Here is a 57,671-nt window from a genome sequence, read left to right as displayed (position 1 = left end):
ATTGGGACTGGCCAATATTTTCCGTGCCTCAGTTAGGGAGAACAATTCCTTGCTGGAAATGATCGGCTGGGGTGTTTACGGGTTTGTCCTTCTTTTAGCTGGATACTTTATCTTCGAATTTTTAACACCCAAATTTAAGATTGATGAGGAAATCCAAAATGATAATCGGGCAGTCGGATTGATCTCACTGATTATCTCAATTGGATTGTCATTCGTAATTGGTGCAGGAATATCGTAAGGGGAGAAGAAGCGGTGGAGACATTAGCAAAAGTTCTGCTGGGATTGTGTGGTTTATTTTTAATTATTGGCGTTATTTATATGGTGTTTTTTGTTTAAAACAATCATCGCTGAAGTCATTCGGCGATGATTGTTTATTTTTAAACTAAAAATTGAATAAGCCCTCTAATTGAAAGTCTCATTGTCTATAACCAATCGCTGTAATATAATAGAAGGAGAGCCATTTTATAGATAAAGGGAGGTTGTAATTTTGGAGTCAAAACCATGGTTGGACCTTTATCCAAAGGAAATACCCGCCAAGCTTGACTACACCGAAGAACCGATACAAGAATATTTAGTCCATGCAGCCAATGAATTTCCAGAGAAAATAGCGATTCATTTTTTAGGTAAAGAAATAACGTATAAGCAGCTTTATGAAGAAGCTTTGAGCGTTGCCAGCTATCTGCAGCAATCCTTAAACATTCAAAAAGATGACCGGGTAGCGATCATGCTGCCAAATTCCCCACAAGCCGTAATCAGTTATTTTGGTATATTAATGGCTGGAGGAATCGTTGTTCAAACGAATCCTTTGTATACCGAACGAGAACTGGAGTATCAAATGAAAGACTCCGGTGCAAAAGCAATCATCACCCTAGATATTCTCTATCCGCGAGTCACCAAAGTCATGCCGCAAACGAATATACAACACATTATTGTAACCGCTATCAAAGACTATCTGCCATTTCCGAAAAATCTTGTTTATCCTTTCATCCAGAAAAAGCAATATGGAATTGTCGTCAAGGTCAAACATGAGGGGCACTCCCATTTATTAACTCAAATTCTAAAATCAAATCCGAAGGAGTTAACCCAGTACGATTTTAATGTTGAGGAAGATATCGCCTTATTACAATATACAGGCGGAACAACTGGATCTCCTAAGGGCGTGATGCTGACACATAAAAATTTAAGCGCCAATACTTGTATGAGTGAAGCCTGGTTATATAAGTGTAAACCAGGAGAGGAATCCATTTTGGGTATCTTGCCTTTCTTCCATGTCTATGGAATGACCACTGTCATGATTCTATCCATTAAAATGGCATGTAAAATGATTCTCCTCCCTAAATTTGATGCGTTAACGACGTTAAAAACAATACACAAACAGAGACCAACCCTTTTTCCGGGAGCTCCAACCATTTATATCGGCTTATTGAATCATCCGGACTTACAAAAATATGATCTGTCTAGCATTGATTCCTGTATCAGCGGGTCTGCACCGCTTCCGGTGGAAGTCCAGCAGAAGTTTGAAGAAATAACTGGCGGTAAACTGGTCGAAGGGTATGGTCTGTCTGAAGCATCTCCTGTCACACATTCCAATTTTTTATGGGATGTCCCCAGGGTGAAGGGCAGCATTGGGGTTCCTTATCCAGATACAGATGCAGCCGTTCTATCTGTTGAAACAGGCGAACCGGTACCGATTGGAGAAATTGGAGAAATCGTCATTAAGGGCCCGCAAATTATGAAGGGTTACTGGAACCGTCCAAAGGAAACGGATGAGGTACTAAAAGACGGCTGGCTTTATACCGGTGACCTGGGTTATATGGATAAAAAGGGTCATTTTTATATCGTTGATCGTAAAAAAGATATGATTATTGCAGGTGGATTTAATATCTATCCTAGAGAGATTGAAGAAGTGTTATATGAACATCCGGACGTAGTCGAAGCCGTTGCAGCAGGTATTCCTGATCCGTATCGCGGGGAAACCGTCAAGGCGTATATCGTCCTAAAGGAAGGTTCAAAGGTAACGGAAGAAGAAATGAATCAATTTGCCAGAAAGTTTTTGGCCGCCTATAAAGCACCTCGGCTTTTTGAATTTAGAAAGGAGCTGCCAAAAACAGCGATTGGAAAAATATTAAGAAGAACACTTGTTGAGGAAGAAAAATTAAAAATAGAGGAAGAAAGAAAAAAACAAGCCTAAGCAAATTTTTTTTTGAACAACAGGGCTTGTCTGTCAGACATTCCTCATTATATGATGAAATGGTTGATTTTTCTTGACAGCGCACCATTTAAATTTTAATATAAAAATATGAATGATGATTCATTCATATTTTTTCTTTTTTAATTGGAAAGTATAATAGTAAGATTCTTCAAAGGGTGATATAAATTGAAAAAAAACAAACCGAAGTATATGCAAATTATAGATGCAGCGGTAATCGTCATCGCTGAAAATGGATACCATCAAGCACAGGTTTCCAAAATTGCGAAACAGGCAGGGGTGGCTGATGGAACGATTTATCTATATTTTAAGAATAAAGAAGACATCCTTATCTCTCTCTTTGAAGAAAAAATGGGCGAATTCGTTGAAAAAATAGAAGCGAAGATTGCAGGAAAAGTGACGGCTGAAGAGAAGTTATTAATGATGATTGAAACCCATTTCCAACTTCTATCTAGTGATCACCATATGGCCATTGTTACCCAGCTGGAGTTACGTCAATCCAATAAAGAATTGCGGCTAAGGATCAATGGAGTCCTTAAAGGATATTTACAAGTGATTGACAATATCATTATAGAAGGTAAAGAAACAGGTGAATTTTCCAGTGACCTTGATGTTCGTCTAGCCCGGCAGATGATTTTCGGTACAATTGATGAGACTGTTACATCATGGGTAATGAATGAGGAGAAGTATGATTTATTAGCACTTGCATCTCCTGTCCATCGATTGCTGATCAATGGATGTGGGAAAAGGTAAAAAACTTTAAAGGGGGAGTTGCATTGGGATACTTAAAATGGTCGTATCAGGACCGGATTGCTGCGATTACCATCGAGCGTCCGCCAGCGAATGCTCTTTCATCAGGTCTGTTAAAAGAGCTATCGGCTGTACTTGATGAAATCGAACCTAATCGTGAGATTGGAGTCGTTGTTATCCACGGCGAAGGACGATTTTTCTCGGCAGGGGCGGATATTAAGGAATTTACAACTGTGACCTCATCAGAAGGGTTTGTAAACCTTGGTAAGTTTGGCCAGGATTTATTCGACCGGATGGAAAAGTTCCCTAAGCCAATTATCGCTGCGATTCATGGCGCAGCCCTTGGCGGGGGACTTGAACTCGCGATGGCTTGTCATATCCGTTATGTAAGTGAAAATGCTAAATTGGGTCTGCCTGAACTGCAGATTGGTTTAATACCGGGATTTGCCGGGACACAGCGATTGCCTAAATATATAGGGGCAGCCCGTGCTGCGGAGATGCTGTTCACCTCTGAACCAATTTCCGGACTTGAAGCGGTACAATACGGTCTCGCGAATCGTGCTTTTCCGGAAAGCGAACTTTTAGATGAAACGTATAAGCTTGCAGGCAAGATTGCTAAGAAAAGCCCTGGCTCCATCCGTGCAGCCATTGAATTACTGAATTATGCTAAAACAGAAGAGTTTTATGAAGGAACCAAAAGAGAAGCAGAATTATTTGGAGAAGTATTTGTCTCTAACGATGCAAAAGAAGGGATTCAGGCATTTCTTGAAAAAAGAGAGCCGAATTTCAAAGGGGCATAACTTTTGTGGGCAGGTACGCTGTCTAAAAGTATAAAAAATTTTTTTGCCAAAAATTTTTTCAATCTTTCGAACTAACTTAATGTTTGAAATTTACCTAGGAGGGAAACCATGAACATTTATGTATTAATGAAAAGAACCTTTGATACGGAAGAAAAGATTGCCATTTCTGGCGGCAAAATCAATGAGGATGGAGCAGAATTCATCATCAATCCTTACGATGAATACGCAATTGAAGAAGCTATTCAAGTCCGCGATGCTAATGGCGGGGAAGTGACCGTCATTTCTGTTGGAAGTGAGGAGTCGGAAAAGCAATTACGTACAGCCCTTGCCATGGGAGCCGACAAAGCCGTTCTTATTAATATAGAAGATGATATAGAAAATGGGGACCAATATACGACCGCTAAAGTTCTTGCTGAATTCTTAAAAGACAAAGAAGCTGATTTGATTTTAGGCGGAAATGTTGCCATTGATGGCGGTTCAGGCCAAGTTGGCCCTCGTGTGGCAGAACTTCTTAATATCCCATACGTAACAACCATTACAAAGTTAGAAATCGACGGAAACAATGTGACAGTCACCCGTGATGTCGAGGGCGACTCTGAAGTGATTGAAACCAGCCTGCCGCTATTGGTAACCGCACAGCAAGGACTTAACGAGCCGCGTTACCCTTCATTACCAGGCATTATGAAAGCAAAGAAAAAGCCGCTCGAAGAATTAGAGTTAGATGATTTGGATCTTGAGGAAGATGAAGTAGAGGCTAAAACAAAAACAATTGAAATTTATTTGCCGCCTAAAAAAGAAGCAGGAAAAGTGTTATCAGGTGATTTAAATGACCAAGTCAAAGAACTTGTGCATCTTCTTCACACAGAAGCAAAAGTAATCTAATCCATTCACATAAAAATTGTTTTTCAGGAGGGTACTAGAATGACAAGAAAAGTATTGGTGCTGGGTGAAGTTCGTGACGGAGCATTACGTAATGTTTCTTTCGAAGCGATTGCTGCTGCTAAAGTCGTAGCAGAGGGCGGAGAAGTTGTTGGAGTTTTAGCGGGTGAATCTGTAAGCGCTTTAGGTGACGAATTGATTCAATATGGAGCAGACCGTGTTGTTGCTGTTGAAAATGTAAAATTAAAGCAGTATACATCCGACGGCTTTGCCCAAGCGTTATTGTCAGTTATTGAACAAGAAAAACCGGAAGGATTAGTATTAGGCCATACGGCTTTAGGAAAGGACTTGGCTCCAAGAATTGCAGGCAAGCTTTCCTCCGGTTTGGTTTCTGATGCTACCGCAGTAGAGGCGGCAGGCGGAAACATTGTGTTTACTAGACCGATTTATTCTGGTAAAGCATTTGAAAAGAAAATCGTAACGGATGGAATTATCTTTGCCACGGTCCGTCCAAATAATATCGCACCATTGGCAAAGGATGAAAGCAGAACTGGTGAGGTCACTTCGCTGTCTGTTGATATTAAAGACCTTCGTGCCATCATTAAAGAGGTGGTTAGAAAAGCAAGTGAAGGGGTAGATTTAAGTGAAGCAAAAGTGGTCGTTTCTGGAGGCCGCGGTGTGAAGAGCGCGGAAGGGTTTGAGCCTTTAAAGGAATTAGCCCAAGTATTAGGCGGGGCCGTTGGGGCTTCTCGTGGTGCTTGTGACGCAGACTATTGTGACTATTCCTTACAAATTGGCCAAACAGGGAAAGTGGTTACACCAGACCTTTATATTGCCTGCGGTATTTCAGGGGCAATCCAGCACTTGGCAGGAATGTCAAACTCAAAGGTGATTGTGGCAATCAACAAAGATCCGGAGGCTAATATTTTTAAAGTGGCCGACTATGGAATTGTCGGTGACTTGTTCGAAGTGGTCCCATTATTAACAGAAGAATTCAGAAAACTAAAAGTCCATTCATAAGACTCAGCTAAGCGGACCTTTGGTAAAAAGCTGGCTTACGTGTTTATGAACGGAAAAGCAGGTTAATAATAAGAAGCGGGCGGTGTGCTGCTCGCTTTTTATCATGGATTTGAATAGAATACTTATAGAAAAAAAGGGTATAGTATTTGCGAGACATATTATTAGCGTGATATGACGAACAAATGATATACTTTCCGTAGTATTTCAGTAATTATTAGGAGGTCAATATAAATGGCTATTTCACACGTAACCGATCAAAATTTTGCGGCTGAAACAGGTTCAGGCCTAGTGCTTGTAGATTTCTGGGCACCATGGTGCGGACCTTGTAAAATGATTGCTCCAGTTCTTGAAGAACTTGATGCAGAAATGGGCGAAAAAGTAAAAATCACGAAGCTTGATGTGGATGATAACCCACAAACTGCTTCTAACTTTGGTGTAATGAGCATCCCGACATTGTTAGTGCTCAAAGACGGCGAAGTGGTTGACAAAGTTGTCGGCTTCCAGCCTAAAGATGCGTTAGCAAGCGTATTAGAAAAGCACGTTTAATCAACTAAATGCGAGAACCTTAGCCAACCCGGCTGAGGTTCTTTATTTTTTTTACAGGATTCTCCTGCTTCCCTTTATTGTGAGTTTGCATTAGAATTTATAAGATATGATAAAAAAGACGGAGGAGTGGCCGGAATGAATGAAATTATAAAGCAAAAACTGACCCTGCTGCCTGATCAGCCTGGCTGCTACTTAATGAAAGACCGTCAGGGAACGATCATTTATGTGGGAAAAGCGAAAGTGTTGAAAAATCGTGTCCGTTCTTATTTTAACGGTTCTCATGATGGGAAAACATTAAGACTTGTCAATGAAATCGAGGATTTTGAATATATTGTTACCTCTTCCAATATAGAAGCCCTGCTGCTTGAACTAAATCTGATCAAGAAATACGACCCAAAATACAATATCATGTTAAAGGATGATAAAACCTATCCGTTTATTAAGCTTACAGCGGAAAGACATCCAAAACTGATTATTACGAGAAAAGTAAAGAAGGATAAAGGGAAATACTTTGGCCCTTATCCGAATGTCATAGCGGCAAACGAAACGAAAAAGCTGCTCGATCGAATTTATCCGCTCCGCAAGTGCTCTACATTGCCGGACCGGGTTTGCTTGTACTACCATTTAGGCCAGTGCCTGGCACCATGTGTGAATGAAGTAAGTGAAGATCAGTATAAACAAATGACCGATGAAATCACGCGATTTTTAAATGGCGGCTATAAGGAAATTAAGAAAGAGCTGACCGAAAAAATGACAGCGGCAGCCGAAGAACTTGATTTTGAACGAGCAAAAGAATACCGTGATAAAATCGTTCATATTGAGACAATCATGGAAAAGCAGAAGATCACGATGACCGATTTTACTGACCGTGATGTGTTTGGCTATGCAGTCGACAAAGGCTGGATGTGTGTTCAAGTCTTTTTTGTCCGCCAAGGAAAATTGATTGAGCGGGACGTCTCCATGTTTCCAATTTATAATGAACCTGAGGAAGAGATTTTAACCTTCCTTGGCCAATTTTATACGAAAGCTAATCATTTCAAGCCAAAAGAAATCCTTATTCAGGATGAAGTCGATCTTCATTTGGCGGAACAATTGTTGGAAGTTAAAGTGTTGCAGCCGCAAAGAGGGGCTAAAAAGGATCTTGTGAAAATGGCTATTAAGAATGCCAATATTGCTCTTACGGAAAAATTCTCACTTATTGAAAAGGATGAGGAGAGAACGATTAAGGCAGTTGAAAATCTGGGAGAGCTGCTCGGTATTTACACCCCGCATCGAATTGAGGCATTCGATAACTCCAATATTCAGGGAACAGACCCCGTTTCCGCAATGGTTGTTTTTACTGATGGGAAAGCGAACAAGCGGGAATATCGAAAATATAAGATAAAATCAGTCAAAGGCCCGGATGATTATGAATCCATGCGGGAGGTTACCCGAAGAAGATATTCCAGGGCTCTTAAAGAAAATCTGCCACTCCCGGATTTAATCATTATTGATGGCGGGAAGGGGCATGTAGAAGCGGTTAGAGATGTTCTGGAAAATGAACTTGGTTTGGATATTCCGCTCTCAGGTCTTGTCAAGGATGAGAAGCACCGTACATCGCAGCTGCTTTACGGTAATCCACTGGAAATTGTACCATTAGCCCGAAACAGTCAGGAATTTTATTTACTTCAGCGTATTCAAGATGAAGTCCACCGTTTTGCAATCACCTTCCACCGGCAAATACGTGGGAAAAACGCGTTTCAATCCTTACTTGATGATATCCCGGGCATTGGTGAAAAACGCAAAAAATTATTGTTAAAACAATTTGGTTCGGTGAAAAAAATGAAGGAAGCGAGCCTGGAGGAATTTACGGCTCTAGGAATTCCTGTGAATGTGGCAGAAGAGTTAATTGAAAAACTTCGTTCATAATTATTGTCATATAAAAATGAACATGCTATAATGAGTGAAAATTTAATCAGTCACTTTATCGTATTAAAGTGAAGGTAGAGGTGCGAAATTCAATAGTAATGATTCGGAGAAGTATGAGCTTCAATGAAGGATCATGAAAGGGAAGGTTCGCCGAAGTGAAAAAGGTCTCATAATCTTTTTTTGCTGGTTCTGTATTGAATAAATCCAGAATTGTCAAGACCTGTTGTCTTGGAGAGCTATCTTACGTTGTTTGTTCAGGAATATATATTTTCGTGTTCAAAAAGCAATGAGATGCCCTTCTCATTGCTTTTTTTATTTTACTAGCCTGCTAGTGATTCAAAGTGGAAAGAAGGGGAAATAGATGGGTTTAGTAGTTCAAAAATTTGGCGGTACTTCCGTTGGAAGTGTAGAAAGAATATTAAATGTTGCCGGATGTGTAAAAGAGGAGAAGGAGCGGGGCAATGATGTTGTTGTCGTCGTTTCAGCAATGGGAAAGTCGACCGACCAGCTAGTAAGGTTGGCAAAGGATATAACAAAAGAGCCTAGTAAACGTGAAATGGATATGCTTTTGTCCACAGGTGAGCAGGTGACCATTGCCTTACTTTCTATGGCTTTGCAGCAACAAGGTCTTGAGGCTGTGTCATTCACAGGCTGGCAGGCAGGAATTGTTACGGAACCAGTTCATGGAAATGCCCGGATTTCTAAAATGAATCCGGAAGCCATTCAGGCCAAACTTCAAGAAGGGAAGGTTGTCATTGTGGCAGGTTTCCAAGGCGTAACGGAGGATGGTGAGATTACCACACTAGGACGCGGCGGCTCAGATACAACTGCAGTTGCCTTAGCAGCTGCATTAAAAGCCGATAAATGCGATATTTATACAGATGTGACTGGAGTGTTTACGACCGACCCGCGTTATGTCAAAGATGCTCGTAAACTATTATCTGTTTCATATGATGAAATGCTCGAGCTTGCCAATTTAGGTGCGGGTGTACTTCATCCACGAGCAGTAGAATATGCGAAAAACTATAAAGTACAGCTGGTTGTCAGATCAAGCATGGAGAAAGTAGAAGGTACAGTCATTGAGGAGGAAGCAACGATGGAACAAAATTTAGTGGTACGCGGAGTGGCATTTGAAGACGAAATTACAAGAGTAACCGTATTAGGTTTGACTAACTCACTTACAAGTTTATCAACTATTTTCACCACTCTGGCGCAGAATCATTTAAACGTAGATATCATTATTCAAAGTACGACAGAAAGCGGAAGTGAATGCCTGTCCTTCTCTATCCATACAAATGATCTAATGGAAACAGTGAAGGTACTTGAAGATAATAAAGCAGAACTTGGCTATGAACAACTGGATGCAGAAAATAAACTGGCAAAGGTATCGATTGTCGGCTCAGGAATGATCTCTAATCCAGGCGTCGCTGCTAAAATGTTCAAAGTCCTTGCAGAAAACGACATCCACGTCAAAATGGTCAGCACATCCGAAATCAAAGTCTCAGTCGTAGTCGAAGAAAAACAAATGCTAAAAGCAGTCGAAGCCCTCCACACAGCATTTGAACTAGGCCAGCAGCAATAAGATAATAGAGACTATATAAAAAGAAAAAATGGTGAAAATAATAAAAATGGTGTCAGGCACCGAAAGGTAACCTGACACCATTTTTACTATCTCTATAGAATTATTAAGGCGTGCGGGCTAATGCAATGTTTGAATTGTTTACTTGATGTAGTCTTTACTGTCCCATTTAACGGTGAATTGGACTTTGTTTCCTTTTTTGACGGGGTGTTCGAAGGCTTCAGCAACGACTCCTTTTTGAAGTTCCATTTGCTGGGCGAGAAACCCTGCTTCAAGTTGGAAGTAGTGTTCTGCTTTTGATTTTACCCGTGATACAAGCAATGGGCTAAGCAATTCGATTTCTATTTCATTCTTTGTTTCTTTTTTGATTTCCAGCTGACCCCATGAAGCCTTATGGAAAAAGGCAGTGACCTCATCAAAATCGGCAGATGGATAAATACGTGCCAGTCGTTTGCCTGCCCAATATAGTATTTCCGGTGTATCCTTGCCAAGAATTTCAGGCAGAAGGATTTCCCTTATTAATTCATATCCGAAGATTGAAATGGTACGCGGGTCTGCTGTGAGATCAGCCGATTGTTCAGCTGAGTTCAAACTTACATCGGCAACAGTACTTTCTTTCAATATGTTTCCCCTCTTTCTATCATTCTATTATATACAATTTGAGGCGGATTTCAGTACGTTTTACCTTAAATAAATAAATTATCTCACAATATTTATTCCTATTTTTCATCATAATTATTATTTCCTTCAGCAATTAATTTCTAACAGTTAGATGTTGGAAATTGATTGAGAAATATGGAAGTATTACATAACAAAAGGGCATAAAACATAGCTGTTATAATGGTCTATTATAATATCAATATATTTAAAAAATTTTATATTTTTGGTAAAGAATCTGTATCCGTTTTCTTGACGCTCCAAGATGATGGGAGTAAAATGAACATGTCACATAATTGTCACAGTGGTGATAATCATAGAAATTAGATGTAATAATTTAGCAAAGTGTAAAAAAACATTTTTTCAAAACCAAAAGGGGGGTAAAAATAATGGCGGGTAATCGTGAGTTTGTTAATCGCAGATTGCACTCATTACTAGGAGTTATTCCGATTGGAGTATTCCTGACGCAGCACTTGATCGTCAACCATTTTGTTACAGGGGGACCTGAGTCTTTCAACAAGGCTTCAGATTTTATGGGAAATCTTCCTTTCAAGATTGTCCTAGAAACAGTAATTATCTATTTACCATTGTTATATCATGCCATCTATGGACTATATATTGCCTTTACAGGTACTAGCAATGTTAATAGATTTGGTACATTCAGAAACTGGATGTATTTATTGCAGCGTATTACAGGCGTCCTTACGTTGATCTTTATTGCCTGGCATGTGTGGCAGACACGCGTGGCAGCAGCATTTGGGACGGAAGTTAACTTTGATATGATGAATGATATTCTATCATCACCATTTATGTTTGGTTTCTATTTAGTAGGAATTCTCTCAGCGATCTTCCACTTCGCCAATGGATTGTGGTCATTCTTAGTCAGCTGGGGAATTACCGTTTCACCTCGTTCACAGCTTATTACAACCTACGTGACGATTGGTGTGTTCGTTATTCTTTCATTTATTAGTATTCAAACATTAATTGCATTTGTATCTTAATAGATTAGTAATCTCGGAAAAATATCGTATGTTGGATTAGAGGGAGTGAGTCACGAATGGGTAAAGGTAAAGTGATCGTAGTCGGCGGCGGCCTTGCCGGCTTAATGGCTACTATCAAAGTGGCAGAATCAGGAACACCGGTAGAGTTATTTTCTCTTGTTCCGGTTAAACGTTCTCACTCTGTTTGTGCCCAAGGTGGTATTAATGGAGCGGTAAATACAAAAGGTGAAGGAGATTCTCCTTGGATTCACTTTGACGATACCATTTATGGAGGAGATTTCTTAGCGAATCAGCCGCCTGTAAAAGCAATGTGTGATGCGGCACCTGGTATCATTAATCTTTTTGACCGGATGGGTGTTATGTTCAACCGTACGCCTGAAGGGTTGCTTGATTTCCGCCGTTTCGGAGGTACACAGCATCACCGGACAGCATTCGCTGGCGCAACAACCGGGCAGCAGCTTTTATATGCACTAGATGAGCAGGTTCGCCGCCATGAAGTGGACGGTTTAGTCACTAAATATGAAGGCTGGGAATTCCTTGGTGCAATTTTAGATGATGAGGAAGTTTGCCGTGGGGTTGTTTGCCAAAATCTAAAAACAATGGAAATCAAATCTTTTGCGGCCGATGCGGTCATCATGGCAACTGGCGGCCCTGGGATTATTTTTGGAAAGTCAACCAACTCTGTCATTAATACAGGATCTGCTGCATCGATCGTTTATCAGCAAGGTGCTTACTATGCCAATGGTGAAATGATTCAAATTCACCCAACAGCTATTCCTGGAGATGATAAACTTCGCTTAATGAGTGAATCTGCCCGTGGAGAAGGCGGTCGTATCTGGACCTATAAAGACGGTAAACCATGGTACTTCTTAGAGGAAAAATATCCTGCATATGGTAACCTTGTACCGCGTGATATTGCTACACGTGAAATTTTTGATGTTTGTGTACGTCAAAAGCTTGGTGTGAACGGGGAGAACATGGTATTCCTCGATCTATCTCACAAGGATCCACATGAATTAGATATCAAACTAGGCGGAATTATCGAAATCTATGAAAAATTCATGGGCGATAATCCACGTAAGGTACCGATGAAAATTTTCCCTGCCGTTCACTATTCAATGGGCGGACTATGGGTTGATTATGACCAGATGACAAACATCAAAGGGTTATTTGCTGCTGGTGAGTGCGATTATTCACAGCACGGTGCAAACCGGCTTGGTGCAAACTCCTTGTTATCAGCGGTTTACGGCGGGATGGTCGCAGGACCAAATGCTGTTAACTATATTGACGGACTTGAAAAGAGCACGGATTCCATTTCTTCTGCTGTTTTTGATCGCCATGTTAGAGAACAGGAAGCAAAATGGAATGATGTTATGTCCTTGGATGGTACGGAAAATGCATACGTACTTCATAAAGAGCTTGGCGAATGGATGACCGATAACGTAACCGTTGTCCGCTATAATGACAAGCTCGAGCAAACAGACGAAAAGATTCAAGAACTATTAGAACGCTATCAAAACATCAATATCAATGACACATCTAAGTGGAGCAACCAAGGAGCAGCGTTCACTAGACAATTACAGAACATGCTGCAATTGGCCCGTGTAATTACCATTGGTGCATTGAACCGTAATGAGAGCCGAGGCGCTCATTATAAACCTGATTTCCCTGAGCGTAATGATGAGGAATTCATGAAAACTACGATGGCTAAATTCGTTGATTCTAAAACTGCTCCAGCTTTCCATTACGAAGAAATCGACGTTTCGTTAATTCAGCCAAGAAAACGCGATTACACAACAAAACATTAATAGAAAGGGGAGTAGAGAAACATGTCTGAAAACAAAAAGGTAACTTTTATTATTACTCGTCAAGACAGCCCAGAAGCTGCTCCTTATGAGGAGACTTTTGAAATTCCATATCGTCCGAATATGAACGTGATTTCGGCATTAATGGAAATTCGTAAAAACCCCGTAAATGCACAGGGGAAAGCTACAACTCCGGTTACTTGGGAAATGAACTGCCTTGAAGAGGTTTGCGGAGCGTGTTCCATGGTGATTAACGGAAAGCCGCGCCAATCTTGTTCGGCATTGGTTGATCAATTAGAACAGCCAATCCGTTTAGCTCCAATGAACACATTCCCTGTGGTCCGTGACTTATCAGTAGACCGCAGCAGAATGTTTGATTCCTTGAAAAAGGTTAAAGCATGGATTCCAATCGATGGAACTTATGATTTAGGACCTGGACCACGGATGCCTGAGCGAAAACGCCAATGGGCATACGAGCTTTCCAAGTGTATGACATGCGGTGTTTGTTTAGAGGCTTGTCCAAATGTGAATAGTAAATCAAACTTTATGGGACCGGCTGTATTTAACCAAGTTCGCTTATTCAATGCTCATCCGACTGGGGAAATGAATAAAGCGGAGCGCTTAAATGCTTTTATGGAAGATGGCGGTATGCAGGACTGTGGGAATTCTCAAAACTGCGTGCAGGCATGTCCTAAAGGGATTCCAATTACAACATCAATCGCTGCAGTTAACCGTGCAGCAACCATGCAGGCATTTAAAAACTTCTTTGGCAGCGATAGTGGTTATTAAAAAATAGACGACTAAAACCTTCTTTTCACATAGGAAAGAAGGTTTTAATGTTTAAGGCAGAAGTTTCATTAGTCCTTTTTGAGCACTTTTTGTTATACTTGAACAAATGAGGATAGAAGGCAGGTATTTTAACGTGAAAAAAAAGCTTCCTTTGTTCATTATATTGACTGGGCTCATTCTATTGGGATGGGGCGTTTGGCAATTTACTCAAACAAAGCTCCAAACCACATCCGCGCTGGCACAAGCAAAAGTTTTAATTAGCCAGAAACAGCCTGCAGCTGCAGATAAAAAGAAAATCAACAAGGAAACGCCGCCATCTACTGGTGATACAATAGGAATTTTAGGAATTCCAAAACTGAAAGCAGAATTAGCCATCGTAGAAGGGACAGACCCCGATGATCTTCAAAAGGGCGTCGGTCATTATAAAGGTTCTTATTTTCCTGGTGATAACGGGCAAATTGTGTTATCGGGCCACCGGGATACCGTTTTTCGCCATTTAGGTGAGTTGAAAATTGGAAATCAACTAAAGATGCAAATGCCAAACGGAGATTTTACGTATCAAATTACAAAAACAAAAATTGTGAAGTCAAACGACAGAAGCATCATTACCCTGCAAAATCAGCAGGAAGAATTGATTCTAACTACTTGTTATCCGTTTCATTATGTTGGAAATGCACCAAAGCGATATATTATTTATGCAAAGTTAATTAAATCGTAAAAAAAGCGAGTCACTCCTTCATAAAAAAACATTCTCCTTTAAGTAAATATAGTCACTCCAAATGTATCGTTTACATAAGATATGGTGACTAAATATATACCCATCCCACGATACATTACTGGCGACGGCAAGGAGGGTTACAATACTTGAAGGAGAATGAATATAATCACAAGCCATTACTCACCAAACGCGAAAGAGAAGTATTTGAATTATTAGTACAGGACAAAACAACAAAAGAAATCGCTGGTGAATTATTTATAAGCGAGAAAACAGTTAGGAACCACATTTCAAATGCAATGCAAAAGCTTGGAGTCAAGGGGCGTTCACAAGCTGTTGTAGAGCTCCTTCGAATGGGAGAGCTAGAACTTTAAAAATGACCCGGCTTCCTAATGGGGGGCCGGTTCATTTTTGTGAAAAGTTTTTTAGAAAAATAAACGAAAAGTAAGTTGCCTGTCTTGTAAGAAAAAACCTTCAAGCGATTTAATTGTTTTGCTAGATTAACACGGTGATAATAGTTGATGGTAAATAGTAGAAATATATTGAAAGTTTTATCAGTAAAACTTACAATTAAGACTAAAGTAGGTAATTTGCATGATCTGGGGAGAAAGGAACTGAAAGTAAGAGATGAACAGTCCTGTTGAAGTGATTAAAAATGAAAAAAGAATGCTTTTACTGAATTATTTAAAAAACAATCACAGCAGATATGAGACGCTATTTTCCCGCAATGAAGATAGTATTTTTGTATTGGATATAGAAGGGCATGTTGTTCAATCGAATCCCGCATTCCAACAATTAACAGGTTATTCACCATTGAATGGGGACGAGCTAAGACTTCAATTTCTTTTTCCAATCGATCATATAAATAAAGTGTTCCATCATTTTAGTAATGCTGTATCGGGCCGTTTTTCAAACTTTGATACGAAGATCATCACTAAAATCGAGCAAATTCTTGATTTGAATATCATGTTCATTCCAATTAGTGTAGAGGACCAAATCGTCGGAGTTCGCGCAATTGGGAAAGATATTACGGAATTAAAAAGAAAAAAAGAAGAGATTAGAAAAATAGAAGAGATGCAGCGGGTTCTGACCGATAATATTTTAGATGTGATTGTGAGTACGAACCTGCAAGGTGAAATTGCCTATGTATCTCCTTCCTGTGAATATATTCTCGGCTATGATCCAAATGAAGTCATAAAGCAGAATATTTTATCGTTTGTCCATCCAGATGATGCTGAAAAAGCCTTTCAGAGCCGAAAACAAGTGCTTGACAACCAAGAGAGCGGACGAGAAGAATATCGGGTCCGGAAAAAAAGCGGCGAATATATGTGGGTCGAATCACTCAGTAAGCCGATTATCGCTCACGATACTCTTCACGTTTTAGAAATGGTCAGTGTCATTAGGGATATATCAGAACGTAAAAAGGGTGAGGAAGAAGCGAAACGACGCGAGGAGACCTATCGTGACCTAGTAGAGCACTCACCTGATGCAGTCATTATTGCCAAAGATTCGGACATCCTTTTTATAAACGAAACGGGTGCTAAATTGTTTGGGGCACAGGGCAAAATGGATATTTTAAATAAACCGCTGGGAGACCTCGTTCATCCCGAATTTCATGAGATTTCTAAAGTTCGTCAAAAAACGGTGATGGAAGGGAATGTCACCGAATTTATGGAGTATAAATTGCTCCGGCTGGACGGTTCTGTTTTTGTCGCGGAAGTGAAAGGGATTCCAACTTTTTATCAGAATACCTTGGCTAGACATATTATTATTCGTGATGTAACAGAACGGAAAAAAACGCACGAGCTCCTTCTTAATTCGGAAAAATTAAATGTGGCTGGACAACTGGCGGCAGGGATTGCTCATGAAGTGCGCAACCCGCTGACTGCGATCAAAGGGTTTCTGCAGTTAATGGAGACTGAAGGGGATGGAAATCACTCCTATTTCGATATTATTCAGTCTGAAATGGATAGGATTGAACTAATCCTTAGTGAATTATTAGTCATAGCCAAACCACATGAATTAAAATTTGAAGCGGTGGACCTCATCACTCTCTTAGATAATATTAAGACATTAATTGATACACAGGCTGTGTTAAATGGAATTCAAATCGAAACGATATACAACAATTTTGATACCTTTACGATTAAGTGCGATCAGAACCAGCTAAAGCAGGTGTTTATTAATATTTTAAAAAATGCCGTTGAAGCGATGCCTAAAGGCGGGTTTATCACGATTGAAGTAAAGGAATACGGTTGTAATATGGTGAAGATCTTTTTTAAGGATACCGGTTTTGGTATGTCACCCGATATCTTAAAACGCGTCGGCGAACCTTTTTTTACAACGAAACAGGACGGCACCGGACTTGGAATCATGATTTCTAAGCAAATCGTCGAAAATCATAGTGGCAGCTTCAATATTTGGAGTGATGAGCATGGGACGATTATTGAAGTAATCTTACCGATTGCAAGTCTAAGGCTTCATTAGAATAGTAAAACCGGCATCGGTGTCCAATGCCGGTTTTTATTTATTTCTCTGGTACGATATAACTAAATTCCAATTCATCCATTTCGTTATTATATTCAACCATTAAATCATGGCCGTTAAAAAACCATAAATCTGAGCCTTCAATAAAAAAAGTCAGGCCGTCTATTTCAGTTTTAACAGCAATATCAATCGGCTGATTGTCCACTGTGAAAGCAAGTGAAAATCCTTCTTGAACGGGACTGTTCCCATAAATCTTAACGTAGAATCTAACTTGATCCCCTGCTTTTAACTCAACTTCATTCTTGAACCATCTTAATGCGTCATTGCTTATCCCTATTTTCATCTTCTTCTCACCTTTGTTTTAATAGTCAACATGAACATATTATGAACTAATCTGTTAAAATAAATTTATTATAACACTTGTTTTGCTTAATAGCTTTTCAGGAGTGCTGCCAATTAGTAGTTTCAAACTTGAAATTTTAACAGAAAAAGTAGAAAATAAGTACAAGCTTTAAGATTTTCAACAAGGATTAGCACGATTAAATAGATTTGTCTTGAGGAGAAGCAAATATATAGGAGTGTAAATAAAATGGAACTCGAAAATCCACAAAAAGTTACAGTGGACATTATTGCTGCGATTGAAAAAGACCTTCGTTATATTTCTGGGATCATTAAGCAAAAGGGCAGGGAAATGTTAAGTAATTACAAAATCACCCCTCCACAATTCGTGGCCTTACAATGGCTTTTTGAAGAGGGAGATATGACGATTGGCGAACTTTCAACTAAAATGTATTTGGCGTGCAGTACAACGACTGATTTAGTTGACCGAATGGAGAAGAATCTGCTGGTGGAACGGGTGAAAGATCCAAGCGACCGGCGCGTGGTTCGGATTCATTTATTAGAAGAAGGAAAAAGAATCATTGATGAAGTGATTAAGAAACGCCAAGCGTATCTAGATGAAGTATTAAAAAACTTTTCAATGGATGAAATCTTACTTCTTCAATCCAACTTTAGTAAAATGCATCAAGAAATGCGTGAATAAAGAGGCGAGATTTTTGAAACAACCAATAGGTGTTATAGATTCTGGTGTCGGTGGATTAACTGTCGCCAAAGAAGTGATGAGGCAGCTTCCGAATGAGAAAATCATCTATCTAGGAGATACTGCCCGCTGCCCATATGGTCCAAGATCAAGGCAGGAGGTAAAGAGGTTTACCTGGGAACTAACTTCTTTTCTATTAGAAAAGAAGATCAAAATGCTTGTTATCGCCTGCAATACGGCAACTGCGGCAGCGTTAGACGAAATTCGGAAAGAATTATCGATTCCTGTGATTGGGGTGATTAACCCTGGGGCCCGAGCCGCTATTAAACAAACCAAAAATTACCGGGTCGGTATTATCGGTACACTTGGAACAGTCAAAAGCGGGGCCTATGAAAAAGCGTTAAAATCGCTGAACAGCAGGCTGTTTGTAACTAGTCAGGCCTGCCCAAAATTTGTTCCTCTTGTGGAAAGCGGAGAATATACGGGAGCCATTCCTGAGAGAATTGTAGAGGAATCCTTACAACCGCTGTTGGAACAAAATTTAGATACCTTAATATTAGGATGTACCCATTATCCATTACTTGAACCCCTTATTAAGAATGTCATGGGCGAAAAAGTAAAGGTCATTAGTTCCGGTGACGAAACCGCACGAGAAATTAGTGCCATTCTCCAATATAATGATTTGCTGGACGAGTGTGACGAAGAACCGGAGCACGAGTTCTACACTACAGGTTCGAAAAGACTTTTTTCAAAAATTGCCTCTCAATGGCTCGGCATACCTGTAAACAATGTCAATAAAATAAAACTTTAGAAGGAGCTTCCGCCGAGGGGAGCTTCTTTTATTTTTTCTTTGCTAAGGCGGTCTATTTTTTCATAAGGCTCGTATATATGTTAGTACAAACTGTCTTAGGGGGGAATTCATGTGTCCAAAAATAAAGCAAAAATCATTGGTGCCACTGTATTAACTTCGACTATTCTACTTTCGGGCTGCGGGTTATTAAACAAAGAGACGCAAAAGCAAATCGATCCGCCAAAAACGGTTACGGTGAAGGAAGAGAATGTAAGTAAAGATGTAAGTAAAGATGTAAGTAAAGAGACTACTGTGAAAGAAAAGGCTGCTGCAAAAGACACAGTAAAGATGGAACTGTACTTGATTGACAAGGATGGCTATGTTGTTCCTCAAACATTAGCTCTTCCAAAAACGACTTCAGTTGCCAAACAGGCCCTTCAGTATTTAGTCGCAAATGGCCCTGTCACCGACATGCTGCCAAATGATTTTAGGGCGGTACTTCCAGAGGATACAGACATCTCGGTAAACATTAAGGATAATGGGTTAGCAATCGTTAATTTTTCAAAGGAATTCAAAAATTATCAGCCAGAGGATGAACAAAAAATTCTCCAATCTGTCACTTGGACGTTAACGCAATTTGATAACGTAAAGTCGGTCAAGCTACAAATGAATGGACATGATTTAACTGAAATGCCTGTCAATGGCACCCCAATCAGCGAGAATCTATCAAGAGCCACTGGAATTAATATTGATAACAGTGGTGTGGTCGATATTGCGAATACAAAACCAGTCACCATTTATTACATGGGCGGTGAAGAGGGCTCTTATTATTATGTTCCAGTCACCCGCCGGATTAGCAATTCGGAGAAAGATAATTATGCAGCGGTTATTGACCAATTAATTAAGGGACCAAGTGCGAAGTCTACTCTTGTTTCAGAATTTATGTCAGATGTAAAGCTGCTTGAAGCACCAAAGTATGAAGACGGAACTGTTACATTAAACTTTAACAAGAATATTTATGATAGCTTTGATAAAAAAGAAATCTCGCAATCTTTACTAGATGCGCTAGTTCTTTCTCTGACAGAACAACAGGGGGTAGAAAAAGTGGCTGTAGAGGTTAACGGTAAGGCCGGCATAAAGAATGATCAAGGTAAGAGTGTTTCAGAACCGGTAACTCGTCCAGAAAAAGTCAATACAGGTAGTTATTAAAAAAGCATTTTTGTTATACTATATATTGACCATGTAAGAGGTTGGCTCATTATAGCCGCCTCTTCTTTATTTGAATTAGCGTTTTGATAAGGAGGAAAAGTTGTGCGCGTTGATGGAAGAAGCCCGTTAAGCTTAAGACCTATACATATTGAAACCAATTATTTAATGCATCCGGAAGGTTCTGTCCTTATCTCGGTAGGGAATACAAAGGTAATATGTACCGCCAGCATCGAGGACAGGGTTCCTCACTTTATGAGGGGGGAAGGAAAAGGGTGGATTACAGCGGAATATTCCATGCTTCCTCGGGCAACAGAAACAAGAAATATTCGCGAATCTTCAAAAGGAAAAGTTTCCGGCCGGACAATGGAGATTCAGCGTCTGATTGGCCGGGCGCTTCGGGCTATTGTTGATTTAAGTGCACTTGGCGAGAGAACGGTCTGGATTGACTGTGACGTCATTCAAGCAGATGGCGGCACGCGGACTGCATCGATTACTGGTGCGTTTGTTGCGCTTACGCTTGCCTTAAATAAGTTATCCGAAAAAAAGTCTTTTTCAAGATATCCAATCATCGATTACTTAGCTGCTACCAGTGTTGGGATTCTAAAAGGTGGACAGGTTGTGCTTGATTTAAATTATGCCGAGGATTCGAAGGCTGAAGTGGATATGAATGTGGTGATGACAGGCAATGGGGAGTTTGTTGAGCTGCAAGGGACGGGCGAAGAGTCTACCTTCTCTTATGATCAACTCCAAGGCTTGCTGTCTGCAGCTCAAGAAGGATTGATGGAATTATTTGAGAAGCAGAAAGCTGCACTGGGTGAGGATATTATTAAAAAGATTGAGAATAGACGGAAGAAATAAGTTGGCCGGTCTGAGTTTACTGTCGGATAAATCGGGATTACTGGCGGATAGTCCGAGTTTACTGTCGGATAAATCTGGATTACTTGCGGATAAACCAAGTTTACTAGCGGATAACATGAATTAACTGGCGGATAAGCCAAAATTACTGTCATTTAAAAGAGGAGATAGAGATGAAAGAAGTCATTATTGCGACTAAAAACCCCGGCAAAGCAAAAGAATTTCAACATATCTTTGCTTCAAGGGGGATAAAGGTCCGTACATTGCTAGATTTTCCTGAAATTCCTGAGGTAGAGGAAACAGGCACAACTTTTGAGGAAAATGCCATCCTTAAAGCGGAGGCCGTCTCCCGTGCCCTTCAAAAAATGGTCATTAGCGATGACTCAGGACTCATGGTCGATGCACTAGACGGCAGACCAGGGATTTACTCTGCCCGCTATGCCGGTGAGTCCAAAAATGATCAGAACAACACAAACAAAGTGTTGTCAGAACTACAAGAAGTTCCTGAAGAAAAAAGAACCGCACGATTCTACTGTGCGCTGGCAATCGCAATACCAGGACAAGAGACAAAAACAGTGTCAGGCACCTGTGAAGGACTGATTTTAAAAGAGCCTAAAGGAACAAACGGATTCGGATACGACCCAGTATTTTATGTGCCAGAACAGGGCCGGTCAATGGCCGAACTATCCTCCGATGAAAAAAATAAAATCAGCCACCGTGCCAATGCCCTGAAAAAACTTGATGTGATGTTAGATTCTATTTTAGAAAGAGTTGAAAAGTCATGAGCAAAGTGTTGATTGTTAGTGACAGCCACGGGTTAACAGACGAACTTGAAATCATCAGGGAACGGCACTTAGAGGAAGTAGATTTAATGATTCACTGCGGTGATTCACAACTGATGCCAACCGATAAATATATGAAGGGCTACTTAACGGTTATGGGTAACTGTGATTTTGGGGCTGAGTATCCATTGGAAACAACAGCAGAAGTAGCGGAGCGTAAATTTTTTATTACACATGGCCACCGTTATTCGGTAAAATCCACATTAATGAATTTAAAATATAAAGCAGACGAAGTTAACGCCAATATTATCTGTTTTGGGCACTCCCATATCCTAGGAGCAGAAGTAGTTGATGGTAAGCTTTTCCTTAATCCAGGAAGCATCCGTCTCCCGCGTGAGCGCTTTGAAAAAACATATGTGATTCTTGATCTGCAAGATGATAAGATCCACTTAGCTGTGTTTGATCTATCAGGTCATGAGATCAAAGAACTAGCAAGGGAATTTGCACTATAAAGGGGGGCTGCTTCCCCCTTTTATGAAATATCTAAAAAGCTGTTGACAATAAGATATTGGGATAATATAATAAATCTTGTCTTTGATAATTGATATGTCCCAGTAGCTCAGCCGGATAGAGCATACGCCTTCTAAGCGTACGGTCGGGAGTTCGAATCTCTCCTGGGACGCTAAAAAAGCGGCTATAAAGCCCTGCAAAATTAACCTCTTGTGACGTTAAATGACTCGAACATTTTAACTCATGGGAGGTTTTTCTATATGACAAAAAAGAAGCAATCCTTACAATTACTGAGGATCTAAATGAATTATTCTTTAGTTCTTCTTGCAAATACTTTAAAAAGATGTTATGCTTTAGAAGAATTATTTTTGTTCGGTGTAAAGGATAGTATAAGATTAACTTTTCGTCTTGATGATCACTGAGTGCAAGGATAGTAATACATTGTGTGCAAAGCACACAGCAGGAGGAAACAAAATGGAACAAGGTAAAGTAAAATGGTTTAACGCAGAAAAAGGTTTCGGATTCATCGAGCGTGAAGGCGGAGAAGACGTATTCGTTCATTTCTCAGCGATCCAAGGCGAAGGTTTCAAATCTTTAGACGAAGGTCAAACAGTTACTTTTGACGTTGAGCAAGGTCAACGTGGAGCTCAAGCAGCTAACGTGCGTAAAGCTTAATAATAAGAACAAATAAAGCAGGCTCTTCATAGAGTCTGTTTTTTTTATTTTTTCTTCTAAAACAAGGAGCCCCACTCACGAATGAGTGGGGCACATGTAAACAAGTAAATCAAATGGTAAACAAAGTGTATCACATAATCAAAAATTATCCTAATCATCTTTGAATAAAAATTTTTAATGTGCTTTTATAGAGGTTCGTTTGCAAACTAAAATAAGCATCCGATTATTCGGATGCATACTTAATTATTCCATGTAAATAAACTGAGTATTCTCTTTGTACATATTCTCTTAATTTAATTTTTTGTTCTGTTTCTAAAACTCTAACCAATTCTTGAATCTTTTTCTCATTTTCTTTGGTAGTAGGAATCTCTAATGAAAACATATTACCTCGACTGCCATTTAATAATCTTTTTAATAACTCAACTTTATTCATTGGATCATCCCCTTTAGCTGTTATATTCGACATAAAGTGGACTTTTTCCTTGGAATATGTTGTATTGTTTCAAGTTTTACCAAATTTCCACTAAAAGCATCTGATTACAGGTACCCTGACAGTAATGGGCAGCTTTTTTTATTTGCTTTTTTTATACCCACCTTCTATCAATCTAATCATATCACGACCTGAAGTCTTTTCAGTTTCATGATAACCTTCTTCATCACGCAAACTCAAGTACCAGTTGCTGTCACCATCTTCATTTAACCTATATAACTTATTGGTAAAAACATTAGAATAAAAATCTCCATTTCTTAGCCGCATAATATCCCACCTCTAATGTATTTAAATTGTATTATGCCCAGGATACCCACCGTGAGTCATTAGACATATACAGTCCGAAAATCCCATGGAGTATTCAATGAAAAAACGTGACAATCGAAGGAATCGAGTTTAGTCAGGGTAATTCATTTTAATTTTGTCGAATATTTTTGCATAAAAAGTTGAAATTTGTAATATAATTGTAATTTACCTGTTACATCGGTGTTACTCTCCTTTTGTATAGTAGAGATAACATAAACGCAGCAGGGAGATTAAATAATATGCTGAAAAAAATATCCTTATCTCTGACTTTTATCCTTTTACTTACGACAACTTTCTTCGCTTCTTTGAACGATAAAGTGGAAGCGGCTACATATCATACAAAAGCAATTTCTGTAGCAAAGGCAAATCTGGGAGTACCATATAAATGGGGTGGCATTACACCAAGTGGTTTCGATTGTTCAGGACTTGTTAAATATTCTTACGGCAAGGCAGGAAAAGTTCTGCCTCGTACGTCAGCTGAAATGTATACTAAAGGGACGCGTGTCAGCACGTTGCAGGTAGGAGATTTAATGTTCTTTGCACCAAACAAGGCAAGTAAACCTAACCATGTAGCCATCTACATCGGAAACGGACAAATGATTCAAGCGGCTTCATCAAAAGGAGTTTCCATTGCTTATACGAACAACGTTTACTGGAAGCCAAGATTTATTGGCGCAAAACGCATCTAACTATCAAAACTTACCGAGGGCGGTGAGTTTTTTTTACTTCCAAATTATGCTACACTTTCTTTTAATACAAATAGAAGGACGGATTCTATGAAAAAACGGGGACAAGTAAAACGAAAAGATAACGTCATCTTCTTTCCCGGACTCGACAAAAGATTAACGGACAAAGGGTTGGAGAGCCTCGAAAACAAAAAATTCCATGAAGCGATTCCCCTTTTAGAAGAAGCATGCGAGCTCGACCCAGATAATGAAAACATATTAATTGGACTGGTGGTGGCCTATTTTGAGGCAGGGGCCTTTAAAAAAGCTAAATCTCTTGCAAATGAGATGCTGTTAAAAGGGATTGGTGATTATTTTCAGATGGTCGATCTGTATCTGACCGTCCTTATCCAACTACATGAATACCGGGAAATTGTTACCACCATTGAAGCACTCTTAGACGAAAGAGAAATTCCTCCAGAGAAATATGATCATTTTCTGACGATCTTACAATTTAGCAGCCGGATGGCAGACAGCCGCGAGGCCCAAGAAATGAATGAAATAGAAGAGGAAGCTGCAGGTCTGAACTTATTTGCGATTGAGGACATTAATGAGCAAATGCGAGTAGCAGCTAATTTAGCGGACAAGAACATCCGGCCCTATTTAGAGGATATCACGGATTACTTAAAGGCAAAAGCTGGCCATCCATTTTTAAAAACGATGTTACTAAATCTATTAAAAGAACAAGAAATAGAAAAAGAACTGACTGTTGAAAAATTCGCTTCTATAGAAGACTTCATACCCCTGCAGCTTCCTGATGTAAGAGAGCAGCCTAAAATGGCAGAGATAAAGGCCATACTTGAAGAGCAATTAGAAAGTAAAAATCCTGGTCTTTATGAACACTCGGTCAATATCGTAGAGAGAACCTTTTTTATTAGTTTCCCTTTCGATCTTGAGCCTGAATCGAGAGAGGCATGGGCCGCCGCTTTTGAACTCCTGGCGCAAGAATACTTGGGAATGGCCCCGGAAATTAGCAAAATAGCAAGAAAATACGGAGCTGAAATCCCTGATCTAGAGAAAGCTAGAGAGCAAATAGAGACAATTGAGAAAATTTCCTACCCTAATATTTAGGACTCGGTGTTGAAAGAAGTCGAGTCTATGTTATAATGTAGGGGTTGCATTGTGTAAAAAACTATATTTTACATTTAAAAAAGGAAAATGACTTGATAGACAAGACATTTTTCGACTCTAATTCGTTATCGAATGAAATGAGAATAGATTTGTTGGAGGGAAAAAAAGGTATGACAGCAAAATGGGAAAAATTAGAAGGAAACCAAGGCGTCCTTACTATTGAAGTAAGTGCTGAAGAGGTAAACAAAGGCCTAGACGCGGCATTCCAAAAAGTGGTTAAGCAAGTAAACGTTCCAGGATTCCGTAAAGGTAAAATGCCTCGTGGAATGTTCGAAAAGCGTTTCGGTGTAGAAGCTCTTTACCAAGATGCATTAGATATTCTTCTTCCAGAAGCTTACGGAAATGCAATTGACGAAACTGGCATTGAGCCAATCGACCGTCCTGATATCGACATCGAGCAAATGGAAAAAGGTAAAGACCTTATCTTCAAAGCAACAGTACAAGTGAAGCCTGAAGTGAAATTAGGCGAGTACACAGGCTTAGAAGTAGAAGAAATCGATACTGCTGTAACTGATGAAGATGTTGCAAACGAATTAAAAACAATGCAAGAACGTCAAGCTGAGCTTGTTGTTAAAGAAGATACTGCTGCTGAAAATGGTGACACAGTTGTTCTTGACTTCGAAGGTTTCGTTGATGGCGAAGCATTTGAAGGCGGAAAAGCTGAAAATCATTCATTAGAACTTGGTTCTGGCTCATTCATCCCAGGTTTTGAAGAGCAATTAGTTGGCGTAAAAGCTGGCGAATCTAAAGATGTGGAAGTTACATTCCCAGAAGAATACCATGCTGCAGAGCTTGCTGGTAAACCAGCTGTTTTCAAAGTAACTGTACATGAAATCAAAGGAAAAGAACTTCCTGAGTTAGATGACGAGTTTGCTAAAGATGTAGACGATGAAGTGGAAACTTTAGATGCATTAAAAGAAAAAATCAAAACTCGTTTAGAAGACAGCAAAAAGCATGAAGCAGAACACAACCTTCGTGATACTTTAGTTGAAAAAGCTGCTGAAAATTCAGAAGTAGAAGTTCCTGAAGTAATGGTGACTACTGAAGTAAACCGTATGCTTCAAGAATTCGAACAACGCCTGCAAATGCAAGGCATGAACCTTGAGCTTTACTTCCAATTCTCTGGTCAAGATGAAAATGCTCTTCGTGAACAAATGAAGGAAGATGCACAGAAGCGTGTGAAAATCAACCTTACACTTGAAGCGATTGCTAAGCAAGAAAACATCGAAGTATCAGAAGAAGATGTGAACGCTGAACTTGAAAGAATGGCTGGCATGTACAATATGCCTGTTGACGCTATTAAGCAAGCTCTTGGCGGCGTTGATGGCATCAAAGGTGATCTTCAACTTCAAAAAGCAGTTAACTTCTTAGTTGAAAATAAGAAATAATAGTGAACTTTTGGACAAGGCGCGATTTTTATCGTGCCTTGTTTTATACTTTTTATCAATTACATATTATAATAAGGGCAGGGAAAACTTTTAATGTTTCCCTAGATTCAATTTCTTTAAATTGGGCAGGAAAAAACGCTGCAGGCAACGAATAAATATTTCCATAACCATTTTAGATTTATTTTTTAGAATTATGGTTAAGATTAATGGGTACATATTTTTACATGATTACACAACAAACTTGAGAAAAAGAAGACATACTTGTTAAAGCGTTTTATTTCCAGTCTGTTAGCCTAATGTGTTACAATGCAAAATACATACCTTTGAAAGATAGAAAAAAACTCGGACTTTGTTTGTGTAATTCACGAGCTTCAATAGGTTTTTAACACGTGTTAAGGGGTGAAAGAATTGTTTAAATTTAATGATGAAAAAGGACAGTTAAAGTGTTCCTTCTGTGGAAAAACACAGGATCAAGTTCGTAAATTAGTGGCTGGCCCGGGTGTATATATATGTGATGAATGCATCGAGCTTTGCACGGAGATCGTAGAGGAAGAACTTGGAACAGAAGAGGAAGTAGAATTCAAAGACGTACCAAAACCAAAAGAAATTTATGAAATTCTTAAAGATTACGTCATTGGCCAAGACAAGGCGAAAAAATCTCTTTCCGTAGCGGTCTATAACCACTACAAGCGTATCAATTCAAATAGCAAAATTGATGATGTGGAACTTTCAAAAAGTAACATCTGTATGATTGGGCCGACTGGTTCTGGTAAGACGTTATTAGCGCAAACATTAGCGCGCATCTTGAATGTGCCATTTGCCATTGCTGATGCAACCTCTCTCACTGAAGCTGGTTATGTAGGTGAAGATGTTGAAAACATCCTGCTAAAATTAATTCAGGCTGCTGATTATGATGTAGAAAAAGCTGAAAAAGGCATCATTTACATCGATGAAATCGATAAAATTGCCCGTAAGTCTGAAAATCCATCTATTACTAGAGATGTTTCCGGTGAAGGTGTGCAGCAGGCACTATTAAAAATTCTTGAAGGCACAGTTGCAAGTGTTCCGCCACAAGGGGGAAGAAAGCACCCTCATCAAGAATTTATCCAAATCGATACCACTAACATCTTATTTATTTGTGGTGGTGCGTTTGACGGAATTGAACCTATTATTAAACGCCGTTTAGGCCAGAAAGTAATCGGTTTTGGTTCTGAAGTGAAGCAGGAAGAAGTGGCACAAAAAGAACTACTTTCAAAGGTATTGCCAGAAGACTTACTTCGTTTTGGATTAATTCCAGAATTTATTGGACGTCTTCCAGTTATTGCGAGCCTTGAGCAATTAGACGAGGAAGCTTTAATTGAAATCCTGACAAAACCAAAAAATGCATTAGTGAAGCAATATCAAAAAATGCTTGAAATCGATGATGTTGAGCTTGAGTTTGAAGAAGGCGCTCTAAATGAAATCGCGAAAAAGGCAATCGAACGCAAAACAGGCGCTCGTGGTTTACGTTCGATTATTGAAGGCATTATGCTGGATGTTATGTATGACCTGCCTTCACGCGACGACATCACAAAGTGTATTATTACTAAAGAAACCGTTCTAGGCAGCAGTGTACCTAAGTTAGTCTTAGAAGATGGAACGGTTGTTGTTGAAGAAAAATCTGCGTAATGAAGTGAGACCTGGCTTATCAAGCCGGGTCTTTTTGTGTGATTCTGAGTCCCTATTTATAAATGAATGCGAAAATTTACAAAAATGAGCCAATCATCATATGAAAGGACCATTAAACTGGGAATATGGCCAATCTCCATTATAAGAAAGCCATTTTCTCCGGAAAAATGGGTAAATCAACCTGTACGATGAACGATAGAACACTCCCCATGTATCGATTTGTTTTTACATTATTGGTTTATTCCGCCACTCTAAAGGAAATACTTCTTACTATAGATGAGTACAGTTGTAGGAGGGAATATAATGAGTTGGACGGGGATTGCCTTATTTATACAGCTCTTTTTCGGTATTATCATAGGGCTCTATTTTTGGAATTTGCTGAGGAGCCAGCGCACACAAAAGGTATCCATTGATCGGGAATCCCGAAAAGAGATGGAACAGCTTCGCAAAATGAGATCAATATCCTTAACAGAACCGTTATCTGAGAAAGTTCGTCCTACCAGTTTTAATGATATTGTAGGCCAAGAGGATGGTATAAAGTCATTGAAAGCTGCCTTATGCGGACCCAATCCGCAGCATGTGATTATTTATGGACCTCCTGGGGTCGGGAAAACGGCCGCTGCCCGTCTCGTATTGGAGGAAGCGAAAAAGAATGCTAAGTCACCATTTAAACCACAGTCTGTTTTTATTGAGCTAGATGCAACAACCGCTCGATTTGATGAAAGAGGGATCGCGGACCCGCTGATTGGATCCGTTCATGATCCGATTTATCAAGGTGCCGGGGCGATGGGACAAGCAGGAATTCCACAGCCGAAACAAGGGGCGGTTACCAATGCGCATGGTGGCGTTCTCTTTATTGACGAAATTGGTGAATTACATCCGATTCAAATGAATAAGCTGTTAAAAGTGTTGGAGGACCGCAAAGTATTTCTTGAAAGTGCTTACTATCATGAAGAAAATACACAGATTCCAACCCATATTCATGATATTTTTAAAAACGGACTACCGGCGGATTTTCGTTTAATCGGGGCTACGACCAGAACACCAAGTGAAATTCCTCCAGCGATCCGTTCACGCTGTATGGAAGTCTTCTTCCGTGATTTAAATCAAGAAGAGATTATAACGGTGGCCCAAAAAGCAGCCGATAAAGTCAATATGGAAATAAGCGAAAATGGTGTAAATACGCTATCTACATATGCAAGAAATGGCCGGGAAACGGTCAATATGATTCAAATTGCTGCCGGGCTGGCCATTACGGAAGATCGCGGCTTCATTAAAGACGAAGATATTGAATGGGTCATTCATTCCAGCCAGATGACGCCAAGAATGGAAAGAAAAATTAATGATATCTCACATATAGGCCTCGTAAATGGCTTAGCGGTTTATGGTCCGAATTCTGGAGCATTACTTGAAATTGAGGTCACCGTCATTCCGGCGAAGGAAAAGGGCTCAATTAATATTACAGGAATTGTTGAAGAAGAAAGTATAGGCAGTCAGGGCAAGTCGATCCGCCGCAAAAGTATGGCGCGTGGTTCAATTGAAAATGTACTCACGGTATTACGCTCAATGGGAGTACCGGCAAATGATTATGATATCCATGTTAATTTCCCAGGCGGTGTGCCGATTGATGGCCCATCTGCAGGAATTGCCATGGCAACGGGAATTTACTCGGCCATTTATAAAATCCCGATTGATAACACAGTAGCCATGACTGGAGAAATTAGTATTCATGGAAATGTAAAGCCGATTGGCGGTGTATATCCGAAGGTAAAGGCTGCTAAAAAAGCTGGGGCAAGAACAGTTATTATCCCAGAAGAAAATATGCAAACCATCTTAAATGAAATCGAGGGCATCAATATTGTCCCTGTAACCCATCTTCAACAGGTATTTGATCTTGCTTTAGTTCCGTCCTTTCCAAAAACCGAGGCCATTCCTGCTTCGATTGAATTATCAAAAAAAGAGTCTATCTAGAAAAAACTTCGGTTTGGTTCAAAAGATCAAACCGAAGTTTTTTTTGAGAAAGAAAATGATGTGGTTGGGGAAAATAATTATATTGAAAAAGAATCAACAGACACTCTCTAAAAATAGACACATAAGCACCAAATAAGATAGAATTGTACAACAAAGACTATTCTGCTTTGCAGTAGAAAATAAAAGGATTGCATGTGGAGGTGCAGTAAAATGGCGAAACAGAATGAATTAATCGTCCCCCTCCTGCCGCTTCGAGGATTGCTGGTCTATCCGACAATGGTTCTTCACTTGGATGTTGGCCGTGAAAAATCTGTGCAAGCACTCGAAAAAGCAATGGTAGATGACCATTTGATATTTTTAACTACACAAAAGGATGTCTCAATTGACGAACCTGCCGAAGAGGATCTATACAAATTGGGAACTTTGACAAAGGTTAAGCAGATGTTAAAGCTTCCTAATGGTACGATCCGCGTGCTAGTAGAAGGTTTAAATAGAGCTGAAGTGGTTTCATTTTATGAAGAAGAAGACTATTATTCCGTAAGTATTGCTACCTACGATGAACCGGATACAAAAGATGTAGAAGACCAAGCATTGATGAGAACGATGCTGGAATATTTTGAGCAATACATAAAGTTATCGAAAAAGGTTTCTGCAGAAACCTATGCAACGGTTGCTGATATTGAAGAACCGGGGCGGATGGCAGATATTATTGCTTCACACCTTCCGATTAAGCTAAAAGAAAAGCAAGAAATTCTTGAGATGATTGATGTTAAAGAACGGATGAACCGTGTCATTGATACCATTCATAATGAAAAAGAGGTTCTTAATCTTGAGAAAAAAATTGGCCAGCGTGTCAAACGTTCTATGGAAAGAACGCAAAAGGAATACTACCTTCGCGAACAAATGAAGGCGATTCAAAAGGAACTTGGCGATAAGGAAGGCAAAACCGGAGAAATTTCGGAACTCAAAAAGAAAATTGAAGAGGCAGGCATGCCGGAGCATGTCATGACTGCAGCAAACAGAGAACTTGACCGTTATGAAAAGGTACCAGCAAGCTCTGCTGAAAGTGCGGTCATTCGAAATTATATTGACTGGCTGATTGCTTTGCCATGGTCCAAAAAAACAGAGGACGATATCGATATCCTTCGGGCTGAAAAGATTCTAAATGAAGAACATTTTGGACTTGAAAAGGTGAAAGAGCGTGTCCTTGAATATTTAGCGGTCCAAAAGCTGACTAATTCCATTAAGGGTCCAATCCTATGTCTTGCCGGACCTCCGGGAGTGGGTAAAACAAGCTTGGCGCGTTCGATTGCGACTTCGTTGAACCGTAATTTTGTCCGCGTATCACTAGGCGGTGTGCGTGATGAATCTGAAATCCGCGGTCATCGCAGAACCTATGTCGGGGCAATGCCAGGCCGAATTATTCAAGGAATGAAAAAAGCGGGGACCATTAATCCGGTCTTTTTGCTGGATGAAATTGATAAAATGTCGAGTGATTTCCGCGGTGACCCATCAAGTGCGATGCTCGAAGTATTAGACCCAGAACAAAATAGTAATTTCAGTGACCATTATATAGAAGAAACATACGATTTATCGAAGGTTATGTTTATTGCGACCGCAAATAACCTGTCGACCGTACCAGGGCCATTGTTAGATCGGATGGAGATCATCACGATTGAAGGCTATACGGAAATCGAGAAAGTTAATATTTGCCGCGATCACTTGCTGCCGCGCCAAATTAAAGAAAATGGTTTGTCTAAAGGAACTTTGCAAGTGCGCGATGAAGCGATTCTGAAAGTGATCCGCTACTATACTCGTGAAGCAGGTGTCCGGAGCCTTGAACGTCAAATGGCGACGATTTGCCGAAAAACGGCAAAAATCGTTGTAGCTGGTGAGAAAAAGCGCGTGATCATTACCGAGAAGAATGTGGAGGAATTCTTAGGAAAGCCGAGATTCCACTATGGTATGGCAGAGGCCGAAGATCAAGTAGGGGTAGCAACTGGGTTAGCGTATACCACTGTTGGCGGCGATACCTTGCAGATTGAAGTCGCCTTATCTCCTGGTAAAGGAAAACTTGCTTTAACAGGTAAGCTGGGAGATGTCATGAAAGAATCGGCGCAAGCGGCGTTTAGTTATGTTCGCTCCAAGGCAAGTGAGCTTGGAATTGAGGAAGACTTCCATGAAAAATATGATATTCATATCCATGTTCCTGAAGGGGCGGTCCCAAAAGATGGTCCGTCTGCCGGAATTACAATGGCAACTGCTCTTGTTTCGGCTCTGACTGGTAAACCAATCCGCCGTGAAGTGGGAATGACAGGTGAAATCACCTTAAGAGGCCGTGTTCTTCCAATCGGCGGTTTGAAGGAAAAGTCACTTAGCGCCCATCGCGCCGGGCTTAAGACGGTCATCATTCCAAAGGATAATGTCAAGGATATTGATGATATCCCTGAAAGTGTCCGAAATGATTTGGAATTTGTCCCTGTTACCCATGTCGATGAAGTTTTGAAACGTGCCCTATTAGAAGGAGAAGTTCAATGAAAGTAGTTAGTTCTGAAATAGTCATTAGTGCGGTAAAACCGGAGCAATACCCGGAAACTGAGCTTCCGGAGTTTGCGCTTGCGGGCCGCTCTAATGTGGGGAAATCTTCATTTATTAATAAGATGCTGAACCGAAAAGGGTTGGCACGGATTTCCTCAAAACCTGGTAAAACGCAGACCCTTAATTTTTATCTGATTAATGAAATCATGCATTTTGTTGATGTACCGGGTTATGGGTATGCGAAAGTATCGAAGACGGAGCGGGCGGCATGGGGCAGGATGATTGAAACCTATTTTACGACCCGTGAACAGCTTCGGGCGGTGGTTTTGATCGTTGACTTGCGTCACCCGCCAACAGTTGATGATGTGATGATGTATGATTTTCTTAAACATTATGAACTCCCTTGTATCATCATCGCAACCAAGGCTGATAAAATACCTAAAGGAAAATGGCAGAAACATTTAAAGGTAACGCGTGAGACCTTGGAATTGGAAAAGAGTGACCATATAGTGGTGTTTTCTTCGGAAACGGGTGAAGGGAAAGATCAGGTCTGGTCGATTTTGCATAGTTATATGTAACAAATCAGTAAACCCCTGCCGCTCTGGACGACCCCGAGATAGTGGGGAAATTTGAGGGCGAGAATTAAAAGTGCCGATAAATTGGCCAAAAGTGCCGATAAATTCATCAAAAGTGCCGTTAAGTTGGCTCAAAGCGCCGATAAATACATGAAAAGTGCCGATAAGTTAATCAAAAGCACTGATAAGTCCAAATAAATTCCCAAAAAAATAACCGCCTTGGCAGTTCTTACTGCCCTTGGCGGTTATTTTTTCTTTTTTAGTAAAAAATAAATACCAACAACAATTAATAGTGCCGGCCAAAACTTCCAAACTAAATTCATTCCATTTTGCAGCAAACCAAAATAGCTGGCAATCTTATCATAAAACAGCAGCAAAACAGCTATAATCAGAAATAAGAACGCTTGAAACAAGCCGTTATTGGTTTTTTGAAAACGGAAAAAGAAGCCGACAGAAATAATTAAAATTAACATACCAATTGTGTTCGTGGGCCAAAAAGCAAGATGGCCTGAAAGATGAAAATGAAGACCGAAGCCGCTCATAATCACCCCAGGGAGAATCGCATCATATTCGCCTGCAGAATAACCCTGACCCAAAAAAGCAATCCCAACAATAATCAGCAATGTCGGCCATGTATAAAATTGTTGAAAAAGAGTGAGGCCTGTCTGCTGGAGAAGAAAATAAGCCCCAAATCCAATAAGGATAATCCCAGGGAAAATTCGTTGATTTTTCATTAAAAACACCATCACTTCCAGTAAGGTTCACTTGAATCTATTCTATTTTTTTGATACTGTACATAGGGAAGTATTTTATTTTATTATTAATGTTATCTTAAGGAAGCTTTGCTAAACTATTCTTTCATATGGCTCGAAAACAACCCGAGTCTATTTTATATTAGCATATTGTTTCATTCTATGTTCACATTTTTCGAGCAAAAGTCGAAATTGCTCGTGATATAATTTTACTAGCTAATACTGAAAATCTCTTGGGGGTGTCATGAATAAATGCATATTGTAGCAGTCGGTCTTAACTATAAAACTGCCCCTGTCGAAATCCGTGAGCGGTTGACATTCAATGAAACCGATCTTGTGGATGCCATCAAACAACTAAATACGAAAAAGAGCATCCTAGAAAATATCATCTTATCAACATGTAATCGTACGGAAATATATGCGGTCGTCGATCAGCTACACACAGGCCGCTATTATATAAAAGAGTTTCTATCTGAATGGTTTGGAATTGAGCAATCAGAATTTTCATCGTTTCTGTTTGTCTACGAAGACGATGGTGCTGTAGAACATCTCTTTAACGTAACATGTGGACTAAACTCGATGGTATTAGGAGAAACTCAAATTCTTGGACAGGTACGAACAAGCTTTATGCTGTCACAACAAGAAGAAACCATTGGTTCAGTGTTCAATCACCTCTTTAAACAAGCAGTAACGCTTGGTAAACGGGCGCACTCTGAAACGGAGATTGGTGCCAATGCTGTTTCTGTCAGCTACGCTGCAGTCGAACTTGCCAAGAAAATCTTCGGTTCACTTGAGAATAAGCATGTGCTGATTTTTGGTGCAGGTAAAATGGGAGAACTTGCTGCCCAGAATTTGCACGGCAACGGTGTAAAAAAGGTAACCGTCATTAACCGTACTTTCGAAAAAGCACAAGTGCTTGCCGGCCGCTTTAACGGTGTGGCTAAAAATCTAACCGAATTAGAAAAATCACTAACTGATGCCGATATCTTAATCAGTTCAACAGGGTCCAAGGACTTTGTCATTTCCAAAGAGATGATGGCAAAAGTGGAGAAAAAGCGCAAAGGTAAACCATTATTTATGGTTGATATTGCCGTCCCTCGTGATTTAGATCCACGAATCTCCGAGTTAGAGAATATCTTTTTATATGATATTGATGATTTAGAAGGTATTGTCGAGGCCAACTTGCAGGAACGTCAGAAAGCGGCGGCCAAAATCAGGCTGATGATTGAAAAGGAAATCGTCGATTTCAACCAGTGGCTTGGTACACTTGGTGTTGTCCCAGTTATTTCAGCATTAAGGGAAAAAGCACTAGCGATTCAGGCAGATACGATGGAAAGTCTTGAGCGGAAGCTGCCTAACCTATCGGACCGCGATATAAAAGTGTTAAATAAACATACAAAGAGCATTATCAACCAGATGTTAAAGGATCCTATTTTACAAGCGAAAGAATTGGCAGCAAGACCGGATGCAGATCAGGCAATGGAATTGTTTATGAAGATATTTAATATTGAAGAGCTTGTTCAGGAACAACATTCGAAAGCAGCCAAAACGACTAAAATGCCGGTTGGAACAGTTCAGGCTTCTTTTCAGTCATAAGGAGTGGTTTGGATGTTTAGCACTCTTTTGACGAGGCTTCACGAATTTACAGTTGTTCTATATGCCTTCAGTGTGTTGTTATATTTTTTCGACTTCATTCACCATAACCGGAAGGCAAACCGTATTGCTTTCTGGTTACTTGCATTTGTATGGATTTTGCAAACGGTCTTTCTATTCTTATATATGACCAAAACAGGCAGATTCCCTGTATTAACGATTTTTGAGGGACTCTATTTTTATGCCTGGGTATTGGTTACATTGTCGATCATTATCAATCACTTATTGAGGGTCGATTTTATCGTCTTTTTTACCAATATCCTTGGATTTACCGTCATGGCCATCCATACGTTCGTTCCGATGCAATACCACTCCATCGTGATGGCGAACAAGCTCGTATCGGAGCTGCTGCTGATTCATATTACAATGGCGATACTCTCTTACGGGGCATTTTCCCTGTCATTTGTTTTTTCGACCTTATACTTACTTCAATACGATTTGTTGAAACGGAAAAAGTGGGGGACACGGCTGATCCGGCTTGCGGATTTAGGGCAGCTTGAAAAATTATCATACATATTCGCAGTAACCGGGGTTCCCATGCTTCTCCTTGCCTTAATTTTGGGTCTGCAGTGGGCGTTTATAAAGGTGCCTGGCATGGCTTGGTACGATATGAAAATTATCGGATCGTTTCTGCTGTTAACGGTTTATAGTGTCTATTTATATCTGAGGATCGTAAAAAATCTCTCCGGAAAGAAATTAGCTATCTGGAATACGGGATCGTTTTTAATTGTTTTAATTAACTTTTTCTTATTTGGGCGATTATCATCGTTTCATTTATGGTACTCATAATTTAGGAGGCAATCATGAGAAAAATAATTGTTGGTTCTAGACGAAGCAAACTGGCATTAACTCAAACGAATTGGGTGATTGAGCAGCTGAAAAAGCTCAACCCCGATTACGAATTTGAAGTAAAAGAAATTGTAACTAAAGGTGATAAAATCCTTGATGTTACCTTATCAAAGGTTGGCGGAAAAGGATTATTCGTAAAAGAAATCGAGCAGGCTATGCTTGATAAAGAGATTGATATGGCTGTTCATAGTATGAAAGATATGCCGGCAGTCCTTCCGGAAGGGTTAACGATTGGATGTATTCCATTCCGTGAGGACCATCGTGATGCCTTGATTTCTACTGATCATGTAAAATTGAATGACCTAAAGCCAGGGGCCATCGTTGGAACGAGCAGTCTTCGCCGCAGTGCCCAGCTTTTAGCTAAGCGTCCGGATTTAGAAATCAAATGGATTCGCGGAAATGTGGATACTAGATTAGATAAATTAAAAACGGGTGAATATGATGCCATCATTCTAGCGGCAGCAGGACTATCCCGTCTTGGCTGGGCAAAAGAAGTAGTAACTGAATTTATCGACGCCGATATTTGTGTTCCAGCTGTAGGACAGGGCGCATTATCGATTGAATGCCGTGAAGATGACAAGGAATTACTAGAACTATTTGAAAAATTCACTTGCAAGAACACGGAAAGAGCGGTTCGTGCGGAACGTGCTTTCCTTCAAAAAATGGAAGGCGGCTGCCAGGTACCGATTGCGGGCTTTGCGCAAGTAGATAATAATGACGAAATCGTCTTAAATGTTTTAGTTGGGTCACCTGAAGGTCAAGAGATCTACAGGGAAGAACTTCGCGGACAAAATCCGGAACAGCTCGGCAACGAGGCGGCAGATTTATTAATTAAAAAAGGCGCCAAGGACCTGATTGATAGGGTTAAGCGGGAGCTAGAAGGCCGTGAGTAAATGCTCTCCTTTGCTTGAAAAAAAAGTCCTTGTACCACGAGGAAAAGGTCAAGCAAAATCATTTTCACAGCTAGTCGAAAGGTATGGAGGGATTCCTGTTGAAATCCCTCTAATTGCCTTTCGGCCGATTGAAAAAAATCACCGCCTCCAAGATTGTCTGGAGGCCCTTGATACATATGATTGGATTATTTTTACGAGCAATGTCACCGTTGAAACCTTTTTTAGCTTTTATGACCGGGAAGTAACAGCGCTCCCTAAGATTGCTGTCATCGGGAAAAAGACGGCCGAGGTTTTGAGGGAAAAGGGGATTCACGCGGCGTTTATTCCTTCGGCTTATGTCGCCGAGGTGTTCGTAAGTGAGTTTTTACCTGTTGTTGATGCAGATGCAAGGGTATTGCTTCCTAAAGGCAATTTGGCTCGGGAATATATCGCTTCATCCTTAATGGATGCAGGAGCGCAGGTCGATGAGGTTGTCATTTATGAGACCTATCTGCCCGAAGAGAGCCGTGAGAGGCTGGCTCAGATGCTAGATAATAATGAGTTAGATATCCTTACTTTTACGAGTCCGTCTACTGTGGACCATCTGATGGAGGTTGTCAGGGAGTTTGGTTTGGAGGAGAAGTTGGAAAAATGTATAATCGGCTGTATCGGACCGGTTACAGAAAAAAAGCTTCTCGAGTACGGATTGCCGGTACATGCTTCTCCGGAGGAGTATACGGTGAAGGATATGATTAAAAGCACAATTGCTTTTTTAGAAAATCAGTAAATGGTGGGTATATACTAGTGAATCAGGGAAATCCGCCAGTAATAACATTTCAAAATCTTTGGAGGTAAAAAATAATGGAACTTCAATTTCAACGTCATCGCAGACTGCGTACAAGTGCAAATATGCGTGCACTCGTCAGGGAAAACCACCTAAGACCGGATGACTTCATTTATCCGCTTTTTATCTATGAAGGTGAAAATATCCGTAAAGAAGTCTCATCCATGCCTGGAGTATTCCAAGTATCCATGGATCATCTTCATGCAGAAATGGAAGACATCATTGCCCACGGAATCAAATCGGTCTTACTATTTGGAATCCCACAAACAAAGGATGCCTGCGGAACACAAGCTTTCCATGATCACGGAATCGTACAAGTGGCGACTCGCTACATAAAAGAACACTTCCCAGAAATCATCATTGTTGCCGATACATGCCTATGCGAATACACCGACCACGGCCACTGCGGAATGGTTGAAGGAGACAAAATCCTAAACGACCAGTCATTAGATCTGCTTGTAAAAACAGCTGTTGCTCAAGCAAAAGCAGGTGCAGATATCATCGCTCCTTCCAACATGATGGACGGCTTTGTGGCAGCAATCCGTGCGGGATTAGATGAAGCCGGATTTACGGAAATTCCAATCATGTCTTATGCCGTAAAATATGCGTCTGCTTTCTACGGACCTTTCCGCGAAGCAGCAGAGGGCGCACCGCAATTTGGTGACCGTAAAACCTATCAAATGGACCCGGCAAACCGTCTGGAAGCATTCAGGGAAGCCGAATCCGATGTGGCTGAAGGCGCAGACTTCTTAATTGTGAAGCCTGGTATGCCATACCTTGATATCGTTCGTGATGTGAAAAATACCTTTAATCTGCCTGTTGTCATTTACAACGTGAGCGGTGAATATGCAATGATTAAAGCTGCAGCCCAAAATGGCTGGCTTGATGAGAAAAAGGCCGTTTTAGAGATGTTAGTTGGAATGAAGCGTGCCGGTGCTGACTTAATCATTACCTACCATGCGAAAGATGCCTGCCGCTGGTTAAAAGAAGAGGAATAAACCACTTTTGAAATGAGGGAGAAAAATGCGTTCGTATACTAAATCGATTGAAGCATTTAAAGAAGCCCAGCACCTTATGCCAGGCGGTGTAAACAGCCCGGTTCGCGCCTTTAAATCCGTCAATATGAGCCCTATTTTTATGGAAAGAGGAAAAGGCTCTAAAATCTATGATATCGATGGGAATGAATATATTGATTACGTATTGTCATGGGGTCCGCTGATTTTGGGCCACTCCAATGACAGGGTAGTCGAGGCCTTGAAAAAGACCGCTGAAATGGGTACAAGCTTTGGCGCCCCAACAGAGCTGGAAACAAAATTAGCCCAGCTTGTCATTGAGCGTGTCCCATCGATTGAAGTCGTCAGAATGGTGAACTCAGGGACCGAAGCGACAATGAGTGCACTAAGGTTAGCCCGCGGCTATACAGGACGTAACAAAATTCTAAAATTTGAAGGCTGCTACCATGGCCATGGTGATTCCCTGTTGATTAAAGCTGGCTCAGGTGTGGCGACACTCGGTTTACCTGACAGCCCGGGAGTTCCTGAGGGGATTGCAAAAAATACGATCACGGTTCCGTATAATGACCTTGAAAGTGTAAAATATGCGTTTGAACACTTTGGCGAAGATATTGCCTGTATCATCGTTGAGCCTGTGGCTGGGAACATGGGACTCGTTCCGCCGCTTCCAGGCTTCCTGGAAGGCCTTCGTGAGATTACGACGGCAAATGGTTCTTTACTTATTTTTGATGAAGTAATGACCGGCTTCCGTGTCGGCTACAATTGTGCACAAGGCTATTTCAATGTAACACCTGACATTACCTGCCTTGGCAAGGTAATCGGCGGAGGACTGCCAGTCGGAGCATACGGCGGTAAAGCAGAAATCATGCAGCAAATCGCCCCAAGCGGCCCGATTTACCAAGCAGGTACATTATCAGGAAACCCGCTTGCGATGACAGCTGGACTTGAAACGTTAAGTCAATTAACACCAGAGCACTATCAAGAGTTTATCCGTAAAGGTGACCTGCTTCAAAAGGGCTTTGAAGCAGCGGCGGAAAAATATGGTATTCCAATTAGCTTTAACCGTGCCGGTTCGATGATTGGATTCTTCTTCACTGATGAAGCGGTTATTAATTATGAAAAAGCGAAATCGTCTAATCTAGAGTTCTTTGCGGCCTATTATCGTGAAATGGCCAATCAAGGGGTATTCCTCCCACCGTCACAGTTTGAAGGCTTATTCCTATCAACAGAGCATTCTGACGAGGATATTGAAAAAACGATCCAGGCAGCTGAAGTTGCTTTTTCAAAAGTTAAATAGGCTTTTTTTAACACTCACTTTGTAAAAAGTGGGTGTTTTTTGTATTCCTGCTTGTATTTTTATCATAATTAAAAAACAATTCTCATAGAGTGAAAGTGACATAGTGATTTTACGTAAAGGATACGAAAGGAGGAGTCGCTTTGTCCCAAGAGAATCAATCGTGCCTGCGATTTTCCTTGGAGGAGTCATTGTGGTTTAGAAAAGGACAGGAAGTCGAGGAACTCATTTCGATTTCCCTAGACCCGGACATCACCATCCAGGAAAACGATCAGTACGTAACCATCCGTGGTTCGCTAGAACTAACCGGCGAATATAAAAGTTACGAAACAAGCGAAGTAAGTGAAGAAGATGCTGTGACCTCACAGAAATTTGTCGAGAGGGTAGCTGAACTCGAGGAGGAGGGATGCTGCGAGTTTTCACATCGGTTCCCTGTTGATATCACGATTCCGAATAACCGGATTCAAAGTATCTATGATATTGACGTCCTTGTAGAATCATTCGATTATTCCATCCCTGAACGCAGCTGCTTAAAGCTCTCGGCTGAATTGACGATCAGCGGACTATACGGAAATGAACAGGCCGAGCAGCAGCAAGAAGAACAAGAGTATGAGGTGCTTCACCGCTACGAAGACCAAGAAGTAGAAGAGCTGGAAGCAGAACAGCCTGAGGTCCATAGCAGTTATGAAAACAACTATTTGTTTGAAGCGGAAGCAAGAAAACCACAGGAAGAAGAACCTGTTGAAATTTTACCGAAGTTTCCTACCTTCAACTACCAGCCTCAAAAAGAGGAAGAAGAGGTACAGGAAGAAGAATATACACCTTTATTTAGCCTTCAGGAGGCTCGAAGTGAAGGCAGCAAGCCTGTAGAGGAAGTGCAAGTAGAACAAATTGTTGTGGTGGAAGAGGAAAAGACACATGAAGTGCATAAAGAAGTGGTAGTAGCTGAAGAAAGTTCTTCCTCGTCCTCTTCCTCTGAAGAACAGCCAAAGCACGTAAAAAAGAAGAAAACAGCCAAGAAAAAGAGTATGACATTAACGGAGTTCCTTGCACGCAAGGATGAAAGAAACGCGCAAACAAAACTAAAGGTATGCATCGTTCAAAAAGGAGATACGGTTGCAAGTTTAGCTGACCGCTATGATGTGACCGTTCCAAACTTGCTTAGAGTTAATAATCTTGAGTTAAATCAAGATGTGTCCGTTGGTCAAGTCCTATACATCCCAGTAACATTTGCAAAAAATTAACGAAGTAAAGGTGAGCGGGTTTTCATAAACCTGCTCAGCTTGTTTTTACTATTACCTCGCCTTTCTTTGAAAGAGAGATGACATCTCATGAGTGATATGAATCGGTTAGAAGAAGTGGCACCGATTTTAAAAAATTATCTTGTGGAGCCTTACTTTGTAGAGGACTATGGGATTGTTCAAAAAGTATATTCCAATAAGGGCACGTTTGCATTAAAAAAAATCCCACCCACGATAGGGACAGATTTTATCCGGCATGTGCACCTGTTATACCAAAAGGGCTTCAACCGCATCGTCCCGATCTACCCAACGATGGACGGCAGATATGCGGTTCTCCATGAAAATAATCTTTACTATTTAATGCCGTGGATGCCCAATCAGCAAAAAGAAAACCGCGACCAGAAAAATCAAGAGCTTTTTCGGGAGCTGGCCCGGCTTCATACCCTTTCCGCCAAGGAAGTGACGGTAAGCAAGGAAGAGCGCTCCGAACATTATGAAACTACGATCCAGCAGCTTGAAAAACAGCAGGAATTTCTCGATGGGTTTATTGATGAATGTGAAAAGAAGACGTATATGTCGCCATTTCAATTGTTATATTGTCTGTACTACAACGAAATCAGCCAGGCACTTCGTTTCTCGAAAGCCAAATTCGAGGAATGGTACGAAAATACGAAAGACGCCGAAAAGGCACGGATGGTCATTACCCATGGGAAATTATCTTCTGAGCATTTTCTTTACGATGACAGGGGGTACGGCTTTTTTATTAATTTTGAAAATGCCCGTTACGGATCCCCTATTCATGATCTCCTACCCTATTTATCGAGGGCCTTGAATACAAGACCGCAGCGGAATGATACAGCCATTGATTGGGTTTATCATTACTTTAAGTATTTCCCTTATAAGGAAGATGAGAAGCTATTATTTAACAGCTATTTAGCCTTGCCGGTTCCCATTATGCAAGTGGCCGAGAGCTATTATAAAAAGCAGGGAAAAAAGAATGAAATGAAGTTTGTCAGAAAGCTCCAAGAGCAATATTGGCATCTCAAAAATTCAGAGTATGTTGTGATGCGGATGACAGAAATCGAGAATCAGCGAAAGCAGGCAAAAGAAGGAGCCCAGCAGCAGTCATAATCTGCCTGTTGGGCTCCTTAAATAATTTCAAAATAGATGGAAACAGCTATCACAAGAAAAATCATTAACAGCAAGACATCCAGCACGGTCGGTAAGAACAGGGTGCGGATAAATTGAAAGATACTAAAGGGAATAATTAATTGGGCGGCAATCCTGCGCGAAGTAATGAACCAGGGACGGTATTTGTATTTGTGAAATTTATTATGCTTCAAGTTTGGGGTACCTCCCTAAGAATAATAAAATATTTATTTATATATATTCCAAAAGCCTATATAAGTTCTCCTCTTATTACATAAGGTATAAAATATAAAAAAATTGTCCATCATGATTGACGTCACTCCCCTTTTTTGGGTAGTATAACAATATAATTTAATTATCAAAGCAACGACAGGGAAGAGTACAATGCACTCCTTGCTTAAAGAGAGGGAAATCAATAGCTGGAAGATTTCCTAAGCGGAACGTTGGAAGGTCGCCCATGAGCTTCTTCTGCGAACGGATAAAATCCAAGTAGTTGAAGACGGATAAAATCCGTTATCTATGTTAAGAGCCAATCTAAGTTTTTCTGATTGGAAAAAAGGTGGTACCGCGAAGCAAACTCCATTCGTCCTTTTATGACGAGTGGGGTTTTTTATGTTAAGGAGGAAATAAAATGGAAACAAAGGAATTAACAATGCCGACCAAGTATGATCCGCAAACGATTGAAAAAGGTCGTTATGAGTGGTGGCTAAAAGGCAAATTTTTTGAAGCAAAGGACGATGAAGGCAAACAGCCATACACCATCGTAATCCCGCCGCCAAACGTTACCGGAAAGCTTCATTTAGGTCATGCATGGGATACAACCCTGCAAGATATTCTGACACGTATGAAACGGATGCAGGGTTATGATGTTCTTTGGCTTCCAGGCATGGACCATGCGGGTATCGCAACCCAGGCGAAAGTAGAAGAGAAACTTCGCAGCGAAGGAAAAAGCCGTTATGATTTAGGCCGCGAAAAATTTGTTGAAGAAACATGGAAGTGGAAGGAAGAATATGCTTCCCACATCCGCCAGCAATGGTCGAAATTAGGCTTAGGCCTTGATTACAGCCGTGAGCGTTTTACTTTAGATGAAGGCCTTTCTGATGCGGTTAAAGAAGTATTTGTCACCCTTTATAAAAAAGGTTTAATCTATCGCGGTGAATACATTATTAACTGGGACCCTTCCACAAAAACTGCTCTATCTGATATCGAAGTAATCTACAAGGATGTTCAAGGTGGGTTTTATCATATGAATTACCCGCTTGCAGATGGTTCCGGCCAGATTGAAGTTGCAACAACACGTCCGGAAACGATGCTTGGAGATACTGCCGTTGCCGTTCATCCAGAAGATGACCGCTACAAGCACTTAATCGGCAAAACTGTCATCCTGCCAATCGTTGGCCGCGAGATTCCAATCGTTGGTGATGATTATGTGGATATGGAATTCGGTTCAGGTGCTGTAAAAATTACACCTGCACACGATCCTAATGATTTTGAACTTGGTAACCGCCATAACTTAGAGCGTATCCTCGTTATGAATGAAGATGGTTCTATGAATGAAAAAGCAGGTAAATATCAAGGTCTAGACCGCTTTGAATGCCGTAAACAAATCGTTAAAGACCTGCAAGAACAAGGCGTTCTTTTCAAAATTGAGGAGCATATGCATTCCGTTGGTCATTCCGAGCGCAGCGGCGCTGTAGTTGAACCATATCTATCAACTCAATGGTTCGTAAAGATGCAGCCGCTCGCAGACGAAGCAATTGCACTTCAGGAAAAAGAAAATAAAGTAAACTTCGTTCCGGATCGTTTTGAAAAAACTTACCTTCGCTGGATGGAAAATATCCGCGACTGGTGTATTTCTAGACAGCTTTGGTGGGGCCATCGTATTCCAGCCTGGTATCACAAGCAAACAGGAGAAGTTTACGTTGGAACAGAAGCACCAGCAGATGCTGAAAACTGGGAACAGGATAAAGATGTACTAGATACATGGTTCAGTTCTGCCTTATGGCCGTTCTCTACTATGGGCTGGCCAAACGAAGAAGCGGCTGATTATAAGCGCTACTTCCCAACCGATGCATTAGTAACAGGTTATGACATCATCTTCTTCTGGGTTTCCCGGATGATTTTCCAAAGTATCGAGTTCACCGGCGAACGCCCATTTAAAGATGTACTGATTCACGGTTTAGTTCGTGACGAACAAGGTCGTAAGATGAGTAAATCCCTTGGCAACGGTGTTGATCCAATGGATGTTATTGAGAAGTATGGTGCAGATGCTCTACGTTATTTCTTATCAACAGGAAGCTCACCTGGTCAAGATTTACGTTTCAGCTTTGAAAAAGTTGAGTCCACTTGGAACTTTGCTAATAAAATCTGGAATGCTTCCCGCTTTGCGTTAATGAACATGGACGGCTTAACCTATGAGGAAATTGATTTCAGTGGTGAAAAATCCGTTGCAGATAAATGGATTTTAACTCGTCTAAATGAAACGATTGAGCATGTAACAAGACTTTCTGAGCGTTATGAATTCGGTGAAGTAGGCCGTGCTCTATATAATTTCATCTGGGATGACTTCTGTGATTGGTACATTGAAATGGCGAAGCTGCCACTATATGGGGAAGATGAAGCAGCCAAGAAAACAACTCGTTCCATCCTGGCTTATGTATTAGACAACACCATGCGTTTGTTACATCCATTCATGCCGTTTATCACGGAGGAAATTTGGCAGAACCTTCCGCATGCTGGTGAATCCATTACAACTGCAGCGTGGCCGGTTGTTAAACCAGAGCTTACTGATGAGCAGTCAGCCCAAGATATGAAATTACTTGTGGAAATGATTCGCTCAGTACGAAACATCCGTGCAGAAGTGAATACACCAATGAGCAAGAAAATCAAGATGCTTGTAAAAGCTAAGGATGAAGCAGTTCTAAAGGCAGTCGAAGAAAACCGCAGCTATATTGAACGCTTCTGTAATCCTGAAGAGCTGACAATGGGTGTGGATATCGAAGTACCAGAAAAAGCGATGACCGCCGTAGTAACTGGCTTAGAAATTATCCTGCCGCTAGAAGGCTTGATTAATATCGATGAAGAGATTGCCCGCCTAAATAAAGAATTAGACCGCCTAAATAAAGAAGTCGAGCGAGTTCAGAAGAAGTTAGGCAACGAAGGCTTTATGAAAAAGGCCCCTGAAAGTGTAGTTGCCGAGGAACGGGCAAAAGAGAAAGATTATCTAGAAAAGAGAGATACGGTTGAAGCCCGTATTAAAGAGTTAAGAGGATAACAAGTTAAGCGAGACGAATTCCATTCTGGATTCGTCTCGCTTACATAAAAGGGGTGTACAAAAATGTTTACAACTTATCAAGAAGCCCTCGATTGGATACATGGGAGATTAAGATTAGGGATTAAGCCCGGCTTAACACGAATGGAATGGATGATGGATAGGCTCGGCTCTCCGGAAAAGAAAATCAAGGCGGTCCATGTCGGCGGAACAAATGGAAAAGGCTCCACAGTTACCTTTTTACGATCGATTCTACAGGCAGGGGGATATACGGTTGGAACATTTACCTCGCCGTACATTGAACAATTTAATGAACGGATTAGTGTCAATGGCATACCTATCAGTGATGAGGAAATTTTAGAGCTGACCAATGTTATTAAGCCACTCTCAGATGAATTGGAAGGAACGGAACTAGGCGGTCCAACGGAGTTCGAAGTAATCACGGCAATGGCCTTTTACTATTTCGCCAATACAAACAATATCGACATTGTTATTTTTGAAGTGGGGTTAGGCGGGCGGTTTGATTCCACGAATATCATCCAACCGTTAGCTTCGATTATTACAAACATAGGATTAGACCATACCAATATCCTTGGGGATACCTACGAGGAGATCGCTTTTGAAAAAGCAGGGATTATTAAAAATAATACACCGATCTTTACAGCTGTGAAACATCCTGGTGCCTTGAAGGTGATTGAGGAGGCTGCAGAAAAGATGTCTGCTCCTATCTTCCGATTAAATCAAGAATTCCAGATCTCTGGACATGAATCGATCGCTAAAGGTGAAGTTTTTACCGTAAAAACGAAAACTCTATCTTATGAAGAACTAAAGATAAGTATGATTGGCCAGCATCAAACGGAAAATGCATCATTAGCTGTTCTTGCTGCCGACTTTTTAAACCAAGCAGGGTTTCAAGTAACAGAGGCATCTATTCGAAGGGGATTAAATGAAGCCTATTGGCCAGGCAGATTTGAAATTCTTTCGGAAAATCCGCTGGTGGTGATTGATGGGGCTCATAATAAGGAAGGTATTACGGCTTTAATCCATGAGCTTTCTAACCGATTTAAAGATCGAAGCATTCAAATTGTATTTGCCGCTATGAGAGATAAGAAATTGGATGAGATGATTGCGATGCTTGATGGGATTGCCGAACAAATTTCTTTTGTAAGCTTTGATTTTCCTCGTGCTGCTAAGGCTGAGGAATTGCTTAAAATTAGTAAGTCAGATAACAAACTGGCAGTAGATGACTGGAAGTCATACTTGATTGAGAAGATAAAAAATGTGGAATTAAACGAGGTCCTTGTAGTCACAGGTTCTCTTTATTTTATCTCAGAAGCAAAACCATTCATATGTAATAACATATAAGGGGAAGTAAAAAAAGCCAATTCTCGTAGTGAATTGGCTTTTTAAATGATTTAATAAGTAACTGTTACCCCACTCTCGGGATTTACAGTCCAGCTAGAATTTGTATTTTGACAAGAATTTTTAAAATAGGTAGAGAAGTCAGGATAATCTACGAGTTTATTATCTTTAACAGTATAAATATTTCCATAAATACATATATCAGCTTGACCAGCAATCTTATCTATCCTTGGTGTATCGGAAAGGAATATAGCATCCCCATATATCTTAAGGTTTGTATTTCCGTTTACGGAAGTAATCTTATTTATTATTGCGGTCTCTTGAACAATAACTTGAGAACCCCCGTTTATCTCCAGGGTATTAAAATATGCGCTTTTAACTACAGTTAAGATATTATTTCCAACGATTGTAAGACCTGAAGTGAATTTAACCCCAAGTGGATACTGAGTTGATGGGAATGTAATAGAATAATTTAGTTTATTAATTCCAGGATCAGTAAATGCTAAATAATCTGGCATATCCTTTCCAATTCTAATTTGAGAAATGGAAATAGTACCTTGAAGTTGTTTAGTTTCCCCAGATGAAGTGGTCCCAGTGCTTATAAATTTGAATTTAAATTGTCCTACATTGGAGCATTGTATGGGTGCAACCTTATCAATTTTATATTTATTATTTGTAGAATCAATTGGTTTAGAAGAATAAAGACTAGTCTTAAGAGTTTCCTGGTTTAAAAATTCAGTACAAAAGTCTTTATTGTTGACCTTAATGGCTGCTTGCGTATCGTTTATAAGTGTGTTTATTGCAGTTTGGTAATAAGTAATTCCCATTTCAGCAAGATCAGTGGCTTTATTAATATTGTCAGATTTATAGACCTGCTTATTTGTCGTTAAAACAGCCCCACTTAATGCAAGTCCTAAAATCATTGAAAGGGTAATAATTAACAAAACGATAACTAAAGCGTAGCCTCTTTCATTTTTCATGTGATTCTCCCTAATACCTTTTAATAAATGTATCATATTCTTTTTCTTGGCCCTTAAACTTTAAAGTTACCTTAACAGATTTATATTCAGTTTGTGATGTGTTGATAGATACACTTTTAGTGACCTTATCAAAAATCTTAATAATTTTGTTATCTTTATAATTATAAAGATAAATATACTCAATTTGGTCATCACCTAATTGGTTAGATGCCGATGGAGCACCAATAAAGTAAGAGCCATCATCAACACCATTCGCTGTATTATCAAAATACTTTAATTCATATATAACATTTTTGGTATGATAACTTTTTATAGTTGAAAAAATTAGGTTTACTTGTTGCTCCTCTTTATTTTTTTGGGAAATTTTAATGTAATTTTTATTAACACCAAAAAAAACACTATATATCACAGAAGTAATAATAAAAAGTATGGTTAATGTTGCTAAAACCTCTATCAATGTTAAACCATTTTCTTTTTTCATTTTTCATGTCCCCATTTATTTCATAAGATAGGTATACGTTTCTGATTTACTATTAGTATTAGGATCTTTAACAGTTATCTTAAATTGAATTAGATTATCCGGGATATTTACATCCGAAGCTTTTGTCTTTATTACTGCTGTTATTGTGTATGGAGTAACTATTGGATCTATTGGTTTAATTATTGCATCTAATTGTAGTTTGTTTAGTGTGGTTACTTTGGTTATGTCAATGTTACTTTTCGATACATTATCTTCCACGAGATTTATATACATTTGAGCCGTTTGCATTGTCCCCAATTTCTCTTCATTTTTCTTACTAAATAAAGATGACTGAGTAAAAAAGCCCATAAATGTGGTTAAAATTATTCCTAATAACACAATTGAAATTAGGACCTCTATCAGGGTTAGTCCTTTTTGGCTATGGAAATTTTTCGTCATAAAAATTCTCCGCCTTCTTCTTTTAAATTACTTAATAGTATTATACAATATTTATTAGTCGATTTTTGTCTTTATTTTGCTTAATTTGACAAATAATTTATGGTAATAAATTAGTTATTTATAGGATGAAAAGACTAGTATAAGGTGGAGTGTATGGATGCAAACAATGATATGGGCCATTAGTTCTATGGTTGTTCTAATGTTGATTAGCTTTTTTATACCAATAGGATATTCTCTTAAAGGAAAAGTTTTAGTGGTTATTACTAGCTTTCTTTTATCACTTGTTGGACTTTTAGCTCTAAAAATATTACCAATTTGGGAGACGGGCCTAATAACTTTTGCGCTTATTTGTATTGCTACTTACCTTATGAATAGTCGAATGGAGCCGTTTATTATTAAGGCGGATAAGGAAGTTTATGGGATTAATGCTGAAATCGTAGTAGCTCAACATCAACTTAGTCAAAGTTCTACGGGTATTAAAGATGATATTTTGTTGGAACTTAATAAAGAAGCATTATTACCCATTGCTACTAATTTTAATTTGGAAAATGATTTGTTAGCAGATTCTAATTCTTCACTCAAAATGAATGACTTGTTAGAAATTGATAGAGAATCAGAAATAATTAATCTAGATAACCCCATTATGTTTCCTCCAGAAAATTATGAAAATAAAGAAATAGAATTAGATAAGCCGGAAGAAGACTATCTTTCGGAGATTGAAAGCTTAATAGAAATTGAGAATGAATTTAAACAGGAAGAAAAGTTGGAGGACGTAGAAGACTTACAACCTTTAAACTTGGAGGAGAAAATCCCTTTGCAAAATGAAGAACCCGATAATCAGTTAGATGATTCTCTATTTGATTTTCTTCTTGCTGAAAAAGAAGTGGCTGTTGAACTTGAGGATTCTACAAAGGAAAAGATTAGTATTCAGAAGTAATCAAGTGTTGGATGAAGGGGGCTTAGGATCTTGGATAAATATCGGCAGCTAATTAAACTATTTGTTGTCCTGTTTTTCAGTACAGCATTTATGTTTAGTTTTTCGCATTTTGGGGCTAAAGCATATGAAACCATAATTAACAAAAATGGTAAATTCTCAGATGGAACAACGATTGGAGCATTAGATATCTCTGGAAAGACAGAACAAGAAGCTACGACTCTTCTTGAGGAAAAGTACATTGATTGGCTAAAAACTAGTTCATTTAAGCTGGAATACGGAGAACAGTCGGCTTCGGTTGATATGAATCAATTTCATTTAGATGCTACACAAACCATTAACTCGCTAAAGGACGGGCAAAAAAATTCAGCCTTCATCACAGTCGATAAAGTGCAGGTAGAAGAACAGGTAGAAATACTTTTTCCACAAGCCAAAACCAGTGATATTGATATAGAAAAGCTGATGAACAGCTTAAATAGTACGGCAGCGCTTTTCGGATCAGGTACCAACTCTTTTGACATTTATAATGATTATCTATTGAATGACAATATAAAGAAAGATGTTATTTTAAATGTTGCAACAGTAACAATGACTGACCTTCCTGTTGATTTGCCAAATCTTATCGAGAAGGTAAACAAAATTGAAATCAAAGAAAACACAACCTTCTCATTGTTAGATTTCGTGCAAGATCACAAAATTACATCTTCTGAATCGTTAAATGTAATGGCTACAGGAATTTATCAAGCTATTTTACCTTCCAACTTCTCTATTATAGAAAGAAATATAGGAAGAACACTTCCAGAATACGCAAAGCTAGGAAATGAAGCGAAGGTAGATTCAAGCAAGAGAGCTGATTTAGTTATCACTAATCCTAATAAGACTAGATACAGCCTTGAATTACAGCTTGAAAACAATCATTTAATAGTTACCCTAAAAGGGCAAAAGTTTGCTTACGACTATCAGGTTAGCTTAAAAGACAAACAAGAATTAAAGGCAAAGACCATTGTTCAATATAGCCCACAACTCATTCCTGGAAAAACGGAAATACAGACAAAGGGAGTAGCAGGAATAGTAGTAAAACTGTACCGGGATGTTTATCAAGGAAGTAGTTTAATTAAAAGTGAATTCATCTCTGAAGACTATTATCCTCCAGTTTACCAAGTTGAAATTCATGGATTATTTGGCAGCCAGTCAACTGCAAATACGTCTACTGGAACAGCAAACAATGGAGCTGCAACAAATAGCCAAACAACCGAAAGTGCAGCTGCAGATCAAACGACATCATCCTCTACTCAACAAAATCCTACTAATAGTGATATTTGGGGCAAAGCTAATGAACAAGAAAAATAGGAGATGGGATGTTTTATGAGGAATACACGACAACGACTAGGTGATTTGTTGATTGAAGAGGGACTGATAACAGAAGAGCAACTTCAGTCTACCCTTAATGAAAAAGAACCCAGTCAAAAAATCGGTGATGCTCTGATACAAAGAGGCTATCTAACAGAGCAGCAGTTAGTGGAAGTGCTAGAACTCCAATTGGGAATCCCGCATGTCAGCTTATTTCAATATCCATTTGATACTAATCTATTTTCGCTTATTTCAAAAGAATCAGCTCGTCGAAATTTAATCATTCCCTTAAAAAAAGAAGCTAATAAACTATTTGTTGCCATGGCAAATCCTATGGATTTTATCGTAATTGATGATTTACGATTATCCACCGGGTTCCAGGTAGAACCAGCCATTTCTACAAAAGACGATATTCTTCGAGCAATTAATAAATATTATAATGTCGATGACGGACTCGATGAATTACTTGATGAACTGCCACAAAACGATAGTAATAGGAATAATGATGCAACAGATCAAAACTCACCTATTGTCCGCTTAGTGAATCAGATCTTGTCAAATGCAGTGATTCAAAGAGCAAGCGATATACACATCGACCCTCAAGAGAACAAAGTGGTCGTTCGTTATCGTATCGACGGTGTTCTGCGTAATGAGCGGGTTCTCCCGAAAACAATGCAAAGTGTACTGACTGCAAGAATCAAAATTATGTCTAATCTAGATATAACTGAGCATCGAGTTCCACAAGATGGAAGGATTAAGTTGAATTTAGACTTTCATCCCGTCGACCTCCGTGTTTCCACATTGCCGACAGTTTACGGCGAAAAAATTGTTATGCGGCTACTCGATATGGGATCAACATTAAATGATTTAGATAAACTTGGCTTTAATTCATTAAATATGAAAAGGTTTATAGAAATGATTGAAAAGCCCACAGGTATCGTTCTTATTACAGGTCCAACAGGCTCAGGTAAATCCTCGACCCTCTATGCAACGCTAAATAAGCTAAATAGTGAGGCTGTTAATATTATTACGATTGAAGATCCCGTTGAATATCAATTGGAGGGGATTAACCAAATTCAAGTCAATTCTAATGTTGGAATGACTTTTGCAGCAGGGCTACGCTCGATTCTACGTCAAGATCCAAACATTATTATGGTTGGGGAAATACGTGATAAGGAAACAGCTGATGTGGCGATCCGAGCTTCGCTAACGGGTCACTTAGTACTAAGCACGCTTCATACAAATGACTCAATTGGGACCGTTACAAGATTGATGGACATGGGAGTTGAACCATTTTTATTAGCCTCCTCTTTGAGTGGGGTCGTTGCACAGCGTCTTGTCCGTAAGGTTTGCCGTGATTGTGCTGAAACCCAAGAACCAACAAAACGTGAAATTGAGATTTTTTCAAAACGCGGAATGAAAATCGAGAAAATAACGCGTGCAAAGGGGTGCGCTTCTTGCAACATGACCGGTTATAAAGGCAGGGTCGCCCTCCATGAGGTACTGGTCATTAATGATGATATGAGTCGGGCAATGATGAACGGTGAATCTTTTAAATCAATTAAGGAACTTGCTGTGAAAAATAAAACAATATTTTTGCTTGATGATGGATTAATAAAAGTGAAACAAGGTTTAACAACAACAGAAGAAGTATTAAAAGTAGCCATTCTGGAGTAGGAGAACAAGTGATGAAAGATAAAATTGATACTATCTTAAGGGCTTCCGTTGAATATAAAGCATCTGATGTGCACTTAACGGTCGGGGTCCCTCCTGTAATGAGAATAAATGGTGATCTGAGAAGATACGGTACTGATAAATTATTGCCTGCTGATACAGAAGGGATGGCAAAAGCTATTATTCCTGAGCATTTATGGGATACGTTTATAAGTAAGGGAGAGCTCGACTTCTCGTACGGAGTTCCGGGCAGCTCCAGGTTTCGTGTAAACGCCTATCATCAGAGAAAAAGTATTTCGATTGCTTTAAGGGTAGTTGCCTCCAAAGTTCCAACTATTGAAGAATTAGATTTGCCAGGTATTGTTTCTAAGCTAGTGGAAAAACCCCAAGGGCTCATTCTCGTAACTGGCCCTACAGGGAGTGGAAAATCTACAACCCTTGCTTCTATGATTGATTATATGAACCGCACCATGCGTAAGCACATTATTACGCTTGAAGATCCAATTGAATATTTACATCGTCATGGAAATTCCATCATTGATCAGCGTGAAGTCGGGTTTGACACAAATAATTACGCTAGCGGATTAAAGGCAGCACTTCGTCAAGACCCTGATGTTATTTTGGTTGGAGAGATGCGGGACTTAGAAACCATGTCCATTGCTATTACTGCAGCGGAAACAGGTCATTTAGTACTAGGAACATTGCATACCTCAAGTGCTCCTACCACTATTAACCGGATTATTGACGTGTTTCCATCAGAACAACAGGCGCAAATTCGTATTCAATTGGCTTCTGTATTGGTAGGGGTTATATCACAGCGTCTTTTTCCTACTGTGGATAAGAAGGGGAGAAAAGCAGCTACTGAGATATTGGTCAACAATGCAGCAATTGCAAACCTAATTCGAAATGAAAAGATTCATCAGATTCAAAGTACAATGCAGACCTCACGTGCCCAAGGAATGCATACCCTTGAGATGAGTATTAAAGAACTCCTTGATCGAAATGTAATTCAAAAAGAAGTGGCATCACAATATCTACATGAAAAAATGATCATGAATGGCTAGATTTAAATACTCTGGTCGCGATCGAAGAGGAAAACGTCAGGGCACTATAAATGCGGGCTCTAAGCGGGAAGCGATGCTTAAGCTTAAGGAAGAGGGGTGTAGGGTAATTGAAATAACCGAAGTACCCGAAACCTTCTTGACCAAAGACTTACATTTATCTTTCGGCAATGCCGTGAAGCTGCAACATTTTGTGATTTATTTAAGACAGTTTGCAACTCTAATTAAGGCGGGAGTTACAGTTGTTGATGCTACATCCATTTTAGCGGTACAAACCGAAAGTAAGGTCTTAAAGAAGGCTTTACTCGATGTTGAACAGGAATTAAGAGAAGGAAATCAATTATCAGATGCTTGTTCAAAACATAAAAAAATATTCAATCAAATGTTTATTAATCTTGTTAAAGCTGGAGAGATCAGCGGTAACTTAGATGAAACGCTTGACCGTTTGGCGGAGCACTTTGAAAAACAACACTATACTAAGCAGAAGATAATCTCGGCTCTTTCATATCCTGCCGTAGTTGGAGTTATTGCACTTGCTGTAGTTATCTTTTTACTTGTAGTAGTAGTACCAACTTTTGTAAGCATGTTTGCAGATATGGGTGGGAAGCTTCCAGCAATTACACAATTTGTTGTTTCTTCAAGTAATTTTATGCAATCTTTTTGGTGGTTACTGGTACTACTAATTATTGGTATAGTTCTTATCATTACTTATCTTAAAAGTAATGGTCAAACTAAATACTATTTAGATTTCTGTCTTTTAAAGATGCCTATATTCGGGAATTTATTACAAAAGGCCGCGCTTGCCCGGATGATGAGAACCCTTAGTTCTTTATTTTCAAGTTCTGTTCCTATTCTTCAGGCAATGTCAATTGTTGAAAAAGTTGTTGAAAATGAAGTTCTTGCAAAGGTAATTCGGGAATCGCGTGATACTCTTGAAAAAGGTCAATCGATGACTGAACCAATGCAGCAACATTGGGCCTTTCCTCCCCTTGTGACACAAATGATTTTAATTGGAGAAGAAACTGGTGCATTAGACGCAATGCTATCTAAAATTGCTGAGTTTTATGAAAAAGAAGTTGATACTGGAACAGATAGACTTAAATCAATGATAGAGCCGTTAATGATTGTATTTCTAGCTGGGATTGTAGGTACCATTGTTGCTGCAATTATGATGCCTCAGCTCGCAATGTTCGACCAATTTCAACAACTTAATCAATAATGCGGCAAATAAATTAATTAAACGTTATAAAGTGACAAAATACCCAAAAAAGTTCTTTTCATACCATTGTAAATTAATGTATACTACAAGAGACAATATTACTAGGTTCATAGAACCATAAAGGAGATGTATTATATGATTCAAAATTTAAAGAATAGGTTAAAAGATCAACGTGGTTTGACTTTGATTGAATTGCTTGCTGTTATTGTTATTTTAGGAATTATTGCTGCTATTGCAGTACCGTCAATTTTAGGATTGATTGATAACACTAAAAAAGATGCTCATGTGGCTAATGCACAGCAAATGGTTAACTCAGCTAAGATGGCTATTACTACTGATGTTAATTTGCAAACAGGCACTGTTTATTTACCTTTAGGCTATCTTCAAACTCAAAAATTTATTGAACCAATTGAGAGTCCAGATTCAGGAGAAAACTATATTCCAGGAAATACTACTACACAAGATAGTACTTTTGACGGTACTGCAAAAACATCATATGTTAAAATTGTAAATGGTGAAGTTACTGAGGTAAAACTTGTTACAAATGTTAGAGGTGTTCAAACAGGTGGTAAACTAGGCGTTGTTCCTAGTGCGTTAAAACGAGGAGTAGTAATAAATAACCCTAGCTAATGATTATATATAATATTTTATTATCTTTGTTATTATTTATTTATGGGATAACATTAGGTTCCTTCTTTAATGTAGTCGGATTACGAGTACCAATAAGTAAATCGATAGTTGTTCCAAGGTCAGCTTGTCCAAACTGTGGTCATCAATTAAAGGTATATGAACTAATACCAGTGATTTCCTATTTGCTTCAAAAGGGGAAATGCCGCGGCTGCAAGTCGCGGATTTCTCCAATCTACCCAACTTTTGAACTTCTTACAGGCCTACTATTTATGACAGCACCATTAATAATTGGTTGGTCCGGAGAATTAGTCGTTGCCCTTACACTAATCTCATTGTTTATGATTATCACTGTATCAGATATACACTATATGATCATCCCTGATAAAATTCTGATTTGGTTTGCAGGGTTTTTTTTATTGGAGAGAATCATTTGGCCGTTAACCCCGTGGTGGGACAGTTTATTAGGATCAGTTTCGGGATTTGCCCTTCTCCTAATGATCGCCCTGGTTAGTAAGGGCGGAATGGGGTTTGGTGATGTAAAACTGTATGCCTTATTAGGATTTGTATTAGGATTCAAACTTGTTCTTATATCATTCTTTGTTTCAACGTTATATGGTGCCGTTATTGGCATTTTGGCTTTATTATTTAGAATTGTTAAAAGGCGTCAGCCTATTCCATTTGTACCATTTATAACAGCTGGAACATTAACTGCTTATTATTGGGGATCGAAAATAATTGAATTATATTTACAATTCCTTCATCAAGGATTCTAACTAAGGGGTTGTTTCTGTGGCTTTTTCCCTGTTT

General features: G+C 39.7%; 56 protein-coding genes, 1 tRNA gene, 1 riboswitch and 1 other annotated feature (2 of these 59 only partly in view). Of the genes, 48 read left to right on the top strand and 9 right to left on the bottom strand.

Annotated features, from left to right (window positions below):
• The 9 genes from GXK58_RS09650 to GXK58_RS09610 all read left to right on the top strand — a co-directional run.
• Positions 1 to 238: the 3' portion of a DUF350 domain-containing protein gene (locus GXK58_RS09650; RefSeq protein WP_160722093.1), read on the top strand. 170 nt of this gene lie to the left of the window's left edge; the window shows 238 of its 408 coding nt (coding positions 171–408); its start codon lies off the left edge, out of view; the stop codon is at positions 236 to 238.
• Between the two features lie 246 nt (positions 239 to 484).
• Positions 485 to 2,191: an AMP-binding protein gene (locus GXK58_RS09645; protein WP_160722220.1), complete on the top strand. Its 1,707-nt coding sequence runs from the start codon at positions 485 to 487 to the stop codon at positions 2,189 to 2,191.
• Positions 2,192 to 2,377: 186 nt separating this feature from the next.
• On the top strand, positions 2,378 to 2,962 hold the full coding sequence (locus GXK58_RS09640; protein WP_160722091.1) for a TetR/AcrR family transcriptional regulator: 585 nt from the start codon (positions 2,378 to 2,380) through the stop codon (positions 2,960 to 2,962).
• A gap of 23 nt (positions 2,963 to 2,985) precedes the next feature.
• The gene (locus GXK58_RS09635) at positions 2,986 to 3,759 is read left to right on the top strand and encodes an enoyl-CoA hydratase (protein WP_160722089.1); all 774 of its coding nucleotides are present in this window, start codon (positions 2,986 to 2,988) and stop codon (positions 3,757 to 3,759) included.
• A gap of 108 nt (positions 3,760 to 3,867) precedes the next feature.
• Positions 3,868 to 4,641 (top strand): electron transfer flavoprotein subunit beta/FixA family protein, encoded by a 774-nt coding sequence (locus tag GXK58_RS09630; RefSeq protein ID WP_160722087.1) that lies wholly within the window; start codon positions 3,868 to 3,870, stop codon positions 4,639 to 4,641.
• Positions 4,642 to 4,680: 39 nt separating this feature from the next.
• Positions 4,681 to 5,658, top strand: coding sequence for an electron transfer flavoprotein subunit alpha/FixB family protein (locus GXK58_RS09625; protein WP_160722085.1), 978 nt, complete (start codon positions 4,681 to 4,683; stop codon positions 5,656 to 5,658).
• 231 nt (positions 5,659 to 5,889) lie between these two features.
• A complete protein-coding gene (trxA, locus tag GXK58_RS09620; RefSeq protein WP_160722083.1) occupies positions 5,890 to 6,204 on the top strand; it encodes a thioredoxin in 315 nt (104 codons plus the stop codon).
• 135 nt (positions 6,205 to 6,339) lie between these two features.
• The gene (gene uvrC, locus GXK58_RS09615; protein WP_160722081.1) at positions 6,340 to 8,112 is read left to right on the top strand and encodes an excinuclease ABC subunit UvrC; all 1,773 of its coding nucleotides are present in this window, start codon (positions 6,340 to 6,342) and stop codon (positions 8,110 to 8,112) included.
• A gap of 67 nt (positions 8,113 to 8,179) precedes the next feature.
• A riboswitch (Lysine riboswitch) is annotated at positions 8,180 to 8,359 on the top strand.
• Positions 8,360 to 8,473: 114 nt separating this feature from the next.
• A complete protein-coding gene (locus GXK58_RS09610; protein WP_160722079.1) occupies positions 8,474 to 9,694 on the top strand; it encodes an aspartate kinase in 1,221 nt (406 codons plus the stop codon).
• A 138-nt stretch (positions 9,695 to 9,832) separates the two neighbouring features.
• Here the strand turns inward: GXK58_RS09610 and GXK58_RS09605 are convergent, their stop codons facing one another.
• Positions 9,833 to 10,312 (bottom strand): YslB family protein, encoded by a 480-nt coding sequence (locus GXK58_RS09605; RefSeq protein ID WP_160722077.1) that lies wholly within the window; start codon positions 10,310 to 10,312, stop codon positions 9,833 to 9,835.
• Positions 10,313 to 10,737: 425 nt separating this feature from the next.
• Here GXK58_RS09605 and GXK58_RS09600 point away from each other — a divergent pair, with 425 nt between their 5' ends.
• The 6 genes from GXK58_RS09600 (at position 10,738) to GXK58_RS09575 (ending at position 17,145) form a co-directional block, all read left to right on the top strand.
• Positions 10,738 to 11,349, top strand: a complete 612-nt coding sequence (locus tag GXK58_RS09600; protein ID WP_160722075.1) for a succinate dehydrogenase cytochrome b558 subunit — start codon at positions 10,738 to 10,740, stop codon at positions 11,347 to 11,349.
• Positions 11,350 to 11,405: 56 nt separating this feature from the next.
• On the top strand, positions 11,406 to 13,157 hold the full coding sequence (gene sdhA / locus GXK58_RS09595; protein WP_160722073.1) for a succinate dehydrogenase flavoprotein subunit: 1,752 nt from the start codon (positions 11,406 to 11,408) through the stop codon (positions 13,155 to 13,157).
• 21 nt (positions 13,158 to 13,178) lie between these two features.
• Positions 13,179 to 13,943 (top strand): succinate dehydrogenase iron-sulfur subunit, encoded by a 765-nt coding sequence (sdhB, locus tag GXK58_RS09590; RefSeq protein WP_160722071.1) that lies wholly within the window; start codon positions 13,179 to 13,181, stop codon positions 13,941 to 13,943.
• A gap of 133 nt (positions 13,944 to 14,076) precedes the next feature.
• Positions 14,077 to 14,661 (top strand): class D sortase, encoded by a 585-nt coding sequence (locus GXK58_RS09585; RefSeq protein ID WP_160722069.1) that lies wholly within the window; start codon positions 14,077 to 14,079, stop codon positions 14,659 to 14,661.
• A 146-nt stretch (positions 14,662 to 14,807) separates the two neighbouring features.
• Entirely contained in the window at positions 14,808 to 15,032 is a 225-nt protein-coding gene (gerE, locus tag GXK58_RS09580) for a spore germination transcription factor GerE (protein WP_160722067.1), read from the top strand.
• A 253-nt stretch (positions 15,033 to 15,285) separates the two neighbouring features.
• Positions 15,286 to 17,145: a PAS domain-containing sensor histidine kinase gene (locus tag GXK58_RS09575; protein WP_160722065.1), complete on the top strand. Its 1,860-nt coding sequence runs from the start codon at positions 15,286 to 15,288 to the stop codon at positions 17,143 to 17,145.
• 40 nt (positions 17,146 to 17,185) lie between these two features.
• Here the strand turns inward: GXK58_RS09575 and GXK58_RS09570 are convergent, their stop codons facing one another.
• Positions 17,186 to 17,488, bottom strand: coding sequence for a HesB/YadR/YfhF family protein (locus GXK58_RS09570; protein ID WP_160722063.1), 303 nt, complete (start codon positions 17,486 to 17,488; stop codon positions 17,186 to 17,188).
• 246 nt (positions 17,489 to 17,734) lie between these two features.
• On the opposite strand from GXK58_RS09570, the gene GXK58_RS09565 reads away from it, so the two are divergent.
• The 8 genes from GXK58_RS09565 to GXK58_RS09530 all read left to right on the top strand — a co-directional run bounded on the left by GXK58_RS09565 (position 17,735) and on the right by GXK58_RS09530 (position 23,005).
• A complete protein-coding gene (locus GXK58_RS09565) occupies positions 17,735 to 18,187 on the top strand; it encodes a MarR family winged helix-turn-helix transcriptional regulator (protein WP_160722061.1) in 453 nt (150 codons plus the stop codon).
• 13 nt (positions 18,188 to 18,200) lie between these two features.
• Positions 18,201 to 18,995: a glutamate racemase gene (gene racE, locus GXK58_RS09560; protein ID WP_160722059.1), complete on the top strand. Its 795-nt coding sequence runs from the start codon at positions 18,201 to 18,203 to the stop codon at positions 18,993 to 18,995.
• Positions 18,996 to 19,106: 111 nt separating this feature from the next.
• Positions 19,107 to 20,183: a GerMN domain-containing protein gene (locus GXK58_RS09555; RefSeq protein WP_160722057.1), complete on the top strand. Its 1,077-nt coding sequence runs from the start codon at positions 19,107 to 19,109 to the stop codon at positions 20,181 to 20,183.
• 102 nt (positions 20,184 to 20,285) lie between these two features.
• Entirely contained in the window at positions 20,286 to 21,041 is a 756-nt protein-coding gene (gene rph / locus GXK58_RS09550) for a ribonuclease PH (protein WP_160722055.1), read from the top strand.
• A gap of 170 nt (positions 21,042 to 21,211) precedes the next feature.
• Positions 21,212 to 21,823 carry an XTP/dITP diphosphatase gene (locus GXK58_RS09545; RefSeq protein ID WP_160722053.1) on the top strand — a complete coding sequence of 204 codons (612 nt, stop codon included), beginning with the start codon at positions 21,212 to 21,214 and terminating at the stop codon, positions 21,821 to 21,823.
• Positions 21,820 to 22,332: a metallophosphoesterase family protein gene (locus GXK58_RS09540; RefSeq protein ID WP_160722051.1), complete on the top strand. Its 513-nt coding sequence runs from the start codon at positions 21,820 to 21,822 to the stop codon at positions 22,330 to 22,332. The genes GXK58_RS09545 and GXK58_RS09540 overlap by 4 nt, the downstream gene beginning before the upstream one ends.
• Before the next feature lie 96 nt (positions 22,333 to 22,428).
• Positions 22,429 to 22,502 (top strand) — tRNA-Arg (locus GXK58_RS09535).
• 302 nt (positions 22,503 to 22,804) lie between these two features.
• On the top strand, positions 22,805 to 23,005 hold the full coding sequence (locus GXK58_RS09530; protein WP_042463323.1) for a cold-shock protein: 201 nt from the start codon (positions 22,805 to 22,807) through the stop codon (positions 23,003 to 23,005).
• Positions 23,006 to 23,228: 223 nt separating this feature from the next.
• Here the strand turns inward: GXK58_RS09530 and GXK58_RS09525 are convergent, their stop codons facing one another.
• Complete coding sequence (locus GXK58_RS09525; protein ID WP_160722049.1) at positions 23,229 to 23,438, bottom strand: hypothetical protein; 210 nt, start codon at positions 23,436 to 23,438, stop codon at positions 23,229 to 23,231.
• A 138-nt stretch (positions 23,439 to 23,576) separates the two neighbouring features.
• The gene (locus GXK58_RS09520; RefSeq protein ID WP_160722047.1) at positions 23,577 to 23,762 is read right to left on the bottom strand and encodes a hypothetical protein; all 186 of its coding nucleotides are present in this window, start codon (positions 23,760 to 23,762) and stop codon (positions 23,577 to 23,579) included.
• Positions 23,763 to 24,040: 278 nt separating this feature from the next.
• On the opposite strand from GXK58_RS09520, the gene GXK58_RS09515 reads away from it, so the two are divergent.
• From GXK58_RS09515 to yihA, 7 genes are all read left to right on the top strand, one after another.
• Positions 24,041 to 24,490, top strand: a complete 450-nt coding sequence (locus GXK58_RS09515) for a C40 family peptidase (protein ID WP_160722045.1) — start codon at positions 24,041 to 24,043, stop codon at positions 24,488 to 24,490.
• An 87-nt stretch (positions 24,491 to 24,577) separates the two neighbouring features.
• Positions 24,578 to 25,597, top strand: coding sequence for a tetratricopeptide repeat protein (locus tag GXK58_RS09510; RefSeq protein WP_160722043.1), 1,020 nt, complete (start codon positions 24,578 to 24,580; stop codon positions 25,595 to 25,597).
• A 170-nt stretch (positions 25,598 to 25,767) separates the two neighbouring features.
• On the top strand, positions 25,768 to 27,045 hold the full coding sequence (gene tig / locus GXK58_RS09505; protein ID WP_160722041.1) for a trigger factor: 1,278 nt from the start codon (positions 25,768 to 25,770) through the stop codon (positions 27,043 to 27,045).
• A gap of 408 nt (positions 27,046 to 27,453) precedes the next feature.
• The gene (gene clpX / locus GXK58_RS09500) at positions 27,454 to 28,713 is read left to right on the top strand and encodes an ATP-dependent protease ATP-binding subunit ClpX (RefSeq protein WP_160722039.1); all 1,260 of its coding nucleotides are present in this window, start codon (positions 27,454 to 27,456) and stop codon (positions 28,711 to 28,713) included.
• A gap of 303 nt (positions 28,714 to 29,016) precedes the next feature.
• Positions 29,017 to 30,684, top strand: a complete 1,668-nt coding sequence (gene lonB / locus GXK58_RS09495) for an ATP-dependent protease LonB (RefSeq protein WP_160722037.1) — start codon at positions 29,017 to 29,019, stop codon at positions 30,682 to 30,684.
• Positions 30,685 to 30,894: 210 nt separating this feature from the next.
• Complete coding sequence (lon, locus tag GXK58_RS09490; RefSeq protein WP_160722035.1) at positions 30,895 to 33,222, top strand: endopeptidase La; 2,328 nt, start codon at positions 30,895 to 30,897, stop codon at positions 33,220 to 33,222.
• Positions 33,219 to 33,800 (top strand): ribosome biogenesis GTP-binding protein YihA/YsxC, encoded by a 582-nt coding sequence (gene yihA / locus GXK58_RS09485; protein ID WP_160722033.1) that lies wholly within the window; start codon positions 33,219 to 33,221, stop codon positions 33,798 to 33,800. Before lon ends, yihA begins: the two co-directional genes overlap by 4 nt.
• 242 nt (positions 33,801 to 34,042) lie before the next feature.
• Here the strand turns inward: yihA and GXK58_RS09480 are convergent, their stop codons facing one another.
• Entirely contained in the window at positions 34,043 to 34,531 is a 489-nt protein-coding gene (locus GXK58_RS09480) for a LiaI-LiaF-like domain-containing protein (protein ID WP_160722031.1), read from the bottom strand.
• A 270-nt stretch (positions 34,532 to 34,801) separates the two neighbouring features.
• On the opposite strand from GXK58_RS09480, the gene hemA reads away from it, so the two are divergent.
• From hemA to ysxE, 8 genes are all read left to right on the top strand, one after another.
• Positions 34,802 to 36,145, top strand: a complete 1,344-nt coding sequence (hemA, locus tag GXK58_RS09475; protein WP_160722029.1) for a glutamyl-tRNA reductase — start codon at positions 34,802 to 34,804, stop codon at positions 36,143 to 36,145.
• Positions 36,146 to 36,157: 12 nt separating this feature from the next.
• Entirely contained in the window at positions 36,158 to 36,991 is an 834-nt protein-coding gene (locus GXK58_RS09470) for a cytochrome C assembly family protein (RefSeq protein ID WP_160722027.1), read from the top strand.
• A 14-nt stretch (positions 36,992 to 37,005) separates the two neighbouring features.
• Positions 37,006 to 37,944, top strand: coding sequence for a hydroxymethylbilane synthase (gene hemC, locus GXK58_RS09465; protein ID WP_160722025.1), 939 nt, complete (start codon positions 37,006 to 37,008; stop codon positions 37,942 to 37,944).
• Positions 37,937 to 38,710, top strand: a complete 774-nt coding sequence (locus GXK58_RS09460; protein ID WP_160722023.1) for a uroporphyrinogen-III synthase — start codon at positions 37,937 to 37,939, stop codon at positions 38,708 to 38,710. Before hemC ends, GXK58_RS09460 begins: the two co-directional genes overlap by 8 nt.
• Positions 38,711 to 38,784: 74 nt before the next feature.
• On the top strand, positions 38,785 to 39,765 hold the full coding sequence (hemB, locus tag GXK58_RS09455) for a porphobilinogen synthase (protein ID WP_160722021.1): 981 nt from the start codon (positions 38,785 to 38,787) through the stop codon (positions 39,763 to 39,765).
• A 25-nt stretch (positions 39,766 to 39,790) separates the two neighbouring features.
• Positions 39,791 to 41,077 carry a glutamate-1-semialdehyde 2,1-aminomutase gene (hemL, locus tag GXK58_RS09450; protein ID WP_160722019.1) on the top strand — a complete coding sequence of 429 codons (1,287 nt, stop codon included), beginning with the start codon at positions 39,791 to 39,793 and terminating at the stop codon, positions 41,075 to 41,077.
• Between the two features lie 140 nt (positions 41,078 to 41,217).
• The gene (gene spoVID / locus GXK58_RS09445) at positions 41,218 to 42,318 is read left to right on the top strand and encodes a stage VI sporulation protein D (protein ID WP_160722017.1); all 1,101 of its coding nucleotides are present in this window, start codon (positions 41,218 to 41,220) and stop codon (positions 42,316 to 42,318) included.
• An 87-nt stretch (positions 42,319 to 42,405) separates the two neighbouring features.
• Entirely contained in the window at positions 42,406 to 43,446 is a 1,041-nt protein-coding gene (gene ysxE / locus GXK58_RS09440) for a spore coat protein YsxE (protein WP_160722015.1), read from the top strand.
• Between the two features lie 17 nt (positions 43,447 to 43,463).
• Here the strand turns inward: ysxE and GXK58_RS09435 are convergent, their stop codons facing one another.
• Positions 43,464 to 43,658 (bottom strand): hypothetical protein, encoded by a 195-nt coding sequence (locus tag GXK58_RS09435; protein ID WP_160722013.1) that lies wholly within the window; start codon positions 43,656 to 43,658, stop codon positions 43,464 to 43,466.
• A gap of 163 nt (positions 43,659 to 43,821) precedes the next feature.
• Positions 43,822 to 44,058, top strand: a binding site (T-box leader).
• A gap of 37 nt (positions 44,059 to 44,095) precedes the next feature.
• Between GXK58_RS09435 and GXK58_RS09430 the strand changes: the two genes are divergently transcribed.
• Together GXK58_RS09430 and GXK58_RS09425 are read left to right on the top strand one after the other, a co-directional pair.
• A complete protein-coding gene (locus tag GXK58_RS09430) occupies positions 44,096 to 46,738 on the top strand; it encodes a valine--tRNA ligase (RefSeq protein ID WP_160722011.1) in 2,643 nt (880 codons plus the stop codon).
• Positions 46,739 to 46,801: 63 nt separating this feature from the next.
• Positions 46,802 to 48,100: a bifunctional folylpolyglutamate synthase/dihydrofolate synthase gene (locus GXK58_RS09425; protein WP_160722009.1), complete on the top strand. Its 1,299-nt coding sequence runs from the start codon at positions 46,802 to 46,804 to the stop codon at positions 48,098 to 48,100.
• 50 nt (positions 48,101 to 48,150) lie between these two features.
• Here the strand turns inward: GXK58_RS09425 and GXK58_RS09420 are convergent, their stop codons facing one another.
• Genes GXK58_RS09420 through GXK58_RS09410 form a run of 3 tightly spaced genes read right to left on the bottom strand, consistent with a single transcriptional unit; the run spans position 48,151 to position 49,996 of the window.
• Complete coding sequence (locus GXK58_RS09420) at positions 48,151 to 49,077, bottom strand: hypothetical protein (protein WP_160722007.1); 927 nt, start codon at positions 49,075 to 49,077, stop codon at positions 48,151 to 48,153.
• A gap of 10 nt (positions 49,078 to 49,087) precedes the next feature.
• A complete protein-coding gene (locus GXK58_RS09415) occupies positions 49,088 to 49,558 on the bottom strand; it encodes a PilW family protein (RefSeq protein ID WP_160722005.1) in 471 nt (156 codons plus the stop codon).
• Between the two features lie 15 nt (positions 49,559 to 49,573).
• Positions 49,574 to 49,996 carry a PulJ/GspJ family protein gene (locus tag GXK58_RS09410; protein ID WP_160722003.1) on the bottom strand — a complete coding sequence of 141 codons (423 nt, stop codon included), beginning with the start codon at positions 49,994 to 49,996 and terminating at the stop codon, positions 49,574 to 49,576.
• 157 nt (positions 49,997 to 50,153) lie between these two features.
• On the opposite strand from GXK58_RS09410, the gene GXK58_RS09405 reads away from it, so the two are divergent.
• The 8 genes from GXK58_RS09405 to pilM all read left to right on the top strand — a co-directional run.
• Positions 50,154 to 50,933, top strand: coding sequence for a hypothetical protein (locus tag GXK58_RS09405; RefSeq protein ID WP_160722001.1), 780 nt, complete (start codon positions 50,154 to 50,156; stop codon positions 50,931 to 50,933).
• A gap of 30 nt (positions 50,934 to 50,963) precedes the next feature.
• Entirely contained in the window at positions 50,964 to 52,280 is a 1,317-nt protein-coding gene (locus GXK58_RS09400; RefSeq protein ID WP_160721999.1) for a VanW family protein, read from the top strand.
• A gap of 15 nt (positions 52,281 to 52,295) precedes the next feature.
• Positions 52,296 to 53,957: a GspE/PulE family protein gene (locus GXK58_RS09395; protein ID WP_160721997.1), complete on the top strand. Its 1,662-nt coding sequence runs from the start codon at positions 52,296 to 52,298 to the stop codon at positions 53,955 to 53,957.
• Between the two features lie 11 nt (positions 53,958 to 53,968).
• Positions 53,969 to 55,018, top strand: coding sequence for a type IV pilus twitching motility protein PilT (locus tag GXK58_RS09390; protein WP_160721995.1), 1,050 nt, complete (start codon positions 53,969 to 53,971; stop codon positions 55,016 to 55,018).
• Positions 55,011 to 56,234: a type II secretion system F family protein gene (locus tag GXK58_RS09385; protein WP_160721993.1), complete on the top strand. Its 1,224-nt coding sequence runs from the start codon at positions 55,011 to 55,013 to the stop codon at positions 56,232 to 56,234. Before GXK58_RS09390 ends, GXK58_RS09385 begins: the two co-directional genes overlap by 8 nt.
• A 135-nt stretch (positions 56,235 to 56,369) precedes the next feature.
• On the top strand, positions 56,370 to 56,864 hold the full coding sequence (locus GXK58_RS09380; RefSeq protein ID WP_160721991.1) for a type II secretion system protein: 495 nt from the start codon (positions 56,370 to 56,372) through the stop codon (positions 56,862 to 56,864).
• Positions 56,864 to 57,637 (top strand): prepilin peptidase, encoded by a 774-nt coding sequence (locus tag GXK58_RS09375; RefSeq protein WP_160721989.1) that lies wholly within the window; start codon positions 56,864 to 56,866, stop codon positions 57,635 to 57,637. The genes GXK58_RS09380 and GXK58_RS09375 overlap by 1 nt, the downstream gene beginning before the upstream one ends.
• Positions 57,638 to 57,653: 16 nt before the next feature.
• Positions 57,654 to 57,671 carry the start of a type IV pilus biogenesis protein PilM gene (gene pilM, locus GXK58_RS09370; RefSeq protein ID WP_160721987.1) on the top strand. It continues 978 nt past the right edge of the window, so the window shows 18 of its 996 coding nt (coding positions 1–18); its start codon is at positions 57,654 to 57,656; its stop codon lies off the right edge, out of view.

The sequence above is a fragment of the Bacillus sp. USDA818B3_A genome (assembly GCF_009928415.1).
Taxonomy (GTDB): Bacteria; Bacillota; Bacilli; order Bacillales; family Cytobacillaceae; genus Neobacillus.
Note: the sequence above shows the minus strand (reverse complement) of the source record. Positions and strands in the feature narration are given on the sequence as shown.

Bases quoted from the DNA above. Each gene is read 5' to 3' on its own strand.
- GXK58_RS09600 (WP_160722075.1), top strand. From the start codon at position 10,738: ATGGCGGGTAATCGTGAGTTTGTTAATCGCAGATTGCACTCATTACTA.
- ysxE (WP_160722015.1), top strand. From the start codon at position 42,406: ATGAGTGATATGAATCGGTTAGAAGAAGTGGCACCGATTTTAAAAAAT.
- GXK58_RS09375 (WP_160721989.1), top strand. From the start codon at position 56,864: ATGATTATATATAATATTTTATTATCTTTGTTATTATTTATTTATGGG.
- GXK58_RS09575 (WP_160722065.1), top strand. From the start codon at position 15,286: ATGAACAGTCCTGTTGAAGTGATTAAAAATGAAAAAAGAATGCTTTTA.
- lonB (WP_160722037.1), top strand. From the start codon at position 29,017: ATGAGTTGGACGGGGATTGCCTTATTTATACAGCTCTTTTTCGGTATT.
- GXK58_RS09480 (WP_160722031.1), bottom strand. From the start codon at position 34,531: ATGAAAAATCAACGAATTTTCCCTGGGATTATCCTTATTGGATTTGGG.
- sdhA (WP_160722073.1), top strand. From the start codon at position 11,406: ATGGGTAAAGGTAAAGTGATCGTAGTCGGCGGCGGCCTTGCCGGCTTA.
- yihA (WP_160722033.1), top strand. From the start codon at position 33,219: ATGAAAGTAGTTAGTTCTGAAATAGTCATTAGTGCGGTAAAACCGGAG.
- GXK58_RS09405 (WP_160722001.1), top strand. From the start codon at position 50,154: ATGCAAACAATGATATGGGCCATTAGTTCTATGGTTGTTCTAATGTTG.
- hemA (WP_160722029.1), top strand. From the start codon at position 34,802: ATGCATATTGTAGCAGTCGGTCTTAACTATAAAACTGCCCCTGTCGAA.
- lon (WP_160722035.1), top strand. From the start codon at position 30,895: ATGGCGAAACAGAATGAATTAATCGTCCCCCTCCTGCCGCTTCGAGGA.
- GXK58_RS09410 (WP_160722003.1), bottom strand. From the start codon at position 49,996: ATGACGAAAAATTTCCATAGCCAAAAAGGACTAACCCTGATAGAGGTC.
- uvrC (WP_160722081.1), top strand. From the start codon at position 6,340: ATGAATGAAATTATAAAGCAAAAACTGACCCTGCTGCCTGATCAGCCT.
- GXK58_RS09565 (WP_160722061.1), top strand. From the start codon at position 17,735: ATGGAACTCGAAAATCCACAAAAAGTTACAGTGGACATTATTGCTGCG.
- hemB (WP_160722021.1), top strand. From the start codon at position 38,785: ATGGAACTTCAATTTCAACGTCATCGCAGACTGCGTACAAGTGCAAAT.
- GXK58_RS09630 (WP_160722087.1), top strand. From the start codon at position 3,868: ATGAACATTTATGTATTAATGAAAAGAACCTTTGATACGGAAGAAAAG.
- GXK58_RS09380 (WP_160721991.1), top strand. From the start codon at position 56,370: ATGATTCAAAATTTAAAGAATAGGTTAAAAGATCAACGTGGTTTGACT.
- trxA (WP_160722083.1), top strand. From the start codon at position 5,890: ATGGCTATTTCACACGTAACCGATCAAAATTTTGCGGCTGAAACAGGT.
- GXK58_RS09570 (WP_160722063.1), bottom strand. From the start codon at position 17,488: ATGAAAATAGGGATAAGCAATGACGCATTAAGATGGTTCAAGAATGAA.
- GXK58_RS09415 (WP_160722005.1), bottom strand. From the start codon at position 49,558: ATGAAAAAAGAAAATGGTTTAACATTGATAGAGGTTTTAGCAACATTA.
- GXK58_RS09430 (WP_160722011.1), top strand. From the start codon at position 44,096: ATGGAAACAAAGGAATTAACAATGCCGACCAAGTATGATCCGCAAACG.
- GXK58_RS09515 (WP_160722045.1), top strand. From the start codon at position 24,041: ATGCTGAAAAAAATATCCTTATCTCTGACTTTTATCCTTTTACTTACG.
- GXK58_RS09520 (WP_160722047.1), bottom strand. From the start codon at position 23,762: ATGCGGCTAAGAAATGGAGATTTTTATTCTAATGTTTTTACCAATAAG.
- hemC (WP_160722025.1), top strand. From the start codon at position 37,006: ATGAGAAAAATAATTGTTGGTTCTAGACGAAGCAAACTGGCATTAACT.
- GXK58_RS09545 (WP_160722053.1), top strand. From the start codon at position 21,212: ATGAAAGAAGTCATTATTGCGACTAAAAACCCCGGCAAAGCAAAAGAA.
- GXK58_RS09425 (WP_160722009.1), top strand. From the start codon at position 46,802: ATGTTTACAACTTATCAAGAAGCCCTCGATTGGATACATGGGAGATTA.
- GXK58_RS09530 (WP_042463323.1), top strand. From the start codon at position 22,805: ATGGAACAAGGTAAAGTAAAATGGTTTAACGCAGAAAAAGGTTTCGGA.
- GXK58_RS09470 (WP_160722027.1), top strand. From the start codon at position 36,158: ATGTTTAGCACTCTTTTGACGAGGCTTCACGAATTTACAGTTGTTCTA.
- GXK58_RS09540 (WP_160722051.1), top strand. From the start codon at position 21,820: ATGAGCAAAGTGTTGATTGTTAGTGACAGCCACGGGTTAACAGACGAA.
- GXK58_RS09610 (WP_160722079.1), top strand. From the start codon at position 8,474: ATGGGTTTAGTAGTTCAAAAATTTGGCGGTACTTCCGTTGGAAGTGTA.
- GXK58_RS09525 (WP_160722049.1), bottom strand. From the start codon at position 23,438: ATGAATAAAGTTGAGTTATTAAAAAGATTATTAAATGGCAGTCGAGGT.
- GXK58_RS09510 (WP_160722043.1), top strand. From the start codon at position 24,578: ATGAAAAAACGGGGACAAGTAAAACGAAAAGATAACGTCATCTTCTTT.
- GXK58_RS09385 (WP_160721993.1), top strand. From the start codon at position 55,011: ATGGCTAGATTTAAATACTCTGGTCGCGATCGAAGAGGAAAACGTCAG.
- hemL (WP_160722019.1), top strand. From the start codon at position 39,791: ATGCGTTCGTATACTAAATCGATTGAAGCATTTAAAGAAGCCCAGCAC.
- tig (WP_160722041.1), top strand. From the start codon at position 25,768: ATGACAGCAAAATGGGAAAAATTAGAAGGAAACCAAGGCGTCCTTACT.
- sdhB (WP_160722071.1), top strand. From the start codon at position 13,179: ATGTCTGAAAACAAAAAGGTAACTTTTATTATTACTCGTCAAGACAGC.
- GXK58_RS09420 (WP_160722007.1), bottom strand. From the start codon at position 49,077: ATGAAAAATGAAAGAGGCTACGCTTTAGTTATCGTTTTGTTAATTATT.
- GXK58_RS09625 (WP_160722085.1), top strand. From the start codon at position 4,681: ATGACAAGAAAAGTATTGGTGCTGGGTGAAGTTCGTGACGGAGCATTA.
- GXK58_RS09395 (WP_160721997.1), top strand. From the start codon at position 52,296: ATGAGGAATACACGACAACGACTAGGTGATTTGTTGATTGAAGAGGGA.
- GXK58_RS09390 (WP_160721995.1), top strand. From the start codon at position 53,969: ATGAAAGATAAAATTGATACTATCTTAAGGGCTTCCGTTGAATATAAA.